This is a genomic window from Desulfosporosinus meridiei DSM 13257, from assembly GCF_000231385.2.
GTDB lineage: Bacteria > Bacillota > Desulfitobacteriia > Desulfitobacteriales > Desulfitobacteriaceae > Desulfosporosinus > Desulfosporosinus meridiei.
In genome coordinates, this window is the sequence record NC_018515.1 from 1,355,515 (window position 1) to 1,413,185 (window position 57,671).

Annotated in this window: 45 protein-coding genes, 2 pseudogenes and 1 riboswitch (2 of these 48 only partly in view); of the genes and pseudogenes, 37 read left to right on the forward strand and 10 right to left on the reverse strand. The window is 42.1% G+C overall.

Features of this window, described 5'->3' with window-relative positions; all coding sequences use genetic code 11:
* The 15 genes from DESMER_RS06270 to DESMER_RS06340 all read left to right on the forward strand — a co-directional run.
* Position 1 carries a 1-nt sliver of an ornithine carbamoyltransferase gene (locus tag DESMER_RS06270; RefSeq protein ID WP_014902229.1) on the forward strand. 1,004 nt of this gene lie to the left of the window's left edge, so a 1-nt sliver of its 1,005-nt coding sequence is all that appears in the window; its start codon lies off the left edge, out of view; only part of the stop codon is in view: it crosses the left edge, with 1 base visible at position 1.
* A 2-nt stretch (positions 2-3) separates the two neighbouring features.
* A complete protein-coding gene (gene arcC, locus DESMER_RS06275; protein WP_014902230.1) occupies positions 4-954 on the forward strand; it encodes a carbamate kinase in 951 nt (316 codons plus the stop codon).
* A gap of 409 nt (positions 955-1,363) precedes the next feature.
* Positions 1,364-2,758 (forward strand): dihydropyrimidinase, encoded by a 1,395-nt coding sequence (gene hydA / locus DESMER_RS06280; RefSeq protein ID WP_014902231.1) that lies wholly within the window; start codon positions 1,364-1,366, stop codon positions 2,756-2,758.
* A gap of 2 nt (positions 2,759-2,760) precedes the next feature.
* The gene (gene xdh / locus DESMER_RS06285) at positions 2,761-5,319 is read left to right on the forward strand and encodes a selenium-dependent xanthine dehydrogenase (RefSeq protein ID WP_014902232.1); all 2,559 of its coding nucleotides are present in this window, start codon (positions 2,761-2,763) and stop codon (positions 5,317-5,319) included.
* A gap of 443 nt (positions 5,320-5,762) precedes the next feature.
* Positions 5,763-6,647: a hydroxylase accessory protein YqeC gene (locus DESMER_RS06290; RefSeq protein WP_014902233.1), complete on the forward strand. Its 885-nt coding sequence runs from the start codon at positions 5,763-5,765 to the stop codon at positions 6,645-6,647.
* Complete coding sequence (locus tag DESMER_RS06295; RefSeq protein WP_014902234.1) at positions 6,629-7,258, forward strand: nucleotidyltransferase family protein; 630 nt, start codon at positions 6,629-6,631, stop codon at positions 7,256-7,258. The genes DESMER_RS06290 and DESMER_RS06295 overlap by 19 nt, the downstream gene beginning before the upstream one ends.
* Positions 7,259-7,276: 18 nt before the next feature.
* On the forward strand, positions 7,277-8,122 hold the full coding sequence (gene yqeB, locus DESMER_RS06300) for a selenium-dependent molybdenum cofactor biosynthesis protein YqeB (protein WP_014902235.1): 846 nt from the start codon (positions 7,277-7,279) through the stop codon (positions 8,120-8,122).
* A 244-nt stretch (positions 8,123-8,366) separates the two neighbouring features.
* Positions 8,367-8,466, forward strand: a riboswitch (purine riboswitch).
* A 100-nt stretch (positions 8,467-8,566) separates the two neighbouring features.
* Positions 8,567-9,409, forward strand: a complete 843-nt coding sequence (locus DESMER_RS06305; protein WP_014902237.1) for an FAD binding domain-containing protein — start codon at positions 8,567-8,569, stop codon at positions 9,407-9,409.
* Positions 9,406-9,873 (forward strand): (2Fe-2S)-binding protein, encoded by a 468-nt coding sequence (locus DESMER_RS06310; RefSeq protein ID WP_014902238.1) that lies wholly within the window; start codon positions 9,406-9,408, stop codon positions 9,871-9,873. The genes DESMER_RS06305 and DESMER_RS06310 overlap by 4 nt, the downstream gene beginning before the upstream one ends.
* Positions 9,870-11,135, forward strand: a complete 1,266-nt coding sequence (locus tag DESMER_RS24820) for a xanthine dehydrogenase family protein molybdopterin-binding subunit (protein ID WP_014902239.1) — start codon at positions 9,870-9,872, stop codon at positions 11,133-11,135. Before DESMER_RS06310 ends, DESMER_RS24820 begins: the two co-directional genes overlap by 4 nt.
* Positions 11,132-12,136 (forward strand): xanthine dehydrogenase family protein molybdopterin-binding subunit, encoded by a 1,005-nt coding sequence (locus DESMER_RS24825; RefSeq protein ID WP_014902240.1) that lies wholly within the window; start codon positions 11,132-11,134, stop codon positions 12,134-12,136. The genes DESMER_RS24820 and DESMER_RS24825 overlap by 4 nt, the downstream gene beginning before the upstream one ends.
* 162 nt (positions 12,137-12,298) lie before the next feature.
* Positions 12,299-13,666, forward strand: a complete 1,368-nt coding sequence (locus DESMER_RS06325) for an NCS2 family permease (RefSeq protein WP_014902241.1) — start codon at positions 12,299-12,301, stop codon at positions 13,664-13,666.
* Positions 13,667-13,877: 211 nt separating this feature from the next.
* Entirely contained in the window at positions 13,878-15,209 is a 1,332-nt protein-coding gene (locus DESMER_RS06330) for a 5'-deoxyadenosine deaminase (RefSeq protein WP_014902242.1), read from the forward strand.
* Positions 15,210-15,381: 172 nt separating this feature from the next.
* The gene (gene ade / locus DESMER_RS06335) at positions 15,382-17,118 is read left to right on the forward strand and encodes an adenine deaminase (protein WP_014902243.1); all 1,737 of its coding nucleotides are present in this window, start codon (positions 15,382-15,384) and stop codon (positions 17,116-17,118) included.
* 394 nt (positions 17,119-17,512) lie between these two features.
* Positions 17,513-18,580, forward strand: a complete 1,068-nt coding sequence (locus tag DESMER_RS06340) for an HD-GYP domain-containing protein (protein ID WP_014902244.1) — start codon at positions 17,513-17,515, stop codon at positions 18,578-18,580.
* A 260-nt stretch (positions 18,581-18,840) separates the two neighbouring features.
* Here DESMER_RS06340 and DESMER_RS06345 read toward each other — a convergent pair.
* Positions 18,841-20,964, reverse strand: a pseudogene (locus DESMER_RS06345) (thioredoxin domain-containing protein).
* A 264-nt stretch (positions 20,965-21,228) separates the two neighbouring features.
* Here DESMER_RS06345 and DESMER_RS06350 point away from each other — a divergent pair.
* Entirely contained in the window at positions 21,229-22,290 is a 1,062-nt protein-coding gene (locus DESMER_RS06350; protein ID WP_014902245.1) for a DUF3231 family protein, read from the forward strand.
* Positions 22,291-22,521: 231 nt separating this feature from the next.
* Here DESMER_RS06350 and DESMER_RS06355 read toward each other — a convergent pair whose 3' ends face one another.
* Complete coding sequence (locus DESMER_RS06355; protein ID WP_014902246.1) at positions 22,522-23,247, reverse strand: LytR/AlgR family response regulator transcription factor; 726 nt, start codon at positions 23,245-23,247, stop codon at positions 22,522-22,524.
* Between the two features lie 118 nt (positions 23,248-23,365).
* Entirely contained in the window at positions 23,366-24,634 is a 1,269-nt protein-coding gene (locus tag DESMER_RS06360; RefSeq protein WP_014902247.1) for an ATP-binding protein, read from the reverse strand.
* 442 nt (positions 24,635-25,076) lie between these two features.
* On the opposite strand from DESMER_RS06360, the gene DESMER_RS06365 reads away from it, so the two are divergent.
* The 5 genes from DESMER_RS06365 (at position 25,077) to DESMER_RS06390 (ending at position 32,288) form a co-directional block, all read left to right on the forward strand.
* Positions 25,077-26,186 (forward strand): two-component system sensor histidine kinase NtrB, encoded by a 1,110-nt coding sequence (locus DESMER_RS06365; RefSeq protein ID WP_014902248.1) that lies wholly within the window; start codon positions 25,077-25,079, stop codon positions 26,184-26,186.
* A gap of 280 nt (positions 26,187-26,466) precedes the next feature.
* Positions 26,467-28,104: a sensor domain-containing diguanylate cyclase gene (locus tag DESMER_RS06375; protein WP_014902249.1), complete on the forward strand. Its 1,638-nt coding sequence runs from the start codon at positions 26,467-26,469 to the stop codon at positions 28,102-28,104.
* A gap of 570 nt (positions 28,105-28,674) precedes the next feature.
* A complete protein-coding gene (locus tag DESMER_RS06380) occupies positions 28,675-29,238 on the forward strand; it encodes a hypothetical protein (protein ID WP_014902250.1) in 564 nt (187 codons plus the stop codon).
* 90 nt (positions 29,239-29,328) lie between these two features.
* The gene (locus DESMER_RS06385; protein ID WP_014902251.1) at positions 29,329-29,796 is read left to right on the forward strand and encodes a hypothetical protein; all 468 of its coding nucleotides are present in this window, start codon (positions 29,329-29,331) and stop codon (positions 29,794-29,796) included.
* Positions 29,797-30,059: 263 nt separating this feature from the next.
* Positions 30,060-32,288: a HelD family protein gene (locus tag DESMER_RS06390; RefSeq protein WP_014902252.1), complete on the forward strand. Its 2,229-nt coding sequence runs from the start codon at positions 30,060-30,062 to the stop codon at positions 32,286-32,288.
* Between the two features lie 218 nt (positions 32,289-32,506).
* On the opposite strand, the gene DESMER_RS06395 is transcribed toward DESMER_RS06390, so the two are convergent.
* Complete coding sequence (locus DESMER_RS06395) at positions 32,507-33,682, reverse strand: SAM-dependent methyltransferase (RefSeq protein WP_014902253.1); 1,176 nt, start codon at positions 33,680-33,682, stop codon at positions 32,507-32,509.
* Between the two features lie 251 nt (positions 33,683-33,933).
* Between DESMER_RS06395 and DESMER_RS06400 the strand changes: the two genes are divergently transcribed.
* From DESMER_RS06400 to DESMER_RS06430, 8 genes are all read left to right on the forward strand, one after another.
* A complete protein-coding gene (locus DESMER_RS06400; protein ID WP_014902254.1) occupies positions 33,934-34,389 on the forward strand; it encodes a YsnF/AvaK domain-containing protein in 456 nt (151 codons plus the stop codon).
* A gap of 73 nt (positions 34,390-34,462) precedes the next feature.
* Positions 34,463-35,098 carry a YsnF/AvaK domain-containing protein gene (locus DESMER_RS06405; protein WP_014902255.1) on the forward strand — a complete coding sequence of 212 codons (636 nt, stop codon included), beginning with the start codon at positions 34,463-34,465 and terminating at the stop codon, positions 35,096-35,098.
* A gap of 368 nt (positions 35,099-35,466) precedes the next feature.
* Positions 35,467-35,778: a PadR family transcriptional regulator gene (locus DESMER_RS06410; protein ID WP_014902256.1), complete on the forward strand. Its 312-nt coding sequence runs from the start codon at positions 35,467-35,469 to the stop codon at positions 35,776-35,778.
* Between the two features lie 268 nt (positions 35,779-36,046).
* Positions 36,047-36,265: a hypothetical protein gene (locus DESMER_RS24175; RefSeq protein WP_202949403.1), complete on the forward strand. Its 219-nt coding sequence runs from the start codon at positions 36,047-36,049 to the stop codon at positions 36,263-36,265.
* The gene (locus DESMER_RS06415; protein ID WP_202949404.1) at positions 36,249-36,767 is read left to right on the forward strand and encodes a hypothetical protein; all 519 of its coding nucleotides are present in this window, start codon (positions 36,249-36,251) and stop codon (positions 36,765-36,767) included. Before DESMER_RS24175 ends, DESMER_RS06415 begins: the two co-directional genes overlap by 17 nt.
* 316 nt (positions 36,768-37,083) lie before the next feature.
* A complete protein-coding gene (locus tag DESMER_RS06420; protein ID WP_014902257.1) occupies positions 37,084-37,722 on the forward strand; it encodes a TetR/AcrR family transcriptional regulator in 639 nt (212 codons plus the stop codon).
* Between the two features lie 14 nt (positions 37,723-37,736).
* On the forward strand, positions 37,737-38,903 hold the full coding sequence (locus DESMER_RS06425) for an efflux RND transporter periplasmic adaptor subunit (RefSeq protein WP_014902258.1): 1,167 nt from the start codon (positions 37,737-37,739) through the stop codon (positions 38,901-38,903).
* A gap of 12 nt (positions 38,904-38,915) precedes the next feature.
* Complete coding sequence (locus DESMER_RS06430; protein WP_014902259.1) at positions 38,916-42,014, forward strand: efflux RND transporter permease subunit; 3,099 nt, start codon at positions 38,916-38,918, stop codon at positions 42,012-42,014.
* Between the two features lie 161 nt (positions 42,015-42,175).
* On the opposite strand, the gene DESMER_RS06435 is transcribed toward DESMER_RS06430, so the two are convergent.
* The 5 genes from DESMER_RS06435 to DESMER_RS06455 all read right to left on the reverse strand — a co-directional run bounded on the left by DESMER_RS06435 (position 42,176) and on the right by DESMER_RS06455 (position 44,599).
* On the reverse strand, positions 42,176-42,466 hold the full coding sequence (locus DESMER_RS06435) for a spore coat protein (RefSeq protein WP_014902260.1): 291 nt from the start codon (positions 42,464-42,466) through the stop codon (positions 42,176-42,178).
* Positions 42,467-42,501: 35 nt separating this feature from the next.
* The gene (locus tag DESMER_RS06440; RefSeq protein WP_014902261.1) at positions 42,502-42,738 is read right to left on the reverse strand and encodes a hypothetical protein; all 237 of its coding nucleotides are present in this window, start codon (positions 42,736-42,738) and stop codon (positions 42,502-42,504) included.
* A gap of 65 nt (positions 42,739-42,803) precedes the next feature.
* Complete coding sequence (locus DESMER_RS06445; RefSeq protein WP_014902262.1) at positions 42,804-43,949, reverse strand: zinc-dependent alcohol dehydrogenase; 1,146 nt, start codon at positions 43,947-43,949, stop codon at positions 42,804-42,806.
* 20 nt (positions 43,950-43,969) lie between these two features.
* A complete protein-coding gene (locus tag DESMER_RS06450; protein ID WP_014902263.1) occupies positions 43,970-44,374 on the reverse strand; it encodes a spore coat protein in 405 nt (134 codons plus the stop codon).
* 18 nt (positions 44,375-44,392) lie between these two features.
* Complete coding sequence (locus tag DESMER_RS06455; protein WP_014902264.1) at positions 44,393-44,599, reverse strand: hypothetical protein; 207 nt, start codon at positions 44,597-44,599, stop codon at positions 44,393-44,395.
* A 402-nt stretch (positions 44,600-45,001) separates the two neighbouring features.
* Here DESMER_RS06455 and DESMER_RS06460 point away from each other — a divergent pair, with 402 nt between their 5' ends.
* The 3 genes from DESMER_RS06460 (at position 45,002) to DESMER_RS06470 (ending at position 47,982) form a co-directional block, all read left to right on the forward strand.
* Entirely contained in the window at positions 45,002-46,204 is a 1,203-nt protein-coding gene (locus DESMER_RS06460) for an MFS transporter (protein WP_014902265.1), read from the forward strand.
* 139 nt (positions 46,205-46,343) lie between these two features.
* Positions 46,344-46,976, forward strand: coding sequence for a corrinoid protein (locus tag DESMER_RS06465; protein WP_014902266.1), 633 nt, complete (start codon positions 46,344-46,346; stop codon positions 46,974-46,976).
* A 28-nt stretch (positions 46,977-47,004) separates the two neighbouring features.
* Positions 47,005-47,982, forward strand: a complete 978-nt coding sequence (locus DESMER_RS06470) for a uroporphyrinogen decarboxylase family protein (protein WP_014902267.1) — start codon at positions 47,005-47,007, stop codon at positions 47,980-47,982.
* A gap of 116 nt (positions 47,983-48,098) precedes the next feature.
* Here DESMER_RS06470 and DESMER_RS06475 read toward each other — a convergent pair whose 3' ends face one another.
* Positions 48,099-49,241 carry an acyltransferase family protein gene (locus DESMER_RS06475; RefSeq protein WP_014902268.1) on the reverse strand — a complete coding sequence of 381 codons (1,143 nt, stop codon included), beginning with the start codon at positions 49,239-49,241 and terminating at the stop codon, positions 48,099-48,101.
* Positions 49,242-49,430: 189 nt separating this feature from the next.
* Between DESMER_RS06475 and DESMER_RS23730 the strand changes: the two genes are divergently transcribed.
* The 5 genes and pseudogenes from DESMER_RS23730 to DESMER_RS06495 all read left to right on the forward strand — a co-directional run.
* A complete protein-coding gene (locus tag DESMER_RS23730; protein WP_158405958.1) occupies positions 49,431-49,568 on the forward strand; it encodes a hypothetical protein in 138 nt (45 codons plus the stop codon).
* 130 nt (positions 49,569-49,698) lie between these two features.
* Positions 49,699-51,125: pseudogene (locus tag DESMER_RS24895) on the forward strand (IS1182 family transposase).
* Positions 51,126-51,301: 176 nt separating this feature from the next.
* Positions 51,302-53,959 (forward strand): winged helix-turn-helix domain-containing protein, encoded by a 2,658-nt coding sequence (locus DESMER_RS06485; RefSeq protein ID WP_014902269.1) that lies wholly within the window; start codon positions 51,302-51,304, stop codon positions 53,957-53,959.
* A gap of 163 nt (positions 53,960-54,122) precedes the next feature.
* The gene (locus tag DESMER_RS06490; protein ID WP_014902270.1) at positions 54,123-54,758 is read left to right on the forward strand and encodes a GNAT family N-acetyltransferase; all 636 of its coding nucleotides are present in this window, start codon (positions 54,123-54,125) and stop codon (positions 54,756-54,758) included.
* Positions 54,759-55,068: 310 nt separating this feature from the next.
* On the forward strand, positions 55,069-57,671 hold the 5' portion of the coding sequence (locus DESMER_RS06495; protein WP_042333457.1) for a hybrid sensor histidine kinase/response regulator. It continues 451 nt past the right edge of the window; only the first 2,603 of its 3,054 coding nucleotides appear in the window; its start codon is at positions 55,069-55,071; the stop codon falls past the right edge of the window.

The following is a 57,671-nucleotide window of genomic DNA, read 5'->3' on the forward strand; positions in this document are numbered from 1 at the left end:
ATTGTGAGTACATTAGCTGTTGTAGCAATTGGTGGGAATTCTCTGATTCGTGATAACGCACATGCGACCGTTGAAGATCAATATGAGGCTGTAGTAGAAACTGCCAAACATATTGTCGGTATGATCGAGCAGGGCTATGAAGTGATTGTTACTCATGGCAATGGTCCACAAGTCGGGTTTATTCTAAGAAGATCTGAAATTGCTAAGGATGTTGCAGCGATGCATCAGGTACCACTGGTCAGCTGTGGGGCAGACACCCAAGGAGCTATTGGTTACCAAATCCAACAAGCATTGGATAATGAGTTCAAAAAGAGGGGTATGGACAAGACAGCTGTCACAGTTGTGACTCAAGTTGTTGTTTCGGAGAATGACCCTGCTTTTCAGAAACCAACTAAACCCATCGGATCTTTCTATACAAAAGAACAAACTGAAGAGATTCAGAAAAATAATCCATCATGGGTTATGATTGAAGATGCCGGCAGAGGCTATCGCCGTATGGTTGCCTCTCCCCGTCCTCAAGAGATCGTAGAGAAGAATGTTATCAATAAACTGGTACGAGATGGCTATTGTGTCATCAGCGTTGGCGGTGGCGGAATCCCCGTAGTTAAACGTCCAGACGGTTTACTTCAAGGGGTAGATGCTGTTATTGATAAAGATTTTGCTACCAGTCTTTTGGCTGCAGATATTAAAGCTGACGTTTTAATAATTTCCACAGGTGTACCAACAGTTTATTTAAACTATGGCAAGCCTGACGAAAAAGCCTTAGACAAGGTGACCTTAGCGGAACTAAAGCAGTATGTGACTGAGAACCATTTTGCTCCGGGAAGCATGCTGCCCAAAATCCAAGCTGTCATTAGCTTTTTAGAAAACGGCGGGAAAGAAGCGATTATTACTAATCCTGAATCCTTAGAAGAAGCTATTGCTGGCAAAACCGGAACCCATATTTACCCATGATCGATAGATATTTAATCGATTTATTCCCTTTGTAATAGTTACTGAGCTTGGGATGGAGAGGAGTTAGCTTCATCTCCATCCCAAGTGTGATATTAAGAGTAGGATGAAAAAGTTAGATTTAAATAGTTAGATTTAAATAGTTAGATTTAAATAGTTAGATTTAAATTGAAGATCTTAATTACTTGAGTTTGTATAATCTTCATTTGAACCGTTATCAAGAAGAAGCACGAGACCGTCAATTATGTGTAGGTATATAGAATAAGTGGTCAGAGGCCTGAGGGCTGAAAGGTTCATCCAAAAGAATCTGACTTGTAATACGACAGATAGATTCTTCAGATTATCAACTGAGGAAGTTTCCATAATGTTTGTGCCCCCGAGATGAGGAGATTTCCCTTAAGGAGAAATGAACATGGGTATAGTATTAAACGGTGGAACTATTGTTACGGCTGCAGACCAGTATCAAGCAGACGTCCGCATTGAAGGCGAGAGAATTGTGGCTATTGGCTGCGATATCAAGCAACCTGGTGACCAGGCAATAGATGTGGATGGCTGCTTTTTATTTCCGGGTGGAATTGACCCCCATACTCACTTCGACCTCCCCATGGGAGATTTTTCAACCTCAGACGATTTCTTTTCGGGTACTAAAGCAGCAATTTTAGGTGGAACAACAACCATTCTTGACTTTGCAACTCAGTTTAAAGGTGAAACTCTAAAAGAGGGACTGGCGAACTGGCACATAAAAGCGAAAGATAAGAGTTATGTAGACTATGGTTTTCATATGGCAATCACGGATTGGAATGAAGCCATTGCTAATGAAATGAAAGTGTTAGTTGAAGAAGACGGAGTATCGTCCTTCAAGCTTTACATGGCTTATAAGAACAGTTTGCAAGTGGATGATCAGGCACTTTTACAAGCTTTGCGTCAAGCAGGGGAATCCGGCGGGCTGGTTTGTGTACACTGTGAGAATGGTGATATAGTGTATGACTTAGTTCATGAACATCTAAAACAGGGAAAAACCACCCCCAAATATCATCCCTTATCCCGTCCTCCTGAAGTAGAAGAGGAGGCAACTCAAAGAGCCATTACCCTCGCTCAGATAGCAGGGGCACCTCTCTATGTTGTCCATTTATCCTGCAGCGGAGCTCTTCAAGCAGTGACCAATGCAAAACTAAAGGGACTGGAGATTTACGCAGAAACCTGTCCCCAATACCTCTTGTTAAATGACAGCTATTACAATGCTGAAGGATTTAACGGAGCCAAATATGTGATTTCACCGCCTTTGCGCCCAATTCAGCATCAGGAAATATTGTGGTCCGGCTTAAACACCGGAGTCTTAGATGTTGTTGCTACGGATCATTGCGCGTTTAATTATAAAGGACAAAAAGATAAAGGCCTTAATGATTTTAGCAAAATTCCCAATGGAGCTGCCGGGGTAGAAACCCGCATGGGATTAATATATACTCACGGCGTTTTGTCGGGAAAATTATCAATAAATGATTTCGTGGCTTTAACCTCTACAAATGCAGCTAAGCTGTTCGGATTGTTTCCCCGTAAAGGAACCATTGCTCCCGGAAGTGATGCTGATATAGTGGTATGGGACCCGCGCCAATCAACAGTCATAAAAGCTGAAGAGTTACATCAGCAGGTAGATTATACTCCTTACGAAGGTTTTAAGCGGTCCGGTCAAGCGATTCACGTATTCTTACGGGGTAAGCAGGTTGTTCAGGATGGTCAGTTAAAGGAGGATAAACCTGCGGGGATATACTTATCCCGAAAGCCATTCCTCAAGAGAAAGGTCGGGTAACAATGTATACGATTGATATTAACGGCGCAGTTCATAATGTGCAAGAGGATAAGAATCTCCTGGATTTCTTGCGTGACGAGGTTCAGGTAACCTCTCTCAAAAACGGATGTGGAGAAGGTGCTTGCGGTGCTTGTATGCTCTTAGTCGACGGAAAGGCAATGAGAGCTTGTATTCTCACTGTTGCCAAAGCATCCGGGAAAAAACTTTTAACTGTCGAAGGGCTGTCAGAGCGAGAAAAGGAGGCCTATACTTGGGCCTTTGCCGAAGCCGGCGCGGTACAATGCGGTTTTTGTATCCCCGGAATGATTATCAGTGCTAAAGCCTTAATTGATAAGAATCCTAATCCTACGGCTCAAGAGATAAAGCAAAGTATTCGTGGGAATATATGCCGCTGCACAGGGTATATCAAGATAGAGCTGGGGATATCATTAGCTGCGCAAGTCCTTAGAGGGGAAATACACCCGAAGTCACTTCAGGCCAGTGCAGGAATTGGAACGAGTATTCAACGAGTTGATGCTCGTGAAAAAGCAATGGGAACCGGACAATATGTGGATGATATGCATGTGGAAAACATGCTGCATGCAGCAGTTTTAAGAACCAAATACCCGAGAGCAATTGTCAAAGCCATTGATATTTCTCCAGCCCTTGCCTATCCTGGGGTTGAAGCCGTCTTAACAGCAGAAGACATTCCGGCAGATCGCAACCATGGTCACATTTTCCATGATTGGCCGACTCTGGTTTCCATCGGACAAGAAACCAGGTATATAGGGGATGCCATTGCTTTAGTAGCTGCTCAAACCAAACAACAAGCCAGAGAAGCTGTGGCATTGATCAAAGTTGAGTATGAAGAGCTTAAACCTATTTTAAGCCCGACAGAAGCGCTTGCTGATGGGGCTCCTCGTATTCACGAGAAAGGAAATCTGTTAAGCACAACTAAGATTAAGCGAGGGAATACCGAAGAAGCCCTGGCCAAATCAGCCTTTGTGGTTACCAATCATTTCTCGACTCCTCCTACTGAACATGCTTTTATGGAACCTGAAAGTGCCCTAGCTATCCCTCAAGAGGATGGGGGAATTACTGTTTATGTTGGGGATCAAAGTGTGTATGATGATCAACATGGAATTATGGCTATGTTGGGTCTGCCGGAGGAAAAAGTCCGGATAATCAGCAAACTGGTTGGTGGCGGTTTCGGTGGTAAAGAGGATCTAAGTGTCCAGCACCATGCGGCATTGCTGGCAGTGAAAACCCAAAAACCTGTAAAGCTAACCTTTACTCGGCAAGAGAGCATCTTAGTTCATCCTAAGCGGCATGCCATGGAATTAGAGGTTACCACAGGCTGTGATGAAAAGGGAAAACTGACGGCTATGGTAGCTAAGATTGTTGCGGATACCGGAGCCTATGCTTCTTTAGGAACAGCAGTTCTCCAGCGTGCTTGTACTCATGCCAGCGGTCCTTATCAAATAGATAATGTCGATATTACCGGCTTATGCGTCTATACCAATAATCCCCCCGCCGGTGCCTTTAGAGGTTTCGGTGTTCCGCAGTCTGCCTTTGCATCTGAAACACATATGGATCTTTTAGCTGAAAAAGTCGGGATTTCTCCTTGGGAAATTCGCTATCTTAATGCTCTGGAACCGGGGATGGTTAATTCCACGGGGCAGATCACAGATGAAGGAACCGCTATTAAGGAAACACTTCGTGCAGTTCGTGAAGTCTACGAAGCACATCCTCACGCAGCAGGTATTGCCTGCTCCATGAAAAATACCGGCATTGGAGTAGGACTGCCTGATACCGGCAGGGTAAAACTAAAAATTATTAATGGCAAAGCTGTCGTCCTGACAAGTGCTGCCTGCATCGGCCAGGGCTTTGCTACTATTGCAACTCAGATCGTCCATGAAGCAACAGGACTGCCTTTAGAAAAAATTGAAGTTGGAGCTCCTGATACAGGCTTAACCCCTAACTCTGGGACGACAACTGCCTCACGTCAGACGATGTTCAGCGGCGAAGCCGTACGTCAAGCGTCTTTAAAAATGCAGCAAGCAATGCATGCCTCCACTCTTGAGGAATTAGAAGGTCAAGAGTTCTATGGCGAATACTTTGGAAAAACCGATCCCATGGACTCGGATAAGCCAAACCCCATCAGTCACGTGGCCTATAGTTATGCAACTCAGGTGGTTTTACTGAATGAACAGGGAATGGTGGAAAAAGTTATAGCTGCTCATGATGTGGGAAGGGCTATCAATCCAAAAGCAATAGAAGGCCAGATTGAAGGCGGAGTATGCATGGGTTTGGGCTATGCTCTGCGGGAAGATTTCCCTCTGCTAAATGGAGTCCCCACTGCTAAGTATGCTAAGTTAGGACTGTTGCGCTCAACGGAAATGCCTGATGTGGAGTCCGTAATCATTGAAAAGAACTCATCCCCCTTAGCTTATGGGGCTAAAGGAGTAGGAGAGATTGCCTCGATTCCGACGGCTCCGGCTGTAGCGTCGGCTTACTACAAATTTGATGGCAAGCTGCGATGCGCTTTGCCTTTGCGAGATACTCCTTATAACAAGAAATAGATGGTTTTACATCCTGTCGGGCTCTGGGGCGGAGCGATTTTCAGCTGTGTTAACCCGTGCGAAGACGGTGCTGCAAGAAAGTTTAACTTTTCATCCCCTGATGGTGCCGCCTAAGTAGCTGCATGAGGGTCTACTGTACTCTGAAAAACACCCAAAATAATACTTACGAATAATAGACCCGAAAGACAGGGCGGCTTCGATCCACAGGAGTGAACCCATTGCATGGAGAGGCGGTAAAGCCCACAAGCTGACCTGGGGAAGCGGAGCCACGGGTTCACCTCAGGTATTACCCAGTGGTTTGGCGGAGCTCCCAGGACAGCGCGTGGGCCAGCCTTGGAATGCTGAGTGATCGGATGTGGGCGAAGCCGCCCTGCCCCGAGCGACCCCTATTTTTCCATCCTCTACAGTTACCACGGTTAGAAAAATATGGTTAAGGAGAAATTATGAGTAGTTCGAGGTTAACCGCCGGACTGAAAACAGAGAGCGGCAGCCTATGGAATATGACCAGAAAATCACCTGTGACTACCTTCATCGGGGCTGGCGGAAAAACAACCTGTGTCCGATCCCTGACTCGCGAAATCCTATCCGCGGGTTTACAAGTTGTAGCGACGACAACAACAAAAGTTTATCCCGAGAACCAAATGAGTGCCTGGAAGAGTCCCGGCCCTCCTCCTCCAAATGAAAAGGGTGCTTGGTTCTGGTATGATAGAACTGAGGAGGAGAGCGGAAAGTGGATTGGACCTTCGCTCAAAGCCGTTGATGAAGCTATCGCTGAGGATCTTCTGACATCGGAGCAGCAAAGCAGCCAGGCAGGTGTTCAGTGCGGAAGCGAAGGTCTAATTAAACCTTATTGGGTGATAGAGGGAGATGGGGCTCGAGAACGCAAACTAAAGTGTTGGGAGACCTACGAACCGCAAATTCCTAAGCAGACGGATTGTGCAGTGTTAATGTTAGATCGTGGGCTATGGGGAAATGTTCTGCAGGTCGACCAAGTTCATAGACCTCATCTCTGTCAGGATCTTCTGGGAAAGGTCTGGAACGCTGAGAGTGCTTGGAGTTATTTTCTGAGATCTCCTGTCTTTGCTTCTCAATATAGGGAAATGTCTTGGGTTATTCTCTTAAATGGCCCAGGGAAAATTATTGAAAATAAGCAAGTAATAGATCCTATTGATCCCGTAGATCTATTACTTGCCCTCAAGGATAGATGGGAAGAAATGCAAGGGAATCTTAATACTGACAGTGAATGTGAAGAAAAGCGGCCGTGTAATTTGCGTATAGCCGTAGGGGATGCCAAAGAGGGGGAGTTGCGATGGTTCGATTTGTGGTAATGGCTGCCGGTTTAGCCAGTCGAATGGGTAAAGACAAGCTGGCCCTCCCCTGGAAGGATACCACTGTACTGGGGCATGTATTAGATACAGTCTTGGCAGTTGTTAAAAATCAACCAAGTTCTTTGGCATCCGAGATGGAGATTCAGGTAGTCGCGCGGCAGCCCATTGAGAATTATGTTTCGGAAGATAGGATCGGGGAGTTTTATCAGCACAACGGGATCTGGCTTTTAGATCCCAATCCCAGGCCTTTGGCCGAAACCATTAAGATAGGGTTACAAGATCTGAACAGTGAGGTTCACAGTTACGCATTCTTACAAGGTGATCAGGTAGGCGTTACTGCTCAGATGTTGTCGGCCTGCTTGGCAGAGGTTATTAAGTATTCTCCCGACTTTCTTGTACCAATGACTGGGGAAACAGCTGGATCTCCCGTCTTTTTTCATAAGCGATATGTTCCGGAATTGTTCGCTCTTCAAGGGGAACAAGGGGGAAGAGTGGTTTTAAATCGTTATCCGGATCGATGGCGGAAGTTACCAGTTGAAGAAAGCTGTTTAAATGATGTTGATACCCCTGAGCAATACCAAGCTTTATTTAGCCAACATAATGTTTTTTAGGATAAGGAGAAGTATGCCATGTACAGTAAACTGGTGATGAATGGACCGGTAGTTTTAATTCGTGGGGCAGGAGAACAAGCTTCCGGAGTAGGTTGGGCTTTGGCCAAAGCGGGGTTTCGAGTGGTAATGACGGAAGTCGCTAAGCCCTTAATGGTGCGCTGGCCGGTTTGTTATGGGACGGCAGTTGAAGAAGGTCGATGGCAGGTTGAAGGGATTACTGCTTGCCGTGTAGATTCACCATCCTTGGGTTGGGAAACTGCTTGGCAAGCTGGAGAGATTCCGATTATAGTCGATCCTGATTTAGAGGTGTTACCGGCGCTTAAACCGGAGATATTGGTTGACGCTATCATGGCCAAGCAAAACTTAGGAACAAAGCGGAATATGGCCCCAATGACCATCGGTTTGGGACCAGGGTTTACTGCCGGTGAAGACGTAGACCTTGTTATAGAAACTAATCGTGGGCATAATCTGGGCAGGATTATTTATTCTGGACCGGCCCAGCCTAATACAGGTATTCCGGGGGATGTCAAGGGTATTTCGAAAGACCGTGTGGTCTATTCAACTATTACCGGGATTTTCAGAGCAAAGCGAGATATTGGGGAACAGGTTTCGGCAGGAGATTGTTTAGGTGAAATTGAGGACGGCATACAGACTGCAAAGGTCATTACCTTGATTGACGGGGTTTTAAGAGGTTTATTAAGGACTAATACCCAAATCTCAGCAAACATTAAAGTTGGGGATATCGATCCTCGGGGGCAAAAAGAGTATTGTTGGACGATTTCGGAAAAAGCACGTGCTATAGGGGCAGCCGTTTTATTGAGTATCATGGAATCCGGTTTAATTAGCCCAACCCTCAATAAGTAGAAGGTTTCAGGTGGCTTGTTATTATGATTGGTCTACAACTGTAATATTGAGACAAATTAATGCAGGCCTCTTTAACATAGAAAATAGTGGATCATTTGTAAGATTATTTTTTGAATTAGAAAGAAGGATATTTCAGATCCATATCGAATTTGTATATTATAGAATGAATTTACTTTATTGTTATACAAATTCTCTATGTTTTGTTACCCGCTGAGTCCGAACTGATTTTAGAGTCCTAGAATAATTGAATACTGTTTCTTTTACTCATATATCCCTGATAATTGGATCGGGGGTTTCTACGAGGCAACCGTAATTGCTTCTCTATGAGCCAGAGATGGTTCATAGAATCCAGCAATAGAGGTTGTTTTTTTGTGTGCCCAAAAGTTGACAGAAAATTTAAACACTTAACAACAGGACTCTTAGAATGATAATAGGGGTGAGAAAATGAAGTATTTTCAACCGCAGAGCGTAGAAGAGGCATTAGAAATTGCTCATACATCTGAGGCAACTTTCTTAGCCGGAGGAACAGATCTTGTACTTCATATGCGCACGGGAAAAGTCCAGCCCTTAGGTCTGATAGACCTGGGCAAGATTTCAGTACTGCGAGAAATAAAGGAAATTGAAGGATCTTTGGAGATCGGAAGTATGGCAACCTTTGCTGAATTAGGAAAAAGTGAGCTTGTTTTTCAGAAGGCCCATGCCCTTTGGCAAGCCTGTCAAACAATGGGTTCTCCGCAAATACGCAATCAAGCAACTTTAGGCGGAAACCTGGGTAATTGTTCCCCGGCAGCGGATGGTTTGCCGGCCCTATTGGCCTTAGGAGCGGAGGTCTGTCTAAATACAAAGACAGGAAAAGAGATTTTATCCGTAGAGTCTCTTCTGAGCCGGACACCTCTGCTGGAGCAGGGAACTCTGATCAGAGGATTCCGCATTCCCGTGAATGGACAGAAAACTGGGTTCGCTAAGTTAGGCAGGCGAAAAGCCCTGGCTATTGCTCGTCTCAGTGTTGCAATCTCAGTCCAATTAAATGGAGGTCGAACAGATAATGTTCGCGTTGCTTTAGGGGCAGTTGGCAGACGTGCTTTCTTAAGTGAAGCTCTGGGTCAAGAATTAAGTGGACAAGAATTGAATAATGAATTGCTGGAAAAGGGTGTTTTAGAAGTTCAGCAGATTGTGCGAGAGGCATTAGGAACTCGTGCCTCCGCGCCCTATAAGAGAGTAGCTGTAGCCGGAGTCTTTCGTGAGGCTTTGACATCCATCATTCCTGAGGGGGGGACAATAGTATGATAGAGATTAAACTTGTCGTCAATGAAAAGCCATATACCTTGAACGTAGAACCAAGTGAACGTCTCATTGATGCTTTGCGCAACCGTTTAGGGCTCCTGGGAACCAAAGAAGGGTGTGGGGAAGGAGAATGCGGAGCCTGCACCATTATTATGGACGGTAAAACTGTCAACTCCTGTCTTGTCTTGGCTGCTCAAGCCAATGGGAGTGTGCTTACAACCATTGAAGGAGTAGGGAATCGTCGTTCTCCCCATGCGGTACAAAAGGCTTTTGTAGAAGTTGGAGCTGTTCAATGTGGCTTTTGTACTCCGGGCATGGTTTTGTCAGCCAAGAATTTATTAGATAAGAACCCTCGCCCCAGTGAAACTGAGATAGGGATTGCCATGTCTGGGAATCTTTGTCGCTGTACTGGGTACGATAAAATCTTGCGTGCTGTGAAAATTGCCGCTGAGGAGGGAAAACAATGAAAACTTCAGTGGTTGGTTCACGAGTTACCAGAGAAGATGCTTGGGGAAAAGTATTTGGACAAACAAAATTCCCTGCCGACGTAAATCTGCCGGGTCAACTCTATGCTGTGGTTATCCGCAGTCCCCATCCCCATGCCAGAGTTTTAAGCATTAACAGCGACTATGCCCTGGAAATGGCCGGAGTGGTGGCTGTTCTATCCGCAAAAGATGTTCCACACAATGCCCACGGGGTACTCTTCCGTGACCAACCTGTCTTGGCTGAGTATGTCCGGATGGTAGGAGATCCGGTAGCTGTTGTGGGAGCTGAGACGGAGGAAATTGCCCGAGAAGCCGCTAAGCGTGTCCAAGTAGAGTACGAAGTTCTGCCTACTGTTTTTGACCCGGAGGAGGCCATGAAGCCTGATGTCCTGCCTCTTCATCCAGCCCTGCGGCCAACGAATGTTCTTTATCACATGCCCATAAGACGGGGATCAATGGAAGAAGGCTGGGCCAAAGCAGATGTTGTGATAGAAAAGGAATATAGTACCCAACATGTGGACCATGCCTTTTTGCAGCCTGAAGCGGTGTTGGCTTATTTAGATGAACGAGGACACCTGGTAGTTCAAACAGCTACTCAATACGCCCATTATGATCGCGGGGAGATTGCTCATGCTTTAGGGCTGCGCTTTAGTCAGGTGCAAGTCAAAACCTTGGCGGTGGGAGGAGCTTTCGGAGGACGTGAAGATATTTCACTCCAGATCATTGCCGCCTTAATGGCTTGGAAAACCCTTCGACCGGTGAAAATGGAAAACACTCGTGAAGAGTCATTTTATTCCCATTCCAAACGCCACCCCATGCGGATGCAATATAAGACAGGCGCAACAAAAGATGGCAAATTAGTGGCCATGGAAGCCAAGATCGTTGGGGATTCAGGTGCCTATGCTTCATGGAGTATCAACGTCTTGCGTAAGGCTGCAGTCCATGCAACCGGTCCTTATGTCATTCCTAATGTCTCAATTGATAGTTACGCTGTGTTTACCAACAATCCATTTACAGGAGCTATGAGAGGTTTTGGGGCAGCTCAAACTGTCTTGGCCTATGAAAGCCAAATGGATCTGTTAGCTAAGGAGATCGGAATTTCTCCTTTAGAGATTCGCTTGCGAAATATCTTCAAAGTTGGAAGTACTACAGCAACCGGACAAGTGTTGACCAGCAGTGTTCCGCTGGATCAGTGCCTGGCAAAAGTCACACCTTATCTCCAAAGAGGGGGGGAGTCCGAGTGAAAAAGAGAGGAATCGGTTTAGGGTGTTCCTGGTATGGCACAGGTTATGGGAATGGCTTCCCGGATGTTTCCAGTGCCTTTGTGGAAATTCATGATGACGGTTCGGCCACAGTATTGACAGGTGCCGTTGATGTAGGTCAAGGAAGTAACTCGATCTTTGCTCAAATCGCGGCAGAAGAACTTGGGCTGGAGGCTCAGGATATCTGTGTCTATTCCGGGGATACGGATGCTACTCCGGATTCAGGAACAACGGCAGCAACAAGGCAAACTTACAATACGGGAAATGCTGTTTTAAAGGCCGTTCGCCAAGCAAAATCTTCGTTGCTGGTCTATGCTGCACGTGAGTTTTCATGCCCAACTCCAGAAGGCATTGAACTTAAAGAGGGATTTATCGGAGTAAAAGGTGATCCTACTCGTAAGATGCTTTTGGCAGACCTGGTTTTTCAAGCTCGTTTACGGGGCGAGAGGTTCATTAGTGCAGAAAGCTCGACTGCTCGTTCAACCCCAGTTGATCCGGAGACCGGGCAAGGAGCTCCTTACTGGCCATATTCTTTTGGATGTCAGTCAGCTGAAGTTGAAGTTGATACTGAAACAGGTATGGTTCAGGTTCTTAAAGTAGTAGCAGTTCATGATGTAGGGAAAGCTCTAAATCCGACTCAAGTAGAGGGGCAAATTGCAGGCGGAGTAACTCAAGGAATTGGGTATGCTTTGCTTGAGGAATTAGAATTGCACGAGGGGAAAATTAAGAATCCAGCCTTTTCCAGCTATTTGATTCCCACGGCCTTAGATGTGCCTAATATAGAAGCATTTTTTGTAGAAGATGCAGAGTCCACTGGTCCTTTTGGCGCTAAGGGACTTGGTGAACCTGCAATGCTTCCGACAGTTGCGGCCATCATTAATGCTATTGATGATGCTGTGGGAGTAAGGATTACGTCTATACCAGCGACGCCTGAAAAGATCTTAAAAGCGCTAGCTGAAAAAAATGGGGAGGTGAATCGTTAACTATAACCCAGTAGTCATCAATTAAGGTTAAGCTTATGTTGCACTTATTCAGTAAGGAAGTATTCCAAACAAAGTTTAATAAAATCAATGAATTTAGCTTAAACTAGAAAAACAAATGAAAAAATTACAATGGGAAAGTTTATTTTAATGGGAGGGCTGTCCATGTCAACCGTTACAAATAAGAAAAATCCACCTTCAGGTCAACCAGAAGGCTTTTTAGAAAAGTTTTTTCATCTCAATGAATTAGGGACAAATGTTCGTACAGAAGTCATCGCAGGTATAACCACCTTTGTTACCATGGCCTACATTCTATTCGTTAATCCGAATATTTTGAAGGATGCCGGAATGCCGGTAACTGCCACTTTTGCTGCAACGGCAATTGCGGCGGCAGTCGGTACTCTGATCATGGGTTTGTATGCAAATTATCCGATTGCTTTGGCACCGGGAATGGGGCTAAATGCGTTTTTCACCTACGCAGTAGTTTTAGGAATGGGACTTAGTTGGCAAACAGCACTTGGTGCGGTTTTTATCTCTGGTTTTGTCTTCTTTCTTATGACAGTAACAAAAGTTCGAGAATGGATTATCGAAGGTGTGCCTCAGGTCTTGAGACTTTCTATTGGAGTAGGTATAGGTTTATTCATTGCTTTTATTGGACTGAAAAATGGCGGACTAATTATTGCGGATCCGGCAACCTTTGTTGCCTTGGGTGATATGAAGTCCCCTGGGGTTCTGGTTACTGTCTTCGGACTAATCGTTACCGGCTGGATGATGGCTAAAAATGTTAAAGGCGGCTTGTTAATCGGAATCGCAGCAACTACCGCATTTAGCATGATCATGGGCGTTTCACCATTTCCGACGGGAATATCCAGCTTTATTGCTACCTCTAATCCTGTAGCAGCTATCGCACCGGTTGCCTTCCAATTGGATATTATGGGAGCCATAAGCTATGGCTTTATCTCAATCCTCTTTGCGTTTACCTTTGTTGACTTATTTGATAATATCGGAACTCTGCTTGGAGTTTCCCGTAAAGCCGGTCTTTTAGATGAGAACGGAAACCTGCCTCGTGCCGGTAAAGCCCTGATGGCTGATTCTGTGGGAACAATGTTCGGTGCCACCATGGGAACTCCTACAGTAACCTCCTATATTGAAAGTGCCTCCGGGGTTGCCGAAGGCGGAAAAAGTGGTTTAACAGCGGTTGTTGTGGCCTGTCTGTTTGCGGTTTCCTTAATTTTTGCTCCCCTTGTCGGGTTGATTCCTGGACAAGCTACTGCTCCGGTTCTTATTCTAGTGGGTGTTTTAATGATGAGTGAAGTCACTCAAATTAAATTTGATGACTTTACCGAAGCGTTACCGGCCTTTATGACAATTGTTATGATGCCTCTAACCTTCTCAATCGCTCAAGGTTTGGCCTTTGGATTTATGTCTTACACGATTATTAAACTGATTACCGGAAAACACAAGGATAACAATCCAGTCACGTATACCTTAACAGTCCTATTTATCGTCCACTTTATACTTGGTGGTGGCTGATTTTAACTTAAAATCTGGGAGAGATGTGGTGACACATCTCTCCATATTCTCAAACAATTAGTAGTTTTTTTGCATACTAATAATTGAAGGTTTCTAACTTCTAATTTTAATTTTATAATTCAATAGAGTAGAGTGCCTAGACACCTAATGCTCGGCGTTTTTAGAATCCTAGGAGAGCGCCGTTAGCAATATAGGAAAGGATGGGAATTGGATGCGTATCCTCTTTAAAAATGCGAATATTGTTACAATGAATTCTGAACGGGAAATACTCCAAGGTGATCTGCTTGTTGATGGATCACAGATTGTTGCAGTTGGGGGAGTTATCGAAGATCCTGTAGATCAAGTTATTGACCTTAATGGAGATTTACTAATACCAGGTTTAATTCAGACTCATATTCATTTGTGTCAGACTCTGTTTCGAGGACAGGCTGACGATTTAGAACTTTTAGATTGGCTTAAATTAAGAATTTGGCCTCTGGAAGGCGGCCATGACCCGGAATCCTTATATGATTCTGCCTTATTAGGGATTGGAGAATTGTTTCTGGGTGGGACAACGACGATTGTTGACATGGAAACTGTGCATCATACTGAACATGCCTTCGAAGCCATCCTGACCAGTGGCTTAAGAGCTTTGAGCGGGAAGGTAATGATGGATGATTGCAATGGAGATATACCACTTTCCTTGCAAGAAAAGACGGAGGATTCACTGCAGGAAAGCGTAGATTTGTTTGAAAAATATCACGGTAAAGGAAATGGGCGTCTAGAAGTTGCCTTTACTCCGCGCTTCGTTATTTCCTGCACCGATTCATTATTAAAAGAGGTTTCGCAACTTGCCCGCCAAAAGAATGCTTTTGTCCATACCCATGCCTCAGAAAACCGTTCTGAAATTGAACTAGTGGAAAGTACTCGAGGGATGAGGAACATTATTTATCTGGACAAGGTCGGATTAACAGGGCCCAAGCTAATCTTAGCTCATTGTATCTGGCTTGATGAGGCAGAAAAGGAGATTCTTGTCCGCACCAAAACAAGAATTTCACATTGCCCGTCTTCAAATCTTAAGCTGGCCTCTGGAATTGCGCCGATTCCGGAACTTATGAGCCGTGGGGCAGAGGTTTCTCTAAGCGCCGATGGGGCACCCTGTAACAACAATTTAGACGGATTCCGGGAAATGAGACATGCCGCTTTGATTCAGAAGCCATTACATGGACCGACTGTTATGCCTGCGCGAGAAGTTTTTGAACTGGCTACCTTGGGTGGAGCAAGAGCTATCGGCCACGAACATGATTTGGGAAGTCTGGAAGTCGGCAAAAAAGCTGATTTGGCAGTCGTAAGCTTGCAGGGGTTACACACCTGGCCAAATGAACATGTTGATGTTTATTCGCAGTTGGTTTATCAAGCGGTTTCCTCTGATGTTCGCCTGACAATGGTAGACGGCAAAATTGTCATGAAAGATCGCCAACTGTTAACAATTGATGTTCCGAAGCTTAAAGTAAGCTCAACCCGCAGTCTGAATCGAGTCTTGCACCGGGTGGGACTTGTTTAAACTACCTCTTATTGCTATGTTAATGATCGAAAAGTGTCCCCATAGCCCTGGATGGCAAGAGGGGGCACTTCCTATTAAGCAAGCAGATCAAGCATGCAAGTAGGAAGCCTTAAATTTATTTGCACATCATGAAAAATTGAAGCCTTATCATACGTGAATGGAGCATGAGCATATGTCGAGCTTTAAACAAAGAATGGATGAAGCCCGGGGCCTGGTGAAGATTGACATGGTTCTGAGAGGAGCAATGTTAGTTAATGTCTTTTCGGGAGAAATCCACGAAACAGAGATTGGAGTCCATCAAGGAGCTTTTGTCGGCATTGGCACCTTTGCAGAAGCAGAAAAAGAGCTGGATTTGTGCGGTAAATATGTTGTTCCGGGCCTGATAGACGGACATGTTCATATTGAAAGCTCGCATCTCTGTCCGGAGGAGTTCTGCTCAGTTCTGCTTTCCCATGGTGTAACTACAGCGGTTGTAGATCCTCATGAAATTGCCAATGTTTTAGGAAGTCGAGGGATTCAATATATCCTGGATAGTGTTAATGGGTTACCCTTTAATACCTTTGTAGCACTTCCCTCATGTGTACCAGCAACAGATTTAGAAACGTCCGGGGCCCGCCTCAAAGCTGCAGATCTCCTACAATTCGTCGGACACCCTAAAGTTATAGGTTTAGGAGAAGTTATGGATTACCTGGGAGTTATCGAAGCTAAGCAGGATATGGTGGAAAAGCTAAGTCTTCCTGTATCCTTCTTTGACGGCCATGCTCCGGGAATATCTCCCCAGGATCTTAATGCTTATTTCCTAGCCGGAATACATACTGAACATGAATGCTCCACGGTAGAAGAGGCTAGAGAACGTCTGCGACGGGGTTTTCATGTTATGTTGCGAGAGGGGAGTGCGGCCAAGAACCTTTTAGATCTTTTGCCTGCAGTCACGAGCCAAAATTCCGGACAATGTCTTCTAGTCACAGATGACCGACATCCCAGGGATCTTCTAAATGAAGGAAGCATCGATCATCTTGTTCGCCTGGCGATTAAGGCAGGAGTAGATCCAATTCAAGTAATCCAGATGGCTACGATCAATGCTGCCCGAGCAATTGGGCTCTCTCGCTTAGGTGCGGTAGCGCCTGGTTATCAAGCGGATTTTGTTGTGTTAAATGATTTAAAGAGTTTTGCAATAGAGGAAGTATACTGGCAAGGAACAAAGGTAAGCCCAAAGGGCGAGCGGCCAAAATTTCCACGCTCTGATGCCTCTGGACTTACTGAAAGTGTACATTTAACGGATTGGGTACCCAAAAAGCTTAGAGTATTTGCCAATAGCAAATCCAAATCCTTGAGCCATGCTCAAGTTCGGGTCATTGGAGTCCAAGAGCATTCCCTAGTTACAAGGGCCCTAATACGGGAACTGCCTGTCAAAGATGGACTGATTATGACTGATTTAACTCAAAAGATTGCCAAATTAGCTGTGCTGGAACGTCATCATGGAACTGGCAATATCGGGGTAGGGTTTGTCGAAGGTTTAGGCCTAACCAAAGGAGCTATTGCTTCGACAGTCGCTCACGATTCGCATAATTTAGTTGTCGTTGGAATGAGTGACGAGGAAATGAACTTAGCCATTAGAACCTGTGTTGAGATGGGTGGCGGTCTTTGTCTTGTCGATAACCATCAGATAATCGGAAAACTCCCTTTGCCAATTGCCGGATTAATGACAGACCAGGATGCCGAAACTGTAGCTCAGAATTTAGCTGAGTTACATAGGTTAGCAGTCGGTCTTGGAATTAATCGAATGGTTGATCCTTTCATGACCCTGGCATTTCTTTCTTTGCCTGTTATCCCGGAATTAAAACTTACAGATTTAGGCTTGGTTGACGTAGAACAGTTTCGGTTAACAGATGTAGTATTAGAAAGTTAGGCTTAACTTTTAGATCTGCATTTAAGCCATCTTTAGAATTGGTATGCTCCCTAATAGTAGACAGATTAAATAATGAAATCTGTTACGAAAGGGGAGCAGTTCTTTTATTTTTAGGAACAAGGGGATCAATATCTGGATTTGAACAATAGTAGCTATTGCCTTTGCTTGAAGAAGAAAAGTTGCCGGTGATCCTTTTCGTAGATTATAATGGTTGGAGAGAAACTATAATATTCTAAATTGTCAAGGGTAGTGTAAAACTTTCTAGGACTAAAGGGAAAAGTTTTAAAAAAATATAAATTCATAAAGGTTTTTAGTGATATTTGACGAACTTAGTCTATTAAGCCTAAATATATAAGACAAAGACAGACACAAATCTTGGATAGGGTGAATTTTCATGCGGTTGGTAAGTACTCGTTATGTCAAGGAAGGATCGATTTTAGCACGTCCTGTAATTAATTCTTCAGGTAGAATTTTATTGCAGACTGGCATTCGCCTGACTGCTTCTTATATTGAACGTTTAATAACCATGGGTTACGATGTTCTTTTTATTCAGGATAATCGATTGGAAGACGTTGAATTTCATATGTCGATTACCGGCCAAACTCGGGAAGTTGCCTATAAAACGATTAAGCATGTCAGCAATTATATAGAGAGTGGTCAAGAAGGGACTTTAGTCGTGGCTGACGTACGATCAACTGTTCAGCAAATGATTAACGACCTACTTTTTAGTGCAGATATTTTAGGGAATTTGACCGACATGCAAGGGTATGATGATTATACTTTTCACCATTCTATTAATTCAACGATTGTTGGCCTTGTCTTAGGAATTGCTTCAGGATATTCTGAACAAAAATTAATCGAGTTTGGTATGGGCATTCTCATGCATGACATTGGAAAGATATTAATACCAGAACATATCCTTAATAAAAAAGCCCCTCTAACTGAGGCGGAATTTGAGGAGATTAAGAAGCACGCAGGAGATGGATTTAATATTTTACGGAAAAATAACGATTTCAGTTTACTTTCGGCGCATGTGGCCTTTCAGCATCAGGAAAAGTGGGATGGGTCGGGTTACCCCAGAGGGCTTAAAGGAAGCGAAATTCATGAATATGGCAGATTGGCTGCAGTAGCGGATGTTTATGAAGCTTTGACCAGTAAACGGATTTATCGCAAAGCTATTGAGCCTAATGAGGCTTATGAATACATTGTTTCTCAATCTAATTCCCATTTTTGTCCTCGAACTTTAGAAGTATTTAAAAAACATATTGCTGTATACCCGTCAGGTTCTGGGATTCTATTGAGTAATGGACAAAGAGGAAATGTGGTAAAACAAAACCCCGCCTTCCCTAACCGGCCCTTCGTCAGGATGTTCTATGAGAATGAAGAGGAACTTGCTTCGCCGATGGATTATAACCTGGCAGAATGTCCCTCTCTGATGATTGTTGCTGTGGACAATCGTTAAATATTTGTAAAAAAGTAGAGCCTTTTTCTTAGACTGATATGCTTGCTTTAGGTAGAAGGAGGAATACTCCTGCTGGTGCTGTACGGCAGCGGCGTGGAGTTCTGCCCTGAAAAGAAGTATATCAAAATGAGTTAGAAGGCTCTTTTTTTGTGGTGTAATAGTGTAGATTTATCATGATAATGCAGATCTCATACATGGAAAACCAGGGTTAGTCGCTTTTAGCCTATAGCTTAGCGCCAGCCCTGGTTTTCGATCATTTGTTATGAATTGTTCAGAAGTGCTTGGAAGTCTGCCAGTTCGTGAACAGGTCTTTGACAGGTAAAATTTTCGCATAAATACGCTGTCGTTTGATCCGGCTCAACAGGGTAATCATGAAGCCAAGGGACAATATCACTAATACTTCCTTCTTGGTACAAAACTGATGAATAGGGACGAAACTCAGAGAAGAAAAGTTTACGCATTTCCGGAAGTTCAGTGGAGTTAAGGGAGCCTGCCAGTATCAATTCTTGAGAAGGATGAAGCGCATACTGGATAGCTTGGATAAATGCTGTGTACCCTGAAGGATGCTCTTCAAGAACTGTTCGGAAGTCCAGCAATTGCTGCTGGGCCTTTTGTTCCCAATGTTCATCTCCGGTTAGGCGGGCGAGACGAAGTAAATTGAGGGCAGTGATGGAATTGCCAGAAGGAAGGGCACCGTCATAACTTTCTTTGGGGCGAAAGAGAAGTTCTTCTGCGTCTGAGCCTGTCAGGCAATATCCGCCGCCTTTTTCGTCAAAAAACAGAGAATCTTGTTGTTTTTGAAGTTCCAGGATGGTTTGGAGGACTTCAGGTTTGCCGTTTGCAGAGTAAAGTTCCAGAAGACCCCAAATTAGAAAGGCATAATCATCTAAGTATCCCAAATAGGCAGTATCACCCTCACGGTAACGGGCCATCAGACGGCCGTCACTTCGCCGGAGCTGAGTAAGTACAAAGTCTGTTGCTCTTTCAGCTGCTTTCAAATAGGAAGTGTCTCCCAGAACTTGAGCCCCTTTTGCTAGGGCAGCAATCATCAAACCATTCCAGGAGGTTAATATCTTATCATCTTTATGAGGGTGGACTCGTTTTTCCCGTGCATTAAAGAGTGCTTGCCGTGCGGATTCTAGAGATTGCAATACTTTCTCTTCAGATAAAGAGTTCTCCTGGGCAAGCTGCTTGATATTTCCCAATAAAAGGTTGGGTATATTTTTTCCTTCGAAGTTTCCTTTAGGAGTGATGTCATATACAGCACAATACTTAGCCGCTAGCTCTTTATCTAGAACGGCTTCAACCTCCTGGGGAGTCCAGACGTGGAATTTTCCCTCTTCCCCCTCAGCGTCGGCATCTTCTGCTGAATAGAAACCTCCCTCGGGCGATGTCATATCTCGCAGTACATAGGTGAAAATCTCTTGGGCGATTTGAGCATCTTTAGAAAAGTTGGTTGCTTGATAGCTTTCTAAATACGCTAGGGCTAATAAGGCGTTATCATAAAGCATCTTTTCAAAGTGAGGTACTAACCATTTATCGTCGGTACTATACCGGGCAAATCCAAATCCCACATGGTCATAGATCCCGCCGAGAGCCATACCATCGAGAGTCTTACGGAGGATTTCCCGGGCTCGGTCCTGAGGATGATCCTCCCCATAGCGTAGGAGAAAGGTTAGTGTATGTGGAGTTGGAAATTTTGGGGCGCTTCCAAAACCTCCGTAACGTGAGTCAAAGCTCTGGTCAAGGACGGAATATGCCTGGGAGATAACGTTATTTCCCCAGGATTGGATGGATTCCGAGGTATCATTAGGGTTACTTGAGACTGGAGAGGTTTTATTGGGTACTGAGCGTCCGGTATGGACAGCATTCACAATCTGATCCGCAGACTCACGTAATTTATGTTCATTAGTTGCCCAGAGAGTCCCTACTTGTTCTAAAAGCTCCAGCATTCCCTTATAGCCATAGCGCTCTGTTTTTGGGAAATATGTCCCGGCAAAAAACGGCTTTTTCTCGGGGGTCATCATAATTGTCAGCGGCCAGCCCCCTGATCCTGTGAGAGCTTGGCAGAAGGCCATGTACAAATGATCCACGTCCGGGCGTTCTTCGCGGTCGACTTTGATAGAGATAAAGTAGCGATTTAGTAAGGCTGCAACTTCATCGTCTTCAAAGGATTCCCGTTCCATTACGTGGCACCAGTGACATGTAAACTTCGTGACCCACTAGGAATACCCAATAGATAGGAAAATTGGCTTGTTCTCTGCTTTCGCTTTCTGAAAAGCTTCATCTCCCCAAGGAAACCAGTCTACAGGGTTGTTTGCGTGTTGGAGTAGATAGGGTGATTTTTCCTTGGATAGTCTATTGGGTTTATTCATAATAGTCATATAGGCAACACCTCCTTTTTTTGCTATCTCCGCAGTTAATATACCCAAACAATACTCACCTAACGCATTAATAGGATAGTCCTAAGCTAATATTTTCTACATGGGAATCTGATTAATATTAGGCTTATAAGTAAATAATAGACTTGTTGAGATTGATCGTAATAGGTTAATTCATAGAATTAAAGATGAGATATGGTTGAGATTCCTGAAAGAATTTTTTACGAGGAATTATTATTATTGTATTACTTGTTTCAGGAGGTAAGGATGGAAAACATACAAACAACTCTTCAAACTAATTCCGAAAAAGTCAATTTTACAGAAGTTGATCATAATTTAGAAAACGTCATGCCGACTGCAACTGAGATATGCCATCTTTGGTCAAGCTATATGGCTGAATGTATGTCCGTTGCATTTCTAAAACATATGGTCGCTAAATCCAAAGACCCTGCATTTCATAAGGTTTTGCAATTTGCATTAAATACTTCAAGCCAAAGAGTAGATTCTATGGAGAACTTGTTTAATGTAATCTTACATCCGATACCCTACGGGTTTGGAGAAGAAGATGTTGATATTAATGCCCCACAATTATTTTCTGAAGAATTTTGTGTCATGTACACACGTTTTACGTCTAAATATATTCTGATTAACTATGGTTTTGCTTTTAGTGATTGCACCCGCTCAGACTTCAGGCAGTTATTTTCTGGTTTTATAGATGGTACTAAGGCAGTTATTGCGACAGCTGATAATGTCTTAATTGCTAAAGGTCTTTTAACTAAACAGCCAAATATCCCAGTACCGAAAAAGACTGTTTTCATCAATAACAAAGGTTATTATGGCTCAATATTTGGTGCCAATAGACCGATTAATGCCATTGAGATCAGCAATATTTTTAACATTACGACTTTTAAGAGAAATATGAGGGCTCTAAAACTAGGGTTTGCTCAAGTGGTAAAATCAGAAAAAATAAGAGATTATTTAATCAAAGGGCTTCATATGGCCGATAAACAATTGGACATATTGGTCTCCTTTCTCCATAAAGAAGACTTACCGGGTCCTGAAATCCTAGATTTTCGAGTGACTGACTCCATAGATTCGCCCTATAGTGACAGGCTTATGCTCTATCATGTGACCGTGATGATAGGATATATTGCCCAGTCGTATGGCCATGGTATAACCAATACTGCAAGACAGGATATCGGTTCAGCTTTTACTCGTCTTATGATTGAAATTATGAAATATACCAAAGATGGAGTCGAAATATTAATTGAAAACAATTGGTTTGAACAGATTCCGCAAGCTGCCGATCGCCAGGAGCTAACACACTGAATATTATGTTCTATCCTTTGCTTTTCCTTCTATATTTGATACATTTTAAGAGGCTGCTCATCTCCACCATTAACACACTAACATATAAAATTTCTGTTTGCGTGATCCTGAGGCCGATGGATTCGGCATGGTTACTCCTCCGTCGCGAAAGAGAGGGCAAATGGTGCATCGATGCACCATTTGATTTTTAACTCCATGTGCAGGTTTTTTGAAGCTAAAAGGCTGCTTTTTTCACCCTTCAAAGGAATAATCGATATATGCCTGTTTAATAGTCTTATAGAGCTCTCTGGAGACTGGAATAGGCTTATTTGAAAAGGTGATGATGTCTTTATCCGTAATACGGTGAATACTGTCCATATTCACAATGTAAGAGCGGTGGGGCTTAATAAACCGTTTATCCCTAAGCAAGTCGTTCTCAAGCTGGCTCATAGTTCCATAGCTTTCCAAAACCTCACCCGTTGTTAAGTGAAAGAATAATGTTCGCCCTAAAACCTCGGTATATTCAAGATTATGTAATAAAATTTTAGTTAAACAAGTTTTACATTTTACAAGAATTCCTTTTTCCTTTTCATCAGCAATCTCAGTACAAGCCTTTTCTAAAATGGGCATAAGCTCTTCTTTGCTGATTGGCTTTAGAAGATAATAAAAAGCATCTACTTTGTAAGAATCTACAGCAAACTCGCGTGACGAGGTTAAAAATATTATTTTGGATAGGTTGCTTTTCTGTCTAATCTCTGTTGCAACCTCAATACCGGTCATCAAAGGCATCACAACGTCTAAAATTAAAAGATCGTAGCTTTTACGATTTTCTGTTGCCGCAAGCAAATCCAAGCTGCTGGAAAAGATGTCGCATTTAATGTTGTATTTAGAGCTATGAGAAGCTCTAAACTCCTCTACGATTTGGTTTATCTGTAATAATTCATTATAATTATCATCACATATAGCAATATGTAGCATAAAAAAGTGCCATTCCTTTCGCTGTGCTCAAAGGGACTAAAGCAAAGACTGTCCTTCTTAATGAGGACTTTTTTGTTGTACCCTTTTATTAAGCAAATCACTCTACAACAGTACGCTACTACAGAATAATGCTTGTCTTAAAGATTCTGTCTTCGGCTGTGAAGGAATACATCCCGCCGTATTTATGTGCTATCGCTGCGATACTTTTTGTGCCAAAGCCATGATTCGTATCCGTACTTATCGGCATGTCGTCAACAAATATGATCGTGCCATCAAAGCTGTTGGTGATTTGTATATAGAGCTTATTATTGTTGACTTTGGAGACGATTTTTATGATTCTGTCATTTGTGCCATAAATACCCTTACAGGCACTAATAGCATTTTCAAGGGCATTAGCAAAAATAACACAAAGATCCATATCGGAAACGACGTTTTTCTGAGGGAGATTAATCTGAGTTTCAACAGTAATCTGTTCATTCTTGGCCCTCGCTATATAAGAAGATAGAATTAAATTGACCGTATAATTCCTGCAATATTTTTCAACCACAGCACAGTTAATAGTTTCTTCGACCTCTGTAATATACTTTTGCGCCGCCTCCTGGTTGTTGTCTGCGAGATAGGAGTTGATCAGATTCAAGTGGTGCCGCATATCGTGGCGATACAGCATTGTTTTTTCTTGTGATTCTTCCAATGATTCAAAATGAATCTGTGCTGCGGCTACTTGAGTCATTAATAAATTCTGTTCGTTTTGGAGGGTAATCTGTTCTCTGGTTTGTTTAAAAAAGCGCAGAATCAGAAAATAGGCTGAAAGAGTCAAAATAAAGAGTAGCACAGCATCCTTTAAAATTGGCCGAATGATAACATTGTCCAAATCATATTTTGCAATAGAATAAATAAGTATAGAGTATGAAAGCGGTATAATGCAAAAGCCAAACCAGCCTTTATCGGTGTTGTTCATCATGTAAAGAAATGGCGGACGGATATACTTGTAAATTATAAATCCTGTGGGCAGATACAGGATATAGCAAACAATGTTCACGATTTCCCTGCTGGAGTCAAAAAAAGATGAAATAATAAGTCCTACTAAAGAGAATGATGTGCTTATAGCGATGAGTGTCAAAAGAATAAAGAATACCTTGATTGGTTTGAATTTTGAGATGAACACAAATGCTAAAAATACCGGAAGGTGGACAAGAAGGGGATATAGTTTCATAAACTGTGCATACCCTAAATTGAGCAAAACCAACCCATCACAAACTAGCATGATAGCTACATAAAGCCCCAACAGATAGCGGTCTCTTTTGCGCATTATCTCACAATCCAAAAGCATATACATCACGCTGATTGCGAAAATAAAAGATAGAACCGATCTTATATAATCCATCATATTGCTAACTCCTATTCGTCTCCCGATTTTAATTATGTCAGCAGATTTACCTTCCAATATTTGTTTCATTATACTAAAACCGTTACAAAAAAACACCTAAAACCGTCTAAAATTACATTTCATAACAAAAAACACCCGTTTCATGCGGGTGGCAATTTATTTACTATATTTATTGCAATAATTTTAATGAGTCCAAATATCAAATAATATTTGTGTCGCCAATGGCATTAAATTTCTAGAGCTCAGAGGAATACAAATATAGATAACAAAATTTCGCTTTTTCACAGTCAACGTCTTCTGAAAATTGAGGTGCGATGAACATAATTTTAAATGTTAAAAGGAGGTAGTTATTACGCCCTATGACTTTATAACCTATGTTATAGTGGTCTTATTTTTCTGCTGCGTTTCAATATGGATAGTGTTAGCTTACAAGGATATTATCGTGCAAAAATTAGCATATAAGAAATTAATTAAGGCTCAAGAAGAGACAATTTCAATTGTCGAAAGTATGACAGATGGTTTTTATGCCTTAGATAGAGACTTTCAATTCACTTATGTAAACCGCGCAGCTGAAGTTGCTTTTAGTAAATCTCGGGATGAGGTATTGGGCAAAAAAATAACTCAAGTATTTAAGGCTAATGAAACCATCCTATTGAACTATAATAAAGTAATTTACGAAAATTGCCCAATAACTTTTGAAATCATCTCTGAAGCTCTAGGCAATAAATGGTTAGAAATAAATGCTTGCCCTACAGACAATGGACTAGCTTGTTATTTCCGTGATATTACAAGTCGTAAGTCAGCAGAAGAAAACCTCTTGGACGGAGAGCATTGTCATATAACGGGGATTATGGACGTTACCGAACAAAAGCGTATTCAAAAAGAGATGGCTAATCTTGAGCGTTTAAACCTGGTGGGTCAGTTGGCTGCTGGTATAGCCCACGAAATAAGGAATCCGATGACGACAGTTAGGGGTTATCTTCAACTTATATCTGCAAAACCCAATTATGCAGACCAGAAGGATGCCTTCAACTTGATGATTTCGGAGCTAGATCGTGCAAACTTTATTATTTCGGAATTTCTTGCGCTGGCTCAAACTAAACCTACTGAATTTAAATCCCAAAATCTTAACGACATTGTTACTAATTTATACCCACTTCTAGAGGCAGATACTTTTACGCAAAACAAAAAAATCCGTTTTATTCCCGGTGAAATTCCCAATTTGGATCTTGACGGAAGAGAAATCTGTCAACTGTTACTGAATTTAACACGCAATGGACTTGAAGCAATGGGGGTGGGTGGTTCTCTAACTATTAAAACTTATGTAGAGGACAGTACGGTAGTGCTTTCAATTAAAGATGAGGGGTCTGGCATTCAACCAGAAAACCTCAAGAAATTAGGAATCCCCTTCTATACAACTAAAGACAGTGGGACTGGGTTGGGTCTACCAACTTGCTTTAGAATTGCAGAATCTCATAAAGCTAAGCTAAAGATATTCTCTAGTTCCGGTGGGACAACTATCTGTACACTTTTCCCCATTCCGGATGAATGATCGAAAACAGGTTCTCAAACTCTATGTCAATAGTTCCAAAAATCATCGTCCTGATAAAAGATTTCACAAAATCACTCATTACCATTATAAACAATTGAAGGCTTCCTCCCAAATATCCTTTCTCGAATTACTTCTGAGAAAGGATATCTTTTATTCTGAGATGGTTAATATTCAGTATAGAACTGGGGGCGGTTTTCAGAATAAATCAATTTATAATAACGCTTGAAGAGGATGGAAGATTTGTTGTTAATTAAAGGATTTTGGCTGTTGAAGGAGAATAATGTCAAGATCCTTGAAAGGAGGGGTGTTTATAAAACTTGACATTCTAACCCTTGCTTTTATCCTCAGTTTGACATTGGTCACCCAGGTTAGCGCTCTTTTTCTCCAATATAGAGTGAATAAAACCTACAGTGGAATTGGATGTTGGCTGCTGGGTTCTAGTTTAATGGCACTGGGATTTATCTTTATGCCCCTGTTAACCGTAAAATCCCTCGAAATGCTTGCCAGGATCGCTAACCCACTGGTGATTTTAGGGCATATCTTCTTATATATCGGCATTTTACAGTTCCTAAATAAGAAATTGAATCAATGGATACCAATTTCGATTTTTTTATTTTTTACTCTTTCCTATTATAATTACATGTATTTCAATAATGATATTTCTTCACGTACAGTTGTCGTACAAGCTACGATAGCTATTATTTCATTTATGATCTCATACCAGCTTTTCTTCAAAAATGACAGACTTATCTCTTGCTCAGCCAACTTTACCGCCACTGTTTTTCTCGTATATGGATGTTTTTCAACATTACGTACCTTTTTGGCAATTATGTTACCTCCTATGCGCTCATATAGTGACCAAGCGGCGACTCTTATCGTTGGATTTATTGTTCCAATCATCACAAGTGCTTTATGGACATTTGGGTTGATTATCATGGTAAATCAGAGGCTAAATAATGAAAATCAAGTAGAAAAAGAAAAGTTGCAATTGGTCTTTAACACAAGTCCAGATGCCGAATTGATAACGCGATTGAATGATGGCTTATTTGTTGACGTCAATACTGGATTTTCAGTATTAAGTGGCTACACTCGTGCCGAGGTCATAGGAACTGCTACATTAAAAATAATCTGGCATAATATCGCGGATCAAAAGTCTTTCACAACTAAGTTGAATGATCGAGGAATTTGTGTAAACGAGGAATTTCTTTTCCAACGTAAAGATGGAAGTCAGTTTGTGGGAATGATCTCAGGCAGGATCATTGAGATTAACACAGTACCCCATATTATTAGTGTGATTCGTGACATTACAGAGCGCAAGCTGGCAGAGCAGCAAATACAAAAGCTGGTTCAACAGCTTGAAATCGAGAAGAATACCGCTCAGCTCAATTCGATTACTGACAGTCTGACAGGTTTGGCGAATCGTAGATATTTTGATGAGGCTCTCAGAACAGAGTTTTACAGGATGAAGCGATCTGGGTCAACTTTGTCGCTAATCATGCTAGATGTAGATTATTTTAAAAAATTCAATGACCGCTATGGCCATTTAGCCGGAGATGAGTGCTTGCGGCTGGTTGGAACTACATTAAGAACGATTGTTGGGCGAGCGCCTGACATTGTTGCACGATATGGAGGAGAAGAGTTTGTTGTTATACTGCCCGAGACAGACAAAAATGGGGCTAAATCTTTGGGAGAGCGAATCCGGAAAGCAGTTGAAGAGCTTGCTATTCCACACGCTGCATCCGACATTGCTGAATGTGTTACGGTTAGCCTCGGGGTTGTAACCGTTTACACGAACCGTTTAGCATCACCAGAGAAAGTTGTGTCACTAGCTGATGAAGCACTTTATTGTGCCAAAAAAGGAGGACGTAACCAGATCGCGGTTGCACCTCAACTTGTTACAAAGGTGCTATCAGATTGAAATCTTCTGTCAATCAAGTGTCAATTCAAAATACTAGATAACATTTTAAAAACTAGACCTGATTCTTCTGATGTCAGAATTATCTGATAAAAAACTGATTATATAAGAGTCTCTAAGACGTCATCAGAATCACTATACAAGGTGATTAACGATATTCTTGATTATCGGGAGGCAAATCCTTAACCCAAACCGAGATAGGTTTTGGCGTCTGCTATTGAAAAGCCCCAAACTTAACTCAATTCTTCGTTTTTATCAATCCGAAAGCCACTTGGTATTGAAGTGCTTTTTATCTTTATACGGGTACCGAATTTGGGTGAATCCCAAGGATCTAGCTTTATGGGCATTTTCTCTAGCATCGAGGTATTTTTCGTAGATCGCTTGAATGGACTGACTGTGGATTGGGTATTGACCTTTTGTTGCCAAATGCAACATCCTGTTGAAGTTTCACTTTAAGTAATTCACTTGAAATGGATGTTTTTACGATTTTTACATTTTTAACCTCTGAATTTATTTTTATATAGAGTGAAACAATAAGAGTTGCGAGTATAAAAATTTTAAGGAGAGGTTTAAATGGAAAAAATTATATCATTGATTATTGGATTACTAGGTTTTACTCGTAAAGTAGGTAAAATGAAAGATTCAATGGTTATTTCGATGCTAGGTGGGTTAGTTGGAGTAATTTCCATGGATATGATAAACATATTATTATTTATCACTAAAAAATCGGAAAATACCTTAGCTCATGTAGGCGGATCAATGTTTGTACACAAAATAAGAGTTAATCAACCGAAAAATGAATTACTAGGACAGATTTGGCATATGCTCACGGGTATTGGGCTGGGTATCCCCATTATGTACTGTTTAAAAGCCACAGGTATAAATTATCACCGTATGAAAGGAGCTTTCATAGGTGCAATGAGTTGGGGGTTAGTTTATGGATTAGGTGGTAAAATACAGTTATATTCAGCAAAACCACGGTTAACTAAAACACATTTTAGTTACTTATTAACGGATATTGTTTATGGATTATTTACTGCTGAAGCTATAAAAATCCTTTCTGACCCAGAAGTGTTTGAAGATAATGATATCGTTTTAGAACATCCGTCAAGTGAAATAGGCCTTGTGGCAAAATAATAATTAATCAGAAAGGCATTTCCTGTCAAAGGAATCCTTTCTGACTCAGAATTTAAAGTTGGATACTCAACTACCATGGAGGTAGTTTGCATGTGTATAGCCTTTCTACTGAATGCGTATAATTTACTAAAGATAAATGTTGCAAAAAGGGGTTATATGATGACCGAAGACAGTATTATCCAAAAGGTTAAAGATAGCTACTTTGATGATTTAACTATTAGACTCGAAGAATTAAAGAAGATGCTGAGAGAAGTAATGCCTGTAGAAGGCTATGTAGATCATGAAATATTCGAAGAGGATGGAGTCACGACCTTTGTCTTTAAGGACTATTACAATGAAGATAAGTGGGATGCTGCAGATTTACTATGTAAGTTGACTATCAATTCAGAAGGAATCATTCAAGCTGTTGAACATGACATTCCTCCGTACATTAATAATATAAACAAAAGAATAATGCTATTCCTTTCAGGTTTGGTGGGGAAGGAGATAAATTATAAAATGAAAGATGACCATATGGTCGATCCCCTTGAACCGGTGGTTGATTATTTGTATGACTAACGGAATATTCATTGACGCATCTCTTTGCCAGGAGAGCATAGTTTGCTATACGGTAGTACGTAAATAGGGCAGTCATTCCGGCTTGGAAATGACTGCCCTATATTTTGTCTTTTACTAGACTTGAAGAGGCATGTGATATATAATAAGGAAGGTTTCTTCGAAAAATAATTATATATAATATCCCTTACTAATACTATATCATAAAGACCACAGGAATGTCAAACGGTTTTTCTCAAAATTCTTTTGTTTAGGAGCGTGATCCAATGGACAGTTACCAAGAAAATCATCAAGAGGAGATTGAGTATCTTAAGAAGACATTAGCCTTTATCGAAGAAGAAGTGAAAAAGGAAGAGAAAAATTTAGAAGAGAAAAAGAGTGATTTAATAGCTGCCAAAAAGGATATGTATGAAAACACTGTTCATATTGCGAGCGATTTTGAGAGTCTTGTCGATATTAACCTGCATCTTATGCAAGTCAATAATCATATATCGGGTTACGACACACGGCGCATCAAGAACCTCAAGAAAATGATAAACTCACCTTACTTTGGCCGCTTTGACTTTATAGAAAAGGGTTTTAATGAAAAAGAAAAGATATACATTGGACTTTACAATTTAATGGATAAAAACACGGGTGAAGTCTACGTTTATGACTGGCGCGCACCTATTTCAAGTGTATTTTATAGATATGAATTAGGTGAAGTAATGTATGACACTCCGGCAGGGGTTAGTCGGGGAGATGTGTCTTTGAAAAGGCAATATCAAATTCGAGACTCACAGCTTAAATACTTTTTCGATTGTAGTGTTAGGATTACCGACGAAATACTACAGGAAGTACTAAGTCATAATACTTCCGCCAAAATGAAAAATATTATCGAAACGATTCAAAAGGAACAAGACGTAATTATTAGGGATAGGGATCATGAGCTCTTAATTGTGCAAGGTGTAGCGGGTAGTGGAAAAACATCAATTGCTCTGCATAGGATTGCCTTCCTTCTTTATGAGGGGCTTAATACCAATCTGCAGTCTAAGGATGTGATCATAATATCTCCTAACTCAGTTTTTAGTCATTATATTTCCAGTGTCCTTCCTGAGCTTGGAGAAGAAAACGTAAGGCAAAGCATCTTTGACGATTTAGTTTTAGAGGTTTTGCAGGGCAGGTTTGGTAAGGAAACAAGGGAGATGCAGCTTGAAGCCTTGATACATTCCCGCGTGAAGATTGGGGATGAAGGTCGGAAGAAAAGCATCGATTTTAAGGGTTCGAGGGTATTTAAGAAAATTCTTGATAGACTTTTATGGCACTACGCCCATCGGCTTATTGAATTTGAGGACGTCTATTATAACGGAACAATTCTTGCGACCAGGCAGCAGCTAAAGAACCGTTTCCTACACAATGAAATTGGTATTCCCATGGCAAAACAGCTCAATAAAATCGAGACGATCCTTTTGCAAAAGGTTCACCCCTTACAGAAAAAGAGACTCAAACGTTTAGAAAAGATTGTGGAAAAAAGTGAAGGGCATGAGTTTGAAATAAAGTCCTTTAGCCGCTTATTAGCTATTAAACAAGCCGTGGCTTTTCGGGACCGTATTCAAAAATTCACGAAGGTTGATTACGGTGACTTGTATACGCAGTTATTCAAGAACCGTGGGCTTTTGCATAAATTGGCCCAAGGACTAACACTTCCGGAGAATATTAACGAAATCATTTCAACAACTCTTCAGAATCTAGAAGAGGGGCAAGTGCACTATGAAGATTACGCTCCGCTTCTTTACCTGAAACTGAAAGTTGAAGGGAATAATGTGGTTTCTGGTATTAAACATGTGGTCATTGATGAAGCCCAAGACTATACTCCTCTGCAATACGAGGTTTTTAAGATCTTGTACGATAATGCAACCTACACTGTTTTAGGAGACATACGTCAAGCGATCGAAAAACCAATAGACTATTCACTATATGACGATGTTTCCGAGATACTCAATAAAGGTAAGACGATTAAGCTGTCTTTAAATAAAGGCTATAGGTCAACTTGTGAAATTAACGCCTTCACACAGAAGCTGCTTGGTGAAGGAAACCAACACGATTATTGTTCTATTGAACGATATGGTGAGGAACCTAAGGTTATTCAGCGAGAAACATTAGAGGGAATTGATCAGTCCATCATAGCAGACATAGGGAATTATACCCAGCAAGGGTATGAATCAGTCGCCATCATATGTAAAACTCAAAAAGAGGCAGAAAAGGTGTTTAGTCGCTTGAAAAAATCTGTGCAACTAACCCTTATTAAACCTCAAGAAGGGGAAGTTATAAAAGGTGCTCTAGTCATTCCAACTTATATGGCAAAGGGATTAGAATTTGATGTTGTGATTATCTACGATGTTAATAAGGAGAACTATGTAAGTGATTTTGATAGACAATTACTGTACATTGGCTGTACACGAGCACTTCATCGACTGGTAATTTATCACAAAGGGGATAAAAGTCCCTTGATTTAACAATGAAACCTGAGAAGGCAAATCGCAAAGTGGCCATACGTCAAGCTGGTATGACGGTATTCTCTATATTGAAAGGCTAGAAAACTAAGAAAATAACTGAAAAGAAACGAAGAAAAAAATAGACCATCTGATTGGATTTTGAGAATCCGATTAGATGGCCTATTTTATTTGAAGCATTTTCACTGCGCCTATGGGGGGTTAAGATTATGAAAAATCCTTTAAAAATAGATATTCTTTCGGGTCAAAGGCAAAGTATTATTAACCCCCTTCGTAAACAAGAATTGATGGAGATCAAGATTGCCAGAATGGAAAGACGCGGCACTGGAGTTAAGATAGAGACGCCACATCCGAATAAAAGTTTCATCCTTGATTTTCATGATTAACGGAAGGGAATTCTCGAAATTTTGGATCCAGTGCTCAAGGGTTTTAGTGTAGTGCTCACGAAGGCTTTCAACGTCTATGAGGTAGAAGTTGTTAGCGGCCATTAGTGCAACCAATTCTTGTATTGTAGGAATATATCCGCCAGGGAAAATGTATTTCTTAATCCAACTGTTCGTCGGAGATTCTTTATATGCTGTGATGCAGTGCAGGAGAGATACTCCGTCTTCATTTAGTAGGGATTTTACAGTAGAGAAATAATCATTGAGATGTTCCTTTCCTACATGCTCAATCATCCCTACGCTTACCACCCGGTCAAAAGTTCTGCCTTCTAATTCTTTGTAGTCTATGAGTTGGACTTCAACCAGATCTTGTAATCCTTCATTTTCAACTCTTCTAAGGGTTTTAGTGTATTGTTCCGAACTCAGGGTAATACCGAGAGCTTTAGTCCGATAAACTTTAGCTGCAGTAAGAATAAGTTCTCCCCATCCACAACCGATGTCGAGTAGAGTTTGACCGGGCGTTAAATTTAGTTTGCGCAAAATATGTGTGACTTTGTTACGTTGAGCCTGAAGCAGACTATCTTCAGGGGACATAAAATAAGCGCAGGAATAGGTCAAGGTTTCATCTAACCATAATCTAAAAAAGTCGTTTCCAATGTCATAGTGAAATTGAATATTCTCTATATTTTCCCTGATATTGCTCGTAAACACTTTAAATAGTTTAGTGTACCCGTTTTTCTGGTGAAGAAAGCTATCCTGATTCTTATAAATAGATTCAATGACTTTTTGGACACTTCCCACAACATCAAACTTCTTTAGCATATAACCTTCGCCAAATGTCATATATGGATCTCTGATAATTTTCAATTTTGGAATAGGTTCATTAAAATTAATTCGAAACTGCGGATTTCCTATACCATACTTAATAAGCTCGTCATCCCAGAAGTTAACTTCACAAGGATCGGCAAATAGGTTTTTCATCAGGTGTTTGTAAAATAATTTGTCAATATCCATTTTGTGCCTCCCTATATATTTACAGACTCTCCATCTGGATTTGAGAGATAGTCCATATTATGCATAGCTTGGCTTAATTGGGACAAAGATAGGGATTCTTTTTTTATCGTATTGATTTCAATTGCTAAGAAAAGTTTTTTTTATGGAACCAACTCATTTATACAGCTCTTAATTCCCAACTTTTAAATAGATAATAAATATCTTTGAAGGGCAATATAACAATGATGTTAATTAAAGGAGGTATTTATTATATGGGTTTATTAAATGATATTTTCGGAAACGAAGATGACACTGGAAAAGAAACTGGAGATGAGAACGCAAAGCTTCTTCTCCGCAAAGAAGAGCTTGATATTGACAAAAGTAATGTGCAAAAAGGTGAAGTAGAGTTTAGCAAGGAAATTATATCAGAACAAAAAACAGTTGATGTTCCGGTAAAACGCGAAGAAGTCGTAATAGAAAGAAGATCCTTAAACAATGAACAAAGTGATTCGCCTATAACTGAAGAGGCGGAAACCATTCGTATTCCGGTCAGTGAAGAAATAGTTAATGTAAATAAGCGTACTGTAGTAACAGGGGAAGTGTCAGCTTATAAACGCAATGTAAGTGATACAAAGCATATAGATGAAACTCTTAAGCGAGAAGAAGTCCTGGTAAATAAGATTGGTAACCCCGATGTCGTTGACAGTGTAATAACAGATCATCAATAAATAATTAGGGAACACCTCACCAATCCTATACACGATTGGTGAGGTGTTTTTCAGAATAAGTGGAGGGTAAGGTATGGTAAAGAACTTATTAGTATATCATCATAAAACATATATTACCAAAGGGATAATTCCAGGAGTAATAATCGGAGGATTTGTAGGAGTACTGATTGATTTGCTTATTGGAATTGATATTTTGCTTATCTCAACCTTATTAGGTATTGTACTAGGAGGTCTTATTGGAGGACTTTGGGCATTGTATTCCACAGGAAATATTAATAACGCTAAATACATACCAGAAACAAGCGCACCGAAACAAAACTTCACTAATAACGTGACCCTTCAGATCAAAGAAGAACAACTTGATTTAGCTAAAAAGTGGATGCAAACTGGAGAAGTTAAAATTTTTAGGGAATCTTTCATCCAAGAAAAAAGCTTTACTGTGCCTATCAAGCGTGAAGAGCTCGTAATAGAGAGGAAAGACTTTGTTTCAGCTACCCCGGAACACAAAGTTGAGCCCCCAAACGTTATCCGTATACCCCTTAGCGAAGAACAGATTGAATTTATAAAACATAGGGTTGATTTAGAGGATGTATCCATCTATAAACAGCAAATAGTAGATATAAAACACATTGAAGAGACATTAAAGAGAGAAGATTTAAAAGTAAAAATCTCCGGTTCCCCAAAAGTTAGTGACGAATCAAATTCTTAGGTCATGGAGGCAGTGATGGTTAGAACTCTAATCGTTAAGGCCCAGCTCATTTTGTGAACTGGGCCTTTATTTTGCCCTTAGAGAAATAATTTTTTAGGGGCTAAGAATGTTCTATGCATTACTTTTCTTATATTTATCCTTCCTTTCAAAAATCACTACATGTCCACAGGTTTGGCTTTGCCCCAACAGCAAGTTAAGCATAGCAACAGTGGAGAAAGAGGCATCAACACTTCTAAAATGAATTACTTGTTTAGTATCAGAATGTAATAACCTTAATCATGAATAAGTAAGTTCGCTCTTTTGATTAGTAATAAGGGATTGACAATATACAGTCAAACTGTATATTGTTGTATGAGCGGGAGGAATTTATGAACCTAGAAAAATTTTTACCACTAACAGAAACTACTTTTTATATCTTAATGGCTTTGACAGAACCAGGGCACGGCTATGCAATCATGAATAAAGTGGAAGAAATGAGTGGCGGAAAAGTAAGAACAGCAGCCGGTACCATGTATGGAGCAATTGAAAACTTAATCAAGCAGAAATTAATTAAGGCAGTTCCTTCGGAGGATAAACGAAGAAAAGTTTATCTGATTACAGATGAGGGAAGGCAGATTTTACAGCTGGAGACAGAAAGACTTAAGCATCTGGTTCTTGTAGCCCAGAATCATGGATTCTAATAGGGAGGACTTAGAAAATGAAAAAATTTAAAGTGTTTGAGGCACTAAGTTTTGGAGGGCATTCTGGTTTGAATTTCCCTTTATGCCACTTCGTCTAATACCAATCTTGTTCTTTGCAATAGGTGGACTCTGCTATGCTATCTGGGCAATAAAGGCGAAGAAATTATTTGATAAAAAAATGAATAACTAGACATAAAATGTAAAAAAGTGAATGAGGAGTTATGAAAATCAATACTTTTTGTGCTTCAAAATTAGTGGAGGTGTGTAGTTGAAACTAAAATCATATATGCTGCTAATAATATTTTTTGTGATTTTCTCTTTTTTACCAACAATTGCATATGCCAATTCAGCAGAGCCCCCTGGGCTGATACTCATTTTAAAAAATGCTCCCGCAGATGTCTCGGTTTCCATTGTTTCCGCAGACTCTATTCAGGAAGGGAAAAAAAGGAAGGTTGCTTGGGAAATCTACTATGCTTTCTACAAATAGAGATATTGGAAATAATAACGAAATCTTACTTAGGGTATCGGGAAATGGCGTAAGTTACGATCAAATTGTTGGGAAGGAATTCTTAACCGGTTACAATAGCATTGTCACATTGGATTTCTCCTCGCAAACCATAGCGGCCGGAAAGATGTTGTCCCGATCAATCCTTTTAGTAACCCAGCGGGTATTATTCACCTTAGTGATTGAAGGTGTAATCTTCATTTTGTTTAGGTTCCGTGACAAAAAGAGTTGGATTGCCTTCCTGATGATGAATTTACTGACACAAGGGATTTTAAATGTAGCCCTAAACGGGGCTTCCCCTTTTGCTAGCTATTTGATTTTCAACCTGATTTTGATGGAATTCTTTGTACTTTTCGCTGAACTTGTAGGTGTTCTTGTTTTTATCAAAGAACATGGTAGATTCCGTCGGGTTTCTTATGTATTGGTTGCAAATCTGGCCAGCCTTGTATTGGGCGGTTATTTGATCACTGTTTTGCCAATTTAACATTATAATATTTTCTATTTTGGCCTACCCAGCATTTACGCTTCGGTAGGCCAATTTATTTATAGAAAGAAGCAATTTTGATAGGGAAACACTCTATAACTTATACAATACTTTACTTTAGATATTAAGTGAAGTTCTACTTGAAATAAGGATATGAAACCTATTTGTTTTAATTCGGTGAAGACCGGGTAATCCCAGGAGCTTAAAGGGTTGTAATAAAATTGATGATTGATCTCATAACATTAAAGGAGTATTATGTGGTTATAATTTCCATAAATTGACCGAACGGTCGGACAAAAGTTGAATGGAGGTTAGTATGGCAAGGTTGAAAGACAAAGAGGAAACCATTCTAAATGCAGCATTTGAAGTGTTTAGAAAGAACGGTTTTACAAATGCCAGCATGAAGGATATCGCAGCAGAGGCAGGACTGGGGAAAGGTACCTTATATGAATACTTTCAGAACAAGGAAGATTTGTTTATACAGGTAGCCAAGGCGGAGACTAGTCAGTTCTTTGCTGAAATTAACCGCAGGATCAGCGATAAACTTTCGCTGCGGGAAATATTAAATGAAATTATTAAGTTTACCCAGGAAACCTTGGAAGAGACGGAGTTTTTCTTCAAATTTATGTTGTTTGGTAAATTTTTTGAAATGGACTGCGAGGTGAAGCAAAAGTTATACGAAATGATTTTAAGTAGTAGAGAGGAATCGGTGAATATATTAAGGGGAAATTTTGAGAAGGGAGTAGCAGATGGAATTCTAAGAGAATTCGATTGGGAATTTGCAGCAAATTTTATTCCTGAAATGATCGGAGCCTATTGTAACTTTAAAGCCCAGATTATGGGCTATTGCTGGACCCAGCAGCAGAAAGATATTGATAGGGAAAAAATGATTGATTTTATCCTAAATGGAATAGCGGCTAAAACAAACTCAGGATCGGACACTTGTGCAGTCTAAGGAGGGGTAAAGGTGTGAGTAAAAAAAGAATAATCTTGTTAGTAATTATCGTTGTTATTTTTATCGGTGGAGTTGCGCTGTTTAACCGATATGGAGCTCAATCAATCTTTGCAGCTAAGGATAATGAAAGTGTGGAATCTGATCCAAGCAACAAAGTGGCAGTGGAAGTAATCAGTCCAAAAGTGGCAGGTGAAAACGAAGGGTTATACTATAAAGCAACCCTGGAAGCCGATCAAGAAGGAATTGTAAGCTCAAAGAATAGCGGAAAGGTAATCAGTATTTTATTTGATGACGGAAAGCAGGTTACTCAAGGTGAGGTGCTTATAATCTTAGATGACCAGGATATTGTAAATCAGATTAAGTCTGCCGAAAGTCAGTTAGAGGTATCAAAAGCTTCTCTGCAAAAGACAGAGGCTAGTCTGGAAAATACTCAACGATCCTACGATCGGACTAAAACCTTAGCAGGACAAGGGGTTGTTGCCCAGGCTGAACTGGAAAACGCAGAAACTTCTCTGAAAATGATTAAGGCGGACGTTGCTTCAAGTCAAGCAGCTATTCAAGCAACCCAGACCACAATCGATAATCTCAAAACTACCTTGGCCGATATGACTATTCGAGCTCCAATAACTGGCGTCATGGACGGAAAAAATGTCAGTATAGGCCAGTTTCTTTCGCCGGGAAATGTTCTGGGAAAGGTTAGAGATATTTCATTGATCGATGCTGTTATCGAGATAGACCAAGCACAAATTAAGTCGATAAAAATTGGGCAAAAGGCTAAGGTTAAGCTAAATGAAGACGATTCGGATTCCGCTGAAGGTGTCGTGAAAAGCATTACTCCCTCTGCCGATCCATCCTCAAGATCCTTTAAGGTGAAGGTACAATTAAATAATGAAACCTTGTCCTTAAGGCCGGGGGTATTTGCTAAGGTAAGGCTGATGGATGAGAATGATGGAAAAGTCCAGAACTTTGTTATACCTGTGGGGTTAATAACCGGGAAAGAAGGCAATTATTTCGTTTACATAAATGATAACGGGATTGTGAAAAAAAGGGCAGTAACGGTTGGAAACTTGGTAAACAATCAGGCAGAGATTAATTCAGGCCTTCAAGGAAATGAATCCATAATCTCGACAAACCTCAACATGCTTCAAGAGGGTGATGAGATTACGGTGGGTTCAGAATAGGGGGACTAAGATATGTTTATAACCAATATCAGTATAAAACGGCCTGTATTTATTACCGTTATCATCATTGTATTCCTGGTTGTCGGAATGCTTTGCTTTCGAGGTTTAAGTATTAATGATATGCCGCAAGCAGACTTTCCCTATGTAACAGTAGCCATTGAACAGCATGGAGTTGCACCCGACCAGATGGAAACCAATGTGGCCAAGAAAGTTGAAGAAGCCATAGGACAAATTTCCGGTGTAAAGCATATTTACACAAATATCAGTGAGGGTGTATGCAATGTAATCGTTGAATTTGATCTGGCAAAATCCCCGGATGTTGCTGCCCAGGAAGTGCGGGACAAGGTCAGTTCCATAAGGAAAAGCCTCCCTAATGATATAGAAGAGCCGATTATTGCCAAATATGATTTCACTGCAACCCCTATCTTATCCCTGGCAGTAAGCGGCACAATGGATAACCGCGTCATATCCAAGATTGTGGATGATGTCATCACCAAGAGTCTCTACACTGTAAGCGGCGTTGGCTCAGTTAAGGTATATGGCAAAGAGGAAAGGGAGATAAAGATCAAGCTGGATCTCGAGAAGCTAGCCGAATATGGTCTGGCTCCAGCGGAGATGGTCAGCGCAGTCCAGAATGGCAACATGGAAAGACCAGGGGGAAAAGTTAACGACGGGCAAACAGAGATATCCCTGCGGACAGATAACAAAGTTAAGAATCTGGAGGATTTTTATAATATCACCGTGGGGGTGCGCTCAGGACGTGAGATTAAGGTTCGTGATGTGGCGACGGTAGCGGACGGAATTAAAGATATGGACAGTATTTCTTATTACGATGGTAAAGAGGCCATCGGGGTGGATATTATTAAACAGTCTGGTTCGAATACGGTGCTTGTCTCGGATAATGTAAAGAAACAATTAGACTTTATCAAAGGTACGCTCCCTAAAGGAATAACTGTCGATGTTGTGGCGGATAATTCTGTCTCGATACGTGATTCCGTCGACGAAGTCGTAAAAACGATTCTTGAAGGATGTATCTTGGCAATCATTATCGTGTTTATTTTCTTAAGGGAATGGGAAAGTACCTTGATCAGTGGAATTTCCTTACCAACATCGATTGTTACAACCTTTATTGCCATGAAGGTCATGGATTTTTCTCTGAACACCATGTCGCTGATGGCCTTGTCTCTAGCCGTAGGCTTGCTGATTGACGATGCTATTGTCGTTATAGAGAATATTGTCCGACATTTACATATGAGTAAGCCGCCCATGCAGGCAGCAAGAGAGGCTACCTCAGAAATTGGGTTAGCGGTAATGGCAACAACCTTTGCTGTGGTTGCGGTTTTTGTTCCTATCGCCATGGTTTCAGGGATTATCGGCAAGTATTTTGTGGAATTCGGACTTACCGTAGCCTTTAGTATGTTGGTTTCCTTATTTATATCCTTCACCTTAGTGCCGATGATGTCTTCCAGATTGTTAAAGGCTGAGAGAAAGATGAAAAAAACCTTTGTGGGTCATTTTCTGGACTGGTTTAATGACAAATTTGATTTGTTGGGAACAAGCTATTCTAAATTTCTAAAGGTAGTTCTCAATCACCGCCTTGTCACCCTAATCTTTACGATTGGAATTTTTGTTGCCAGCATGAAGTTGCTTCCTCTGTTGGGCTTCAGCTTCATTCCAGCTACGGATGCAGGGGGAATAAATATTAGCGTGAGTACGGACTCTGGTTTGACACTGCAGGCGGTCGGGGACAAAGCTAAGGAAATCGAAGAAAAACTTAAAAAGTATCCTGAAGTTACTCATGTCTATACAACAGTCAGTTCTGACAAAATTTCAATCTATGCTAAATTAACGGAGAAACAGGAGCGAGAAAAAGCGGCTAAACAGATTGCTTCAGAAGTCAGGGAAGACTTAAAAGGAATCACTGGAATTGAACTGGCTGTAAAAGCAAGTTCCTTAGGACCTAATGAAGGTAAGGATGTCTCCTTTGTTATCCTGGGGAACAACACTGAAGCAATGCAAGCTTTGGCGCTGAAAGGGAAAAAGATGCTCAGTCAGGACCCTCATGCCAAAGATGTAGAGCTGGATCTCAAAACCGGCAAAACTGAAACTAAACTAGAGGTGGACAGAGATAAGGTTTCAGACCTGGGCGTTAATGTATCCCTGGCAGCCACGACGATACAGGCGCTTTTTGACGGAATAGATGCAGGCAAATTTGAGTGGGCAGGGGATAGATATAATGTAAGGGTATCCTTGAAAGACGACCAGCGGAAGAGCTTAGACAATCTGAATGGTATTTATGTCAACGGCTCAGTTAATGGTTTAAATAATCAAATGATTCCCCTGGCTAATATTACTAAGAAGGTTCTATCTACTTCATATTCAACTATCCATAGATATGATAGATTGACTCAGATTGAGCTTTCAGCAAATGTTGAAGGAATACCTACGGGGGACTTTTTAAACATGTATACGAACAAGCTCACAAATGAACTGGATATTCCCGATGGAGTTTTTGTAAAGGTTGGAGGTATGAACGAGATGATGCAGGAGGGCTTTGCTAGTCTTGTAACTGCGCTCTTGATGGGTATCCTGTTTATGTTCCTAGTGATGGCTATGCAGTTTGAAAGCTTTTTAGATCCTGTTGCTATCATGTTCTCTTTGCCAATGGCGCTGATCGGTGCTGTTCTGGGACTGTATGTTGCGGGAAGTGAGCTGAGTATCTTGTCTCTGATTGGAATCATCCTCTTGATGGGACTGGTGGCTAAGAACGGTATTCTGCTAATAGACTTTACCAAGCAGAAGATGAATGAAGGGTTTGAAGTAAGAGAGGCTTTGATTGAAGCTGGTTCAGTCCGTTTAAGACCTATTCTCATGACAACTCTGGCCATGATCTTCGGGATGATTCCCGTTGCCATTGGTTCAGGATCAGGTGCTGAGATGCGTGCGCCCATGGGGCATGCAGTTATTGGCGGTTTGATCACTTCAACATTATTAACACTCTTTGTTGTTCCGGTGGTCTATTCTTTACTGGACAATATAAAGAAGAAGCTCAGCAGGAAGAGCAAAAATACTGTGTCAACTTATCAAACGAATACTGAGATTTATCGTTGAGCAAATTCATCTCCAAAAACCCAGTCATTAGATGCACCCCCTTTTTGGGGGTGCATTTAATGACTGGGATAAAAAGCAAAGCAAAACCATTCAGTTAAAGTAAAGACGTTCAGAGGTAAAACATGGCCTTGATATATTAATTGTCACGAGTTTCCAATTGCTTACTGGATCCCTAACACAGTATCGGCTGCCTCTGTATCAACGATTAATTGCTCTTGAGGGTTATTAGCATGGTAATAACCCTTTTTCGTCATATAATTGAATATTTTTTCATGGGTATCGATAGCCACATCCAAATGTCTGCGAAGAACCTCCCTTACTTCCGGTGTTGCGGTTTCAGAGATTGCCATGGCATAATTTCGAACACCCGCTTTAGCAGAAATTAAAAAGTCTGTGGCGATTACCTGCTCGGTCATATCTCCCATGCCTGCTAAATTTTGCAGAAGTCCCATAGTTTATCCGCCTTCTTTCTGGTTTTTTTTAAGGTTTAATGATTGTTAGGAAGCTGATTTTTCTCCCAGAGCTCTGATGATTGGATTAAGTCTTTTAGTTCGGCTATATGTTCTTGTGAAGTGGTAAAGTCTTGCTGCAAGAGGGTAGTTAACTCTTCGTCTGAAACTAAGCCGGCCATTGCTGATGCTTTTGTAGCACATACATTTTTAAATGATAGGATTTCATGAAGCTCAAAGGTCTCATGGGGTGATATTCTTTTTCCTTCTAGCAATTTTTTCACCTCTTTATAGTTTAGCGAGGATATAGTCTATCCTTCATAAAGACAATACTGATGCTTTAGTGAAGTCCGGGATGAAGTACAACTTTAATGCAATCATCTGTTTTGGTATCAAAAACTTCGTAGCCATGCTTTGCTTGATCCAAGGGTAATCTATGGGTAATGATATCGCTGGGATCAAACTTTTTATCGGCAAGGAGCTGATAAAGACGTGGCATATAAGGAATGACAGGAGCTTGCCCCAATCTCAAATTAATATTGCGATTCATCAAATCTCCAAGTGGGAAACCGTTATATCTGGAACCATAGATTCCGGTTACTTGAATCATTCCTCCTTTGCGAACTGCCTGACTAGCCATAACTAAACTACCCAAAGCTCCTCCTTGAAGCTTCAGACCGGAGGCCAGGAATTCAAGGGGTGTCATCTTGCCATCCATGCCGACACAGTCAATCACAATATCTGCGCCACCTTGAGTCATTTCATATAGATAGTCTCCCGTGTTATCATATTGCTCAAAATTGACAGTCTCTACGTTGTTATACCGGTTGGCATGAGTTAAGCGGTAATCTATGTAATCAACAGCAATAACTCTTTTAGCTCCCATAAGCCAACAGAATTTTTGGGCCAAAAGCCCCACCGGCCCGCAGCCTAAGACAATTACCGTATCCCCGTTTTTGACCCCTGCGTTTTCTACACTCCAATAAGCAGTTGACATGGCATCAGACAGTAAAACCAGTTTTTCATCTTCTACCTCACTGTCCTCTGGGATTTTAAAGGGGGTAAAGTTTCCGTAAGGAACTCTCATATATTCGGCTTGGCCTCCGGGGTACCCGCCGGCAGTTTCGGAATACCCAAAAAAGGCTCCCATATTCCCATGAGGGTTTGAGTTATCGCATTGACTTGTCAGATCGTGTTTGCAAAAAAAGCATTCCCCACAACTGACATTAAAGGGAATGATAACTCGATCCCCCTTTTTGAGCTTGGTTACTTCCGGGCCTACTTCCTCAACGACACCCATGGGCTCATGTCCGATAATATAGTTTTTAGGGAGGTTTGGGATCATATCATGAATTAGGTGCAAGTCTGAGCCGCAGATCGCGGTAGTTGTAATTTTAACAATGATGTCGTCCGGTTTATGAATTGTGGGGTCTGGAACATCCTTGACCTCGACATTTTTAATACCTTGAAAGGTTACAGCCTTCATTAGTTTGTTTACCTCCTAACTTAATAGTTTGGGGTTGCAAATGTACCTAGCCTGCTTGTATTACCGGGAAAGAGCTGCAGATTGGAGATTTGAACTGCCGCCTGAGCGGACACCAAGTCTAATTTGAATTGTTCAGCTACTTGGTATGGATGAAACCACCCTTTGTTCATCATAAGTTCTGAAATTTGAGCGTGCAGGTCGATTTGAGCGTTTAACATATTGCGTATTTCTTTTCTTGCCTCTGGATCTGCGATTTCGGTTAAGGCAGTGGCACAATTTTTTATTCCACTTTTGGCATTCAGTAGAAAACTAAGAGCAATGGTCGAATCCACAAGCCCGGGCATTCCTTCCGAGTTTTCAATCTCCAAATAATCCTTATTCATAGGTCCTTTGAGAGCGTTGATGGGTTTCTTTTCATAACTCATCGCTGGATTCCCCTCCAATCATTGTGGTTGAGTTTTAATTAATAGTCCTTGTAAGACAGTTATTGCTTGCCTAGATTGTTGGACATCTTTTTCAAGTAATGCTTTTAAATCTTGATCAAAGACTACTCCTTGCACCATTTTTGAGGTAGTCATACAGATTGTCTTGAAATTTAAGAGTTCATGTAGTTCCATAGTTTCATGCAACGTTGAATCTAGTTGTTGCATAATAATCACCTCCAATTTTTACAAATCGGATATATTTTCACCAAATCGACTGGACTTATGTGTAGGAGTAAAGTTACCCTTCTTATAAGTTTGGTCAAATTAGCCATGAGCCAGATAGAAAAAGACTTCCTTCGCAGGAGGTCTTTTTTAGTAGGGACTTAAGTTCGTAATTATTTGAGAATTTATTCAACTAGCTAATGTAGTGGTTGAAAAAGCTTCTTTTTCGTATTATTATGAATATATAGATATATATACATCTGTATGTATATACAAATTTTATTCGTGCTGCTGGATTTTATTCCAAAAGGGGGGAGTGATGTTTAAATAGTAAATCGATTGGCTTAAACCACGCACCAATGAAAATCAAGGACTTATCAATATTTGTATAGGAAGGAAGATATTATGAGCGAGAAAAGACAGTCTTTAGTATTATTGGCCATCTTCTCCTTTGGTTTTCTAGCTATGGGTATCGGTACTATTACCCCGGCCATAGCGACGATTGGCGGCGCATTCCCTGCCATAAGTTTTAGTACCCTGTTGCTGGTCTCCACGATTCCTGCCCTAGTATCTATCCCCGTATCAATCCTGGGAGGAAGTGTTGCCGGAAAGTCTGTTAAATATAGGACATTAGCGCTGTTTGCAACCTTAGTGTTCAGTATCGCAGGGGCAATTCCCTACTATTTGCAGGATTTTAACCAAATATTGTTGGCTAGAGGTCTTTTTGGCTTGGGACTGGGACTTATTATGCCCCTGAACAGTGCTTTAATTTTTAATCTTGTACCGGAAGATAAGCAGGCCAGCGTCATGGGAATCAATAGCGTTGTCATGAACATTGGGGGAATTGTGCTCCAATTGCTGGGCGGTGTTCTGGCTTCAATTGGCTGGAATTATAGCTTCTTAGCCCATGCTCTTGGTATAATTACATTTATAATAGTATTGGTTTTCCTGCCGGAACCTCAAAAGCAAGAAATCCCTGCAGGTACTGATGGTGTGGCAAAGGAAAAACTTAAAATGCCCGGCTCAGTTTTTGGCTGGAGCTTATTATTTGGAATAGTTACAATTTTGGACTATCCATCCCTGACCAATATGTCTTCGGTACTTTTGACCATCAAAGCTAATGCTGCAGTTGCCGGAGTAGTTCTAATGTTTATGACGGTAGGAGGAATGGCGGCGGGAGCAATATTCGGCAATGTTTATCAAAAATTTGGTCGTCAGACCCTTAGTATAGGACTAGTCTTTTTTATAGTTTCCCAAGTGATTTTTTCTTTCAGTCAAAGCGTAACTTTGTTTATAATCGGGGAAGCGTGTTTGGGTGTTGGACTGACCCTAAGTATGTCATCAATTTATATGCTCGCCGGTGCTTCAGTTCATCCCAGCCAGACTCCTATGGCTATGTCTATAATTGTGTCAGGAATGAATTTGGGCGGATTTCTATCCGGATATTTTTATGCAGCCATTATGGAACCACTGCATATTACTACCTTGAGATTTCAATACTATTTCGGGACAGGTGGATATTTAGCTATCTTAGTATTTTTCTTAATCCTATTTGCAGTCAAAAAACCCCTGCCTCTGGAAGCAGGAAGGCAAACCCCTGCCCAATAAATTCAAGATGAAATAAATTCTTAATTGTGATCTTCTCTTAAGCTAGTCAACATCGTGAACTCTAAGATATAATGTTTTTACTCTCATGATTACAGCAAAAAAGTTACTGCAAAATTAACAATCAAGGAGGAATTTAACAATGTCTAAGATTAATGAAGTAAAAGCGATGGTAGAGGCAGGAAAAGCCAAACTCGTACCAGGCCTGGTACAGGAAGCCTTGGCTGAAGGAAATGCTGCCAAAGATATTCTGCAAGGAATGGTTGACTCTATGCGTGTTGTCGGTGATCTGTTTTCGGCTGGAGAATTATTCGTGCCAGAAATGCTGATGGCCGCTAAAGCTATGTCTAAGGGTGTGGAAGTGCTAAAGCCGCTGTTTGCGGATCAAAGCACCTCATCTTTAGGGACATGTATTATCGGTACAGTTGAAGGTGATCTCCATGACATCGGCAAAAATCTCGTTTCCATGATGATCGGAAGTGCCGGATTTGACATGGTTGACCTGGGTGTAGATGTTACACCGGCGAAATTTGTAGAGGCAGTTAAAGACAATGAGAACGTAAAAATAGTGGCCTGTTCCGGACTTTTAACAACAACTATGACCAAAATGCAGGAAACCGTTCAAGCCCTAAAAGCCAGCGGAGTCACAGGCTACAAGGTTATTGTCGGCGGTGCGCCTGTATCAGCAGAATATGCAGCGTCAATCGGGGCAGACGGTTTTGCTCCCGATGCCGGCAGTGCGGCTGTTAAAGCGGTTGAACTAGCCAAGAATTAAATAAGCAGCTACTTAAGGAGGAAGATTTATGCTGACTAAGAAACAAAACCTATTGGAGACGATTAAAGGTGGGAATCCCGATCGGTTTGTCAAGCAATATGAGTTTATGCACTTTATAATGGAAGCTCCCGGCGGTAGGTTTCCTCAACCGGGGGAAACAATTAAAAATGATTGGGGCATAACCTTCAAATGGCCGGAAGGTCAACTTGGCGGTTTCCCGGTTCATGATGATGAACATAAAGTACTGAAGGATATTACCGAGTGGAAAAAATACGTTAAGGCCCCGGTTATTCCGACTTCCGACGAAGCTTGGGCTGCGGCTATCGCCCATGCCAATACGGTTGATCGCAATGAGGAATTTGTAACCTTGTTCGTTGCCCCCGGTGTATTTGAAATGACCCATCATCTGATGAGCATGGAAGATGCATTGATGGCTTTATATGAGGAGCCGGAAGCTATGCATGAGCTCATTGATTACCTCACTGAACATGAGTTGGCTTATGCCAAAGCTTTGATTGATCATATCCATCCGGATTGCATATTCCATCACGACGATTGGGGCAGCCAAAAATCCTCCTTCATTTCTCCAGCTATGTTCGAAGAGTTCTTTCTCCCGGCTTACAAGAAAATATACGCTTTTTATAAAGCGAATGGAGTGGAGCTGATTGTGCACCACAGTGATTCCTATGCGGCTAACTTGGTTCCCTTTATGATCGAGATGGGAGTAGATATCTGGCAAGGGGTCATGACCACGAACAACACTCCGGAACTTATCAAGCAATATGGCAGTCAAATCAGCTTTATGGGGGATATCGACAGCGGTGTCGTTGATTTTCCGGCCTGGACCCCGGAGATAGTTGCCAAAGAAGTAGAGCGGGCTTGCAGGAATTGCGGAAAGTTATACTTTATCCCTTGTTTAACCCAGGGAGGGAATTGGAGTTCATTCCCGGGAGTATATGACTCTACCAATGAAGCCATTGAAAAAATGACTAAAGAAATGTTCTAAACAGAAGATTTTTTGGGAGAGGACGGTAGTCCTCCGGAAGAACCAAAGGGGTTCAGCTTAAAAGGCTGAACCCCTTTGGTTCTTGAAATCTGGTTTTGACACTGGAGTTTATAACTTTACATTACCTTTTTTAACAAGGGAATTCTTCTCACAATAAAGTAGGTGAAGGCAAAGCAAACTGGTATGCAAATCAGAGAAAGCAGCGCAAATTTAAGAATAGGCAGCCAGGCCAGTGGTTTAATTAATTGTGCGGCGGCAATGATAATTGGGGGATGAAAGACGTAGACTGCAAAGGAATTGTCTGCTAAAATCTTAACCAGCTTGGTTTGGTGATTGAATTTTTCCTTAAAAAGAGTAAGTAGTCCGATTGACATTGAAACTGCTACAAAAGACTCCCATAAGGCGTAGGCTGCAGCCTGCCAGGAAAGTCCGCCGTTAAAACTTTGATCACCATGAATTGCGCCGCCGAGAATCATAATTGCGAGCCAGACGATTGTTCCGGGTATTAGTCCGAAAAATAACCACATTTTCCCGGACTTAGGATCAAGCTTGGAGAAAAGATTATTTCTGTAGGCCAGCATACCCACGATAAAAAGAATTACATACTGAGAGAAATGGCAAAGCTGCATTCCTAAGATACTGGTTCCAATGGGTTGTATCAATCTGATAAGAAAGGCACAAAGGGATATGATTAAAATTAGAATAATTTCGTGCTTAAACTTAGGTTTTAATTCTTCTCTAGAAGTGTTTTGACCTTTCCCAGAAACACGGACAAGACCATAAATTACCGAGAATATTAAGAGGGCAAAGGCAAACCACATCGGCCCGGAATTTCTGATAAATTGTAGGTTGCCTAGGTAATGAAAATAATAGGAAATAAAACTCGGTTTCGGTCTGGCCCAATTAAGATCCAATTGGACATATAAAATAAAAGGAGTTATCGCCAGCATATAGATGAGTGTCGGAATGCCAAGACGGATGAAACGATCTCTGACATATTTGGAAAATCCTTTGCGATCATAAGCTCCGGGAATAAAAAAACCGGAAAGCAAAAATAAAAGACCCATGAAATATCCCTGGGTAAATGATTGATAAAAGCCAAATATAACTGTTGAAATTAGACCTACGGGCTTTCCCTCTGTTACATACCAGCTGCCAAAGCCACTGTAAGTTCCTGAGAGATGCATGATAATGACTAGCATTATCACTAATAATCGCAAGTTATCAATATATAGAAACCGCTTCCCAGTCGCCTCCATTCTATAGCCTCCTTCTTTATCTTGTTAAATTCTTCACTATTGAGTCTAACATCCTTGACAGAATTTCCACTTCTTGGGTTATTATAGGCACATACGAGATAAAAGGCAATTTCAAATCTCGTTAAGTTCAATTTTTAGTAACCAATAATCCTTTTTACTCCTCAATGGCTAGGAGTTGTGTTTGACACCTTGGAAACTTTTAAATTTAATGATGGAAGTTATACTCTGGTCTTTGCCGGGGGATCGGGGGATGAATTCACCCATCCTGATTTTCCGGGTTTGGACTTGGATCTGGACAGGGTATTTTTTCGACCCAGAGGCGGGTGACATAGTGAGGACTAAAACGGCCGATGTTAATTGGTCGTTTTGTTTTAGGGTAAATTCGTCAGTGCGGGTCTGTTGACAAAGTAAACAGTATTACCCACCGAAATGGTATAATGTAGTAGGGTGATGTTTGATGATGACTGAGCAAAAGAAAAAGCAAAACCGGATGCTTTGCGTACTTATGGAAGACCTTGTCCCGAAAGGGCATTTTCTAAGGAAACTGGACGCGGCGATCGATTTCAGTTTTGTCTATGAAATCATGAGGCCGTTGTACAGCGATCTTGGAAGACCGTCAATTGATCCGGTCGTTTTGGTGAAGATGCTTTTAATTGGCTACTTGTACGGGATAGATTCCGAACGGAAGCTTGAGGAAGAAGTCACAGTTAACAACGCCTATCGCTGGTTTCTTGGCCTTGACTTAGAGGATAAAGTTCCGGATCACTCCATCTTCTCCCAGAACCGCCGACGTAGATTCAAAGACTCAGAGGTGTTTCAGGAGATATTTCATAAGGTCGTTAAAGAATGTGCCGAGGCAGGACTCATAGGCGGTGAATGTGTGGTCATGGATTCCACTCATATCAAGGCCAACGCCGCTAACGGCAACTCTGAAACGATGCTTCTCATGGAAGGGCCGGATGACTACTGGCAAAAGCTCAATGACGAACATGGTCAAAAGATCCGGCAAAAAAGAGAAGACGCCGACATGAGCGTAAAAATAAAAAAAAGTCCGTCTCCGATCCTGAAGCCGGATGGATGCATAGACACCCCAAGCCAGCAGGCTTTCACTATTTATGCCATCAAAGCTCGGACATCCAGTATGGTATCGTAACCGACGTGCATGTCACCCCTGGTGATGTGACAGACGCGCCCTATTGTGTTAAACGGATAGCATCTCAGAAGCAAAAACTAAAGATTGCCTACCGCTTTGCCGGATTGGACAGCGGCTATGATACAGTAGCAGTCCATCACGAGTTACATGAGCTTGGTATGAGGGGGTATATCCATCTGAATACCGGCCATAATGCCAATTGGCGCAAAGAAAGAGGGCTGTTTAGTATTGACGACTTCAACTATGATGCAATAAATGACCGTTATATCTGTCCAAACGGCTGCACGCTGCGTTATATCGGCGTGAGAAAAGTACGATATAGAGTCGGCAAAAACTACGTATCCCAGTCAAAAGACTGTAAATGCTGTGCCAAGAAAAGCCGCTGTATTACCGGAAAAGCCGGTTACAAGGAAGTCCGACGTGATTTTTATCAAGAGGATCAGGAACGTAACCACGCTTTAATCGGTACTGCCCTATACCGCTATGTGATGCGAAAGCGGCAGGTGATCTGTGAAGGGAATTTTGCTCTTCAAAAGCGATGTCACAATCTAAGGTTCACTCGCAAGCGAGGCATTGAGAAAGTTCGAGAGCAATGCCTCTTTTCGGCGATGGCACTGAACCTGAAACGATTGGTGAAATACGGGACAGCGCCGTTAAGGCCGGCTGTCTCGTCTCTATTTTATAGTCTGAATTATGCTCTGCAAATGAATCTCCCGTTAAGAACTTGTTGATAGGTATATAGATTTAAATTTATCCCAGTTTGTCAACAGACCCACGTGGGCGAATTTGACCTAGAGGAGGAAAAAAATTTACCCTTATCATAAGTCAGTGAAGGAAAAGCGGTTGTTGGTAAGAAATATTAGGATTGAAGGAATAATAAATTGAGAATGGTAAAGGGGCTACTTACTTGGCAAATCTATTGCTTAAAACCAAAATTCATGTGCCCAAACCCCGCCCGGGGTTAATTGGGCGGAAGAGGCTATTAGAGCGACTTGATGAAGGTCTTTTAACGGGCAGACCCTTTGCCTTGATCTCAGCCCCTGCGGGGTATGGAAAAACGACCTTGGTCACAAATTGGCTTGCGGGACTTGACCGGGCTAAAGCCTGGCTTTCCCTGGATGAACTGGACAATGACCCGGTGAGGTTTTTTTCTTATCTAATTGCCTCCTTGCAAACTATTGATTTGAAAATCGGACAAGAGACTACTCGGCTGTTGTCTGGATCGGGCCTGCTGCCGGTCTCCGCCGTGGCGGTTACCCTCCTCAATGAGATCCTGGCGGCTTCCCAGCCCTTTGTGCTTGTCTTGGATGATTTTCAGGAGATAAAGAACGAAACTATTTTCCAAGCGGTTCAGACTTTATTGGATCATCATCCCTACGGCTTGCATCTGGTAATGATAACCAGAGAAGACCCTGCACTCTCCCTGCCGCGTTTACGGGTACGCAACCAGCTGACCGAAATTCGTCTGAATGATCTGCGCTTTGATCTGGCGGAGTCCATGGACTTCTTCACAGCTTCTGCCGGTGTCAAGCTGAAAGATGAAGAAGTTGCAGCCCTTGAAGCTCGTACTGAAGGCTGGATTGCCGGCTTGCAACTGGCTGCGCTCTCCCTCAGGGGATTGGCTGCGGAACAGGCAGGCCAATTCATTAAGGGCTTTAGCGGTCATCACCGTTATATTATCGATTTTCTCATGGAAGAAGTTATTAAGCGTATTGATCCTCGTATACAGAACTTTCTCACCCGCACGGCAGTGGTGGATCGATTCAATGCGGAATTGGGAGATGTATTAACCGGTGAGAGTAACGCCAAAACCATCATTGCTCAGTTAGAACAGGCTAACTTGTTTCTGATTCCTTTGGACAGTGAAGGCCGCTGGTACAGGTATCATCACTTGTTTGCCCAGTTTCTCCGTACGGAGCTAAGGAAATCGGAACAAATCTGCCTTCAGCAGCAAGCGGCCCATTGGTTTGCCGACAATGGCCTAGGGGAAGAAGGCATCAAATATGCTCTGGCCGCTGGGAGTTACGATTTGGCCGGCGATTTACTAAGATCCCAAGCTGCTCAGGTATTTCAAAGGGGAGAAATGGTCACTCTTCTCGAATGGCTCAACTTGCTGCCGGCGGAACGGGTGGAGACTAATCAGGAATTTGTGGGTTACAAAGCATGGTCATTATTTCTACTAGGTAAAAGCGAAGAGGCAGTCCATTACTTACAAAGGACGGAAGGTATAAAACAGGAAGACAGTGACCCCCTGACGGCAGGAAGACTTCTGGCCCTGAGAGGTTGGATCGCTAATTACCGGGAAGACCCGCGGACCAAGGAAATTGCCTTATCGGCTATCGAGAAACTGGCTGGCTCAGACCCTTTTTTCCTGGAAATAGCGCTTCTGTCCCTAGGTCACGCCCAAAGGAAAAGTGACCCTATGCCGGAGTCCACCGCGACTCTGTACAGGGCTTATGACACTGCGCGCCGGGCCGGGCATATGTTTACCGGTCTGGGGGCTTTGCTGGATATCACTATGAATTTAGTGATTCAGGGTGAGCGCAGGGAGTCCATGAAACTGTGTAAGCTTGGTTTGCAGGAATATGCAGACAGTCAGGGCAAACCTTTGCCTATGGCAGAATTATTGTATATTCCCCTGGGAATTCTTCAGTACGAAGGCAACAACCTGGAGGAAGCCAGAGATTTGTTGGAACAGGGAATCAGGGCCAGCCGCCGCTTAGGCTTAAACAGAATATTGGGCGGTGATGCTGAACAGACCCTGGCCCTCATTTACTGGACTTTGGGGGAGATTCAGACTGCCTGGGATCTCCTGGAGGAAGCAAAGGCCAATACGGATGCCCAAGCTTTCCCGATTATTTGGGATAGATATAAGGCCTTTGAGGCACATCTATTATTAAAACAGGGAGATTTGACCGGGGCAACGAGCTGGCTGGAATCTTCAGGCTTAAGTTCGTCGGACAGCATCACCTCTTTTAAAGAAATACTCTATCTGGTTTTGGCCAGAATATTATTCAGAATAGGCCGCTTAGAGCAGGCCCTGGAGTTATTAAATAACCTCCGGCAGTTTGACCTGGCAAGAGGAAGAAAGGGCAGACTAGTTTATGTAAATGTTCTCTCCTCTGTAGTTTTACAGGCTTGGGGCCGCCAAGCGGAAGCAATCAGCTTGATGAAAGAAGCGGCAGACTTTGCGGCTTCGGAAGGATACATCCGTCCTTTTCTGGGGGAAGGATCAGAGGTCAGAGAACTATTGCTCGCTGTTCAGGTTGCCAAGCCGGAGTTCATTACCCCGCTCTTAGGGTATTTTAGCGATCAGCCCAAGCACTCAGACCCAAAGCCTATTTCCTCCTTACCTGCTTCGGTGATGATCGAGGCGTTGACCCAGCGTGAGTTGGAGGTTTTAAGGTTGGTGGCAGAGGGACTATCCAATGAAGAGATCGCCACCCAATTATATATCTCTCTGGGGACTGTGAAGTGGCATGTTAAAAACATCTTCGGCAAGCTGGGGGTGGGAAGCCGCACTCAGGCAGCAGCTCAGGCCCGGCGTTGGGGGATTTTAAGATAAGGTGATCTCTGATCATCTTTCCTTATTTTGCTGCTGCAATCAGGAATTTGCTGAGCAGATAGCGTAAACAAAAAGCACAGAAAATCGGTCTTGGTAAATTTAGCGGAGGACGCTTTCATAAATTTTTGTGCCTTGAAGCATAGCGAAAGGAATGGTACTTAAAATGATTAAGATTAGGAATGAAGAAGAAACAGATTATGAGAGAGTAGAAGAAATCACAAGGAAATCTTTTTGGAATTTATATATTCCGGGGTGCAATGAACATTATTTGGTTCATGTTATGCGATCTCACAAAGACTTTCTGGCGGAGTTGGATCTGGTGATTGAAGTTGATAATCAGATCATCGGGAATATCATGTATACGAAAACAAAACTAATTGATGAGTCTGGGGAAGAAAAAGACATCCTTACTTTCGGTCCAGTTTGCATTTTGCCAGAATATCAGAGAAAAGGGTATGGAAAAAAACTAATGGAGTATTCCTTTGAACAGGCGGCTGCACTTGATTATGATGTGATTGTGATATTTGGAAATCCGAATAATTATGTAAGCTGTGGTTTTAAGAGTTGCAAAAAGTACAATGTCTGTCTTGAAAATGGGACATATCCCGCGGCAATGATGGTAAAAGAACTCAAACCGGATGTCTTGGACGGAAGAAAATGGGTTTACTATCAAAGTCCTGTATTTGAGATAGATGAACAAGAAGCAAGGCGCTTTGACGAGAGTTTGGAAAGCCTGGAGAAAAAATACCAGCCAAGTCAGGAAGAGTTCTTTATTCACAGTCATTCTATTATACAGTGATTTTTTTGCTGGTCTAAGGGTAAGTGCTGCTCCGGCGAGAAGGAGGCCCCAGAAAGAAATCGTTATCGCCTGCCTGGGGGAAGCCATTGCCAAGGCCGTATTTGTAGCCCTTAGAGATCGAGGCAGCAGCAAAAGAAGGACAAGCCAATAAATTTGTCATCTGGGGCAGGAGTGGCTATTCCCGTAATCTGTTTTATGGCATAATAAAATAGAGATAAAGGTCATAATCCATCGAAAATACTAAGAAAATGAAAGAACCGGGACGGTGGTGCACCATCCCGCCAAGGCACGATATGGAGTTGATTTACGGATGAGAAAAATGCTGATGGCGCTTGTTGCAGTGAGTCTTGGCTGCTTTCTTTTGCTTTTTGGGCTCTTGCAAACCACGGATAAAAAAGCCCTCAAAGCGGAGCCGTCTCAGCAGGGCGTTCTGGATTTGAGGGATTGGGATGTTACCTCAGATCAGGTTGTTCCCCTGAACGGACAATGGGAATTTTACTGGAATCAGCTGCTGAAACCGGGAGAAGAACCTGCTTCAGCAGTAAATTTTATTCAAGTCCCCGGTTTCTGGCGAAAAACTATGGAAGCCAGGAATGACAATGCCAAAGGAGCCGCAACCTATCGCCTGACGATAAAACTTATGCCTTCGTCCAGGGTGTATGGGCTGAAAATTTCTAACATCCGGATGGCCAGCGCCATCTATGTGAATGGAGACAAGGTGGGGGGGAGCGGTCAGCCCGCCTTATCCCCAAAAGACTATCAAAGCGAGAATAAACCCTATAATGTCTTTTTTTCGGTGCAGGGAGATAGGGCGGAAATTATGATTCATGCCGCCGACTTTGAAAATACCCAGGGGGGAATTCCCTATAGTATTTATTTCGGAAGCGCTCAAGGCATTCATTCTTTAACCACCCATACGACCCTGCTCAATGTGAGTTTAATTGTATCTTTGCTGATGCTGGGGTGTTATCAGCTGGGTGTATTTATTATCCGCAGAGAGGAAAAAGGACTGCTCTATTTTGGCTTAAGCTGTATTATGATCGCCTGGTCTTTTGCCAGCAACGGGGACAGGATTCTGATTGAACATTTTAACTTGCCTACGGAAGTCTATTATAAGATCCAGGCCGTTTCCTTATACTCCTCCCTGATTCCCATGGCCCTGTTCATCAAAACCATGTGCCAAGAGCTGATCCCCCGTTGGTTTATTAAAAGCATCATTTATGTCATGGGTGCGTACAGTGGTTTAGTCCTGATCACCCCCTTCCAGTGGTATTCCAACTTCAACTTGTTCTTCAGCTGCTTTCAAATTGCGGCTTACATCATTAGCATAGGGCTGTTGGTCTATTCCTTTTGGCGGGGCAGGTACGGTGAATTCAATAAGAAAAGTATGGGGCTCTTTATCCTGGCCTTAGGCTGTTATCTTCTTTGCTTAATCGATTATGCCCTCTATCTGAGCAGTGTAGTTCCCGACTATAAAATAGGATATTATGCCATTTTGAGCTTCTGTTTTCTGGTTTCATTCATTATGTCCTACCAATTTTCAGAAGCTTATAAGACGATAGAAAGTATGGCGGCAGAGCTTCAGCAGGCTGACAAGCAGAAAGACGAGTTTTTGCTCCAGACCTCCCATGAGTTTCAAACGCCGCTGCATGGGATCATTAATTTGTCTCACTCCATGCTGGAGACTCAAGAAAAACTGAGCCCAGACCATATGCAGAATCTGACCTTGATCAGGGACACTTCCAGAAGGCTGTCAGCCTTGGTCCATGATATTCTGGACTTGGATAAGATTAATCGCAATGAGCTAACCGTTCATCCGGCACCGGTGGATGTCCGGGTGACCGTCTCCCTCGTCTTTGATTTGCTGAAGCATTTGACCCTGGCAAAAAAGATCAGGCTGGTCAATGCCGTGCCTGAGGATTTGCCTCTCGTCTACGCTGATGAGAACCGGCTGAAACAGATCATTCATAACCTGGTGGGCAATGCCATGAAGTTTACTGATGATGGTAGGATTGCGCTTTCCGCTCAGGTCCTGGAGAACCGGGTAAAAATCATGGTCGAGGATACGGGAGTGGGAATTGACTCATCCGAGTGGGAGACGGTTTTTCAGCGTTTCCAACAGGCTCACTCCCCCTACGAGTATGGCGGGACCGGCTTAGGGCTTTTCATTTGCCGGAGATTGCTACAGATGATGAACGGAGAGATTTATATCGATTGGTCCGAGCCGGAGCGGGGAACCCGGGTGGCGTTTACACTGCCGATGGCGGCGGCAGGTTCCGACCATGCCCCGGCCGCCCTCCGGCCCCTGGGTCAATTCGAACTGGATGAACTGCGGGGGATGGCGGAGCTGCCCCAGGGAGGCGGCCCGGGCCAATTTACCCTGCTGGCCGTTGATGACGATCCGGCTAATTTGCAGGTCATAGCCCGCTTATTCGCCAATGATCCGTATAATGTACTTTGGGCGACAAAGGGACGGGACGCCTTGGATCTGTTGAAAAACCGTCCGGATATCGATTTGGTCCTGCTGGATGCGATGATGCCCAGAATGTCGGGCTATGAGGTCTGCCGGGAGATCAGGCAGCAGTTTTCCCTGTTTGAATTGCCGGTTATCTTATTGACAGTCCGGCATTCTCCCGGGGATATCGCAGCAGGTTTTAAGGCCGGAGCGAATGATTTTATTATCAAGCCCTTTGACTCTTTGGAGGTAAAGGCCAGAACCGAAACCCTCCTGCACTTGAAGCGGTCGGTAAAAGCCGCTTTAAAGGCTGAAATGGATTTTCTCCAATCACAAATCAAGCCTCACTTTTTGTTTAATGCTTTAAATGCCATTATTAACTTATGCCGGACAGATGGGCTGCGGGCGGAGAAACTGATGACCCATTTGAGCTATTACTTAAGACGCTGCTTTGATCC

Excerpts from the sequence above, each read along its gene's own strand:
- DESMER_RS06465 (WP_014902266.1), top strand. The coding sequence starts at position 46,344 with ATGTCTAAGATTAATGAAGTAAAAGCGATGGTAGAGGCAGGAAAAGCC.
- yqeB (WP_014902235.1), top strand. The coding sequence starts at position 7,277 with ATGTACAGTAAACTGGTGATGAATGGACCGGTAGTTTTAATTCGTGGG.
- xdh (WP_014902232.1), top strand. The coding sequence starts at position 2,761 with ATGTATACGATTGATATTAACGGCGCAGTTCATAATGTGCAAGAGGAT.
- ade (WP_014902243.1), top strand. The coding sequence starts at position 15,382 with ATGTCGAGCTTTAAACAAAGAATGGATGAAGCCCGGGGCCTGGTGAAG.
- DESMER_RS06415 (WP_202949404.1), top strand. The coding sequence starts at position 36,249 with ATGCTTTCTACAAATAGAGATATTGGAAATAATAACGAAATCTTACTT.
- DESMER_RS06490 (WP_014902270.1), top strand. The coding sequence starts at position 54,123 with ATGATTAAGATTAGGAATGAAGAAGAAACAGATTATGAGAGAGTAGAA.
- DESMER_RS24820 (WP_014902239.1), top strand. The coding sequence starts at position 9,870 with ATGAAAACTTCAGTGGTTGGTTCACGAGTTACCAGAGAAGATGCTTGG.
- DESMER_RS06325 (WP_014902241.1), top strand. The coding sequence starts at position 12,299 with ATGTCAACCGTTACAAATAAGAAAAATCCACCTTCAGGTCAACCAGAA.
- DESMER_RS06380 (WP_014902250.1), top strand. The coding sequence starts at position 28,675 with ATGGAAAAAATTATATCATTGATTATTGGATTACTAGGTTTTACTCGT.
- DESMER_RS06405 (WP_014902255.1), top strand. The coding sequence starts at position 34,463 with ATGGTAAAGAACTTATTAGTATATCATCATAAAACATATATTACCAAA.
- DESMER_RS06330 (WP_014902242.1), top strand. The coding sequence starts at position 13,878 with ATGCGTATCCTCTTTAAAAATGCGAATATTGTTACAATGAATTCTGAA.
- DESMER_RS06340 (WP_014902244.1), top strand. The coding sequence starts at position 17,513 with ATGCGGTTGGTAAGTACTCGTTATGTCAAGGAAGGATCGATTTTAGCA.
- DESMER_RS06355 (WP_014902246.1), bottom strand. The coding sequence starts at position 23,247 with ATGCTACATATTGCTATATGTGATGATAATTATAATGAATTATTACAG.
- DESMER_RS06375 (WP_014902249.1), top strand. The coding sequence starts at position 26,467 with ATGTCAAGATCCTTGAAAGGAGGGGTGTTTATAAAACTTGACATTCTA.
- DESMER_RS06390 (WP_014902252.1), top strand. The coding sequence starts at position 30,060 with ATGGACAGTTACCAAGAAAATCATCAAGAGGAGATTGAGTATCTTAAG.
- DESMER_RS06445 (WP_014902262.1), bottom strand. The coding sequence starts at position 43,949 with ATGAAGGCTGTAACCTTTCAAGGTATTAAAAATGTCGAGGTCAAGGAT.
- DESMER_RS06400 (WP_014902254.1), top strand. The coding sequence starts at position 33,934 with ATGGGTTTATTAAATGATATTTTCGGAAACGAAGATGACACTGGAAAA.
- hydA (WP_014902231.1), top strand. The coding sequence starts at position 1,364 with ATGGGTATAGTATTAAACGGTGGAACTATTGTTACGGCTGCAGACCAG.
- DESMER_RS06470 (WP_014902267.1), top strand. The coding sequence starts at position 47,005 with ATGCTGACTAAGAAACAAAACCTATTGGAGACGATTAAAGGTGGGAAT.
- DESMER_RS06295 (WP_014902234.1), top strand. The coding sequence starts at position 6,629 with ATGGTTCGATTTGTGGTAATGGCTGCCGGTTTAGCCAGTCGAATGGGT.
- DESMER_RS06430 (WP_014902259.1), top strand. The coding sequence starts at position 38,916 with ATGTTTATAACCAATATCAGTATAAAACGGCCTGTATTTATTACCGTT.
- DESMER_RS06310 (WP_014902238.1), top strand. The coding sequence starts at position 9,406 with ATGATAGAGATTAAACTTGTCGTCAATGAAAAGCCATATACCTTGAAC.
- DESMER_RS06395 (WP_014902253.1), bottom strand. The coding sequence starts at position 33,682 with ATGGATATTGACAAATTATTTTACAAACACCTGATGAAAAACCTATTT.
- DESMER_RS06350 (WP_014902245.1), top strand. The coding sequence starts at position 21,229 with ATGGAAAACATACAAACAACTCTTCAAACTAATTCCGAAAAAGTCAAT.
- DESMER_RS06385 (WP_014902251.1), top strand. The coding sequence starts at position 29,329 with ATGTGTATAGCCTTTCTACTGAATGCGTATAATTTACTAAAGATAAAT.
- DESMER_RS06475 (WP_014902268.1), bottom strand. The coding sequence starts at position 49,241 with ATGGAGGCGACTGGGAAGCGGTTTCTATATATTGATAACTTGCGATTA.
- DESMER_RS06455 (WP_014902264.1), bottom strand. The coding sequence starts at position 44,599 with ATGCAACAACTAGATTCAACGTTGCATGAAACTATGGAACTACATGAA.
- DESMER_RS06360 (WP_014902247.1), bottom strand. The coding sequence starts at position 24,634 with ATGATGGATTATATAAGATCGGTTCTATCTTTTATTTTCGCAATCAGC.
- DESMER_RS06410 (WP_014902256.1), top strand. The coding sequence starts at position 35,467 with ATGAACCTAGAAAAATTTTTACCACTAACAGAAACTACTTTTTATATC.
- DESMER_RS06305 (WP_014902237.1), top strand. The coding sequence starts at position 8,567 with ATGAAGTATTTTCAACCGCAGAGCGTAGAAGAGGCATTAGAAATTGCT.
- DESMER_RS06460 (WP_014902265.1), top strand. The coding sequence starts at position 45,002 with ATGAGCGAGAAAAGACAGTCTTTAGTATTATTGGCCATCTTCTCCTTT.
- DESMER_RS06450 (WP_014902263.1), bottom strand. The coding sequence starts at position 44,374 with ATGAGTTATGAAAAGAAACCCATCAACGCTCTCAAAGGACCTATGAAT.
- DESMER_RS06290 (WP_014902233.1), top strand. The coding sequence starts at position 5,763 with ATGAGTAGTTCGAGGTTAACCGCCGGACTGAAAACAGAGAGCGGCAGC.
- DESMER_RS06420 (WP_014902257.1), top strand. The coding sequence starts at position 37,084 with ATGGCAAGGTTGAAAGACAAAGAGGAAACCATTCTAAATGCAGCATTT.
- DESMER_RS06435 (WP_014902260.1), bottom strand. The coding sequence starts at position 42,466 with ATGGGACTTCTGCAAAATTTAGCAGGCATGGGAGATATGACCGAGCAG.